Annotated in this window: 51 protein-coding genes, 1 tRNA gene and 1 riboswitch (2 of these 53 running past the window's edge); of the genes, 22 read left to right on the forward strand and 30 right to left on the reverse strand. The window is 60.6% G+C overall.

Annotated features, from left to right (window positions below):
- A protein-coding gene (locus IG629_RS08000; RefSeq protein WP_193171433.1) for a nucleoside hydrolase crosses the window boundary here: on the reverse strand, nt 1–875 show its 5' portion. The gene continues 37 nt to the left of window position 1, outside the view; 875 of the gene's 912 nt are visible here — the first part of the coding sequence; it begins with the start codon at nt 873–875; the stop codon falls past the left edge of the window.
- On the opposite strand from IG629_RS08000, the gene IG629_RS22595 reads away from it, so the two are divergent.
- From IG629_RS22595 to IG629_RS08015, 3 genes are all read left to right on the forward strand, one after another.
- Nucleotides 853–1200 (forward strand): DUF3126 family protein, encoded by a 348-nt coding sequence (locus IG629_RS22595; protein WP_226886537.1) that lies wholly within the window; start codon nt 853–855, stop codon nt 1198–1200. The two genes, IG629_RS08000 and IG629_RS22595, sit on opposite strands and share 23 nt — an antisense overlap.
- 87 nt (nt 1201–1287) lie before the next feature.
- A complete protein-coding gene (locus IG629_RS08010) occupies nt 1288–1479 on the forward strand; it encodes a hypothetical protein (RefSeq protein ID WP_028465618.1) in 192 nt (63 codons plus the stop codon).
- Nucleotides 1480–1592: 113 nt separating this feature from the next.
- Nucleotides 1593–2705: a serine hydrolase gene (locus IG629_RS08015; RefSeq protein WP_193171434.1), complete on the forward strand. Its 1113-nt coding sequence runs from the start codon at nt 1593–1595 to the stop codon at nt 2703–2705.
- A gap of 90 nt (nt 2706–2795) precedes the next feature.
- Here IG629_RS08015 and IG629_RS08020 read toward each other — a convergent pair whose 3' ends face one another.
- The 5 genes from IG629_RS08020 to IG629_RS08040 all read right to left on the reverse strand — a co-directional run bounded on the left by IG629_RS08020 (nt 2796) and on the right by IG629_RS08040 (nt 9210).
- Complete coding sequence (locus IG629_RS08020; RefSeq protein ID WP_193171435.1) at nt 2796–4937, reverse strand: TonB-dependent siderophore receptor; 2142 nt, start codon at nt 4935–4937, stop codon at nt 2796–2798.
- 62 nt (nt 4938–4999) lie between these two features.
- Entirely contained in the window at nt 5000–5884 is an 885-nt protein-coding gene (locus IG629_RS08025) for a helix-turn-helix domain-containing protein (protein ID WP_028465621.1), read from the reverse strand.
- 207 nt (nt 5885–6091) lie between these two features.
- Nucleotides 6092–7504 carry a glutamine synthetase family protein gene (locus IG629_RS08030; RefSeq protein WP_319025039.1) on the reverse strand — a complete coding sequence of 471 codons (1413 nt, stop codon included), beginning with the start codon at nt 7502–7504 and terminating at the stop codon, nt 6092–6094.
- The gene (locus IG629_RS08035; RefSeq protein ID WP_193171436.1) at nt 7501–8820 is read right to left on the reverse strand and encodes a Rieske 2Fe-2S domain-containing protein; all 1320 of its coding nucleotides are present in this window, start codon (nt 8818–8820) and stop codon (nt 7501–7503) included. The genes IG629_RS08030 and IG629_RS08035 overlap by 4 nt, the downstream gene beginning before the upstream one ends.
- A gap of 57 nt (nt 8821–8877) precedes the next feature.
- Nucleotides 8878–9210 (reverse strand): 2Fe-2S iron-sulfur cluster-binding protein, encoded by a 333-nt coding sequence (locus IG629_RS08040; protein WP_319025040.1) that lies wholly within the window; start codon nt 9208–9210, stop codon nt 8878–8880.
- Nucleotides 9211–9353: 143 nt separating this feature from the next.
- Here IG629_RS08040 and IG629_RS08045 point away from each other — a divergent pair, with 143 nt between their 5' ends.
- On the forward strand, nt 9354–10109 hold the full coding sequence (locus IG629_RS08045; protein ID WP_193171437.1) for an IclR family transcriptional regulator: 756 nt from the start codon (nt 9354–9356) through the stop codon (nt 10107–10109).
- A 681-nt stretch (nt 10110–10790) separates the two neighbouring features.
- Here IG629_RS08045 and IG629_RS08050 read toward each other — a convergent pair.
- The 7 genes from IG629_RS08050 to IG629_RS08080 all read right to left on the reverse strand — a co-directional run bounded on the left by IG629_RS08050 (nt 10791) and on the right by IG629_RS08080 (nt 17337).
- Nucleotides 10791–11564, reverse strand: a complete 774-nt coding sequence (locus IG629_RS08050) for an SDR family NAD(P)-dependent oxidoreductase (protein ID WP_193171438.1) — start codon at nt 11562–11564, stop codon at nt 10791–10793.
- A gap of 104 nt (nt 11565–11668) precedes the next feature.
- A complete protein-coding gene (locus IG629_RS08055) occupies nt 11669–12601 on the reverse strand; it encodes a homoserine O-succinyltransferase (RefSeq protein ID WP_193171439.1) in 933 nt (310 codons plus the stop codon).
- A 49-nt stretch (nt 12602–12650) separates the two neighbouring features.
- Nucleotides 12651–12757: riboswitch (SAM-I-IV-variant riboswitch) on the reverse strand.
- A 101-nt stretch (nt 12758–12858) separates the two neighbouring features.
- Nucleotides 12859–13773: a DMT family transporter gene (locus tag IG629_RS08060; RefSeq protein ID WP_193171440.1), complete on the reverse strand. Its 915-nt coding sequence runs from the start codon at nt 13771–13773 to the stop codon at nt 12859–12861.
- 101 nt (nt 13774–13874) lie between these two features.
- Nucleotides 13875–14846 carry a 1-phosphofructokinase family hexose kinase gene (locus IG629_RS08065; protein ID WP_319025041.1) on the reverse strand — a complete coding sequence of 324 codons (972 nt, stop codon included), beginning with the start codon at nt 14844–14846 and terminating at the stop codon, nt 13875–13877.
- 75 nt (nt 14847–14921) lie between these two features.
- On the reverse strand, nt 14922–15764 hold the full coding sequence (locus tag IG629_RS08070) for an intradiol ring-cleavage dioxygenase (RefSeq protein WP_193171441.1): 843 nt from the start codon (nt 15762–15764) through the stop codon (nt 14922–14924).
- Nucleotides 15761–16993, reverse strand: a complete 1233-nt coding sequence (locus tag IG629_RS08075; RefSeq protein WP_193171442.1) for a flavin-dependent oxidoreductase — start codon at nt 16991–16993, stop codon at nt 15761–15763. The genes IG629_RS08070 and IG629_RS08075 overlap by 4 nt, the downstream gene beginning before the upstream one ends.
- A 92-nt stretch (nt 16994–17085) precedes the next feature.
- Entirely contained in the window at nt 17086–17337 is a 252-nt protein-coding gene (locus IG629_RS08080; protein ID WP_193171443.1) for a hypothetical protein, read from the reverse strand.
- 186 nt (nt 17338–17523) lie between these two features.
- On the opposite strand from IG629_RS08080, the gene IG629_RS08085 reads away from it, so the two are divergent.
- The gene (locus tag IG629_RS08085; protein ID WP_193171444.1) at nt 17524–18030 is read left to right on the forward strand and encodes a helix-turn-helix domain-containing protein; all 507 of its coding nucleotides are present in this window, start codon (nt 17524–17526) and stop codon (nt 18028–18030) included.
- 27 nt (nt 18031–18057) lie between these two features.
- Here IG629_RS08085 and IG629_RS08090 read toward each other — a convergent pair whose 3' ends face one another.
- The 15 genes from IG629_RS08090 to IG629_RS08160 all read right to left on the reverse strand — a co-directional run bounded on the left by IG629_RS08090 (nt 18058) and on the right by IG629_RS08160 (nt 34346).
- Nucleotides 18058–19074: an acyltransferase family protein gene (locus tag IG629_RS08090; protein WP_319025045.1), complete on the reverse strand. Its 1017-nt coding sequence runs from the start codon at nt 19072–19074 to the stop codon at nt 18058–18060.
- Between the two features lie 187 nt (nt 19075–19261).
- Nucleotides 19262–20812, reverse strand: a complete 1551-nt coding sequence (guaA, locus tag IG629_RS08095; RefSeq protein ID WP_193171446.1) for a glutamine-hydrolyzing GMP synthase — start codon at nt 20810–20812, stop codon at nt 19262–19264.
- Between the two features lie 156 nt (nt 20813–20968).
- Nucleotides 20969–22351 (reverse strand): glucosamine inositolphosphorylceramide transferase family protein, encoded by a 1383-nt coding sequence (locus IG629_RS08100; RefSeq protein WP_193171447.1) that lies wholly within the window; start codon nt 22349–22351, stop codon nt 20969–20971.
- A gap of 346 nt (nt 22352–22697) precedes the next feature.
- Nucleotides 22698–23276 (reverse strand): GNAT family N-acetyltransferase, encoded by a 579-nt coding sequence (locus tag IG629_RS08105; RefSeq protein WP_193171448.1) that lies wholly within the window; start codon nt 23274–23276, stop codon nt 22698–22700.
- A 92-nt stretch (nt 23277–23368) separates the two neighbouring features.
- Nucleotides 23369–24718 carry an RsmB/NOP family class I SAM-dependent RNA methyltransferase gene (locus IG629_RS08110; protein ID WP_193171449.1) on the reverse strand — a complete coding sequence of 450 codons (1350 nt, stop codon included), beginning with the start codon at nt 24716–24718 and terminating at the stop codon, nt 23369–23371.
- A 54-nt stretch (nt 24719–24772) separates the two neighbouring features.
- On the reverse strand, nt 24773–26233 hold the full coding sequence (guaB, locus tag IG629_RS08115; RefSeq protein ID WP_193171450.1) for an IMP dehydrogenase: 1461 nt from the start codon (nt 26231–26233) through the stop codon (nt 24773–24775).
- Between the two features lie 122 nt (nt 26234–26355).
- On the reverse strand, nt 26356–26922 hold the full coding sequence (locus IG629_RS08120; RefSeq protein ID WP_193171451.1) for an NADPH-dependent FMN reductase: 567 nt from the start codon (nt 26920–26922) through the stop codon (nt 26356–26358).
- 75 nt (nt 26923–26997) lie between these two features.
- Nucleotides 26998–27429 carry a GNAT family N-acetyltransferase gene (locus IG629_RS08125; protein WP_193171452.1) on the reverse strand — a complete coding sequence of 144 codons (432 nt, stop codon included), beginning with the start codon at nt 27427–27429 and terminating at the stop codon, nt 26998–27000.
- Entirely contained in the window at nt 27392–28159 is a 768-nt protein-coding gene (locus IG629_RS08130) for an RlmE family RNA methyltransferase (protein WP_193171453.1), read from the reverse strand. The genes IG629_RS08125 and IG629_RS08130 overlap by 38 nt, the downstream gene beginning before the upstream one ends.
- A gap of 47 nt (nt 28160–28206) precedes the next feature.
- Nucleotides 28207–29163 (reverse strand): Ppx/GppA phosphatase family protein, encoded by a 957-nt coding sequence (locus tag IG629_RS08135; protein WP_319025042.1) that lies wholly within the window; start codon nt 29161–29163, stop codon nt 28207–28209.
- Between the two features lie 349 nt (nt 29164–29512).
- Nucleotides 29513–30271, reverse strand: coding sequence for an iron ABC transporter ATP-binding protein (locus tag IG629_RS08140; RefSeq protein WP_193171455.1), 759 nt, complete (start codon nt 30269–30271; stop codon nt 29513–29515).
- The gene (locus IG629_RS08145) at nt 30268–31239 is read right to left on the reverse strand and encodes an iron chelate uptake ABC transporter family permease subunit (RefSeq protein WP_193171456.1); all 972 of its coding nucleotides are present in this window, start codon (nt 31237–31239) and stop codon (nt 30268–30270) included. The genes IG629_RS08140 and IG629_RS08145 overlap by 4 nt, the downstream gene beginning before the upstream one ends.
- A complete protein-coding gene (locus tag IG629_RS08150) occupies nt 31229–32191 on the reverse strand; it encodes an ABC transporter permease (RefSeq protein WP_193171457.1) in 963 nt (320 codons plus the stop codon). Before IG629_RS08150 ends, IG629_RS08145 begins: the two co-directional genes overlap by 11 nt.
- 91 nt (nt 32192–32282) lie before the next feature.
- Nucleotides 32283–33206, reverse strand: a complete 924-nt coding sequence (locus IG629_RS08155; RefSeq protein ID WP_226886538.1) for a siderophore ABC transporter substrate-binding protein — start codon at nt 33204–33206, stop codon at nt 32283–32285.
- A gap of 162 nt (nt 33207–33368) precedes the next feature.
- Nucleotides 33369–34346, reverse strand: coding sequence for an NAD-dependent epimerase/dehydratase family protein (locus IG629_RS08160; RefSeq protein ID WP_193171458.1), 978 nt, complete (start codon nt 34344–34346; stop codon nt 33369–33371).
- Between the two features lie 255 nt (nt 34347–34601).
- On the opposite strand from IG629_RS08160, the gene IG629_RS08165 reads away from it, so the two are divergent.
- A tRNA-Gln gene (locus IG629_RS08165) sits at nt 34602–34675 on the forward strand.
- A 91-nt stretch (nt 34676–34766) separates the two neighbouring features.
- On the opposite strand, the gene IG629_RS08170 is transcribed toward IG629_RS08165, so the two are convergent.
- On the reverse strand, nt 34767–36071 hold the full coding sequence (locus tag IG629_RS08170) for an NtaA/DmoA family FMN-dependent monooxygenase (RefSeq protein WP_193171459.1): 1305 nt from the start codon (nt 36069–36071) through the stop codon (nt 34767–34769).
- 193 nt (nt 36072–36264) lie between these two features.
- On the opposite strand from IG629_RS08170, the gene IG629_RS08175 reads away from it, so the two are divergent.
- From IG629_RS08175 to IG629_RS08190, 4 genes are read left to right on the forward strand one after another with little or no spacing between them, the layout of a single operon-like run.
- Entirely contained in the window at nt 36265–37053 is a 789-nt protein-coding gene (locus IG629_RS08175) for an ABC transporter ATP-binding protein (RefSeq protein WP_193171460.1), read from the forward strand.
- Nucleotides 37050–38063: a FecCD family ABC transporter permease gene (locus tag IG629_RS08180; protein WP_193171461.1), complete on the forward strand. Its 1014-nt coding sequence runs from the start codon at nt 37050–37052 to the stop codon at nt 38061–38063. Before IG629_RS08175 ends, IG629_RS08180 begins: the two co-directional genes overlap by 4 nt.
- Entirely contained in the window at nt 38060–39124 is a 1065-nt protein-coding gene (locus tag IG629_RS08185) for a FecCD family ABC transporter permease (protein ID WP_193171462.1), read from the forward strand. The genes IG629_RS08180 and IG629_RS08185 overlap by 4 nt, the downstream gene beginning before the upstream one ends.
- A gap of 11 nt (nt 39125–39135) precedes the next feature.
- The gene (locus IG629_RS08190; RefSeq protein ID WP_193171463.1) at nt 39136–40095 is read left to right on the forward strand and encodes an ABC transporter substrate-binding protein; all 960 of its coding nucleotides are present in this window, start codon (nt 39136–39138) and stop codon (nt 40093–40095) included.
- 69 nt (nt 40096–40164) lie between these two features.
- Here IG629_RS08190 and IG629_RS08195 read toward each other — a convergent pair whose 3' ends face one another.
- Nucleotides 40165–42246 carry a TonB-dependent receptor gene (locus IG629_RS08195; protein ID WP_193171464.1) on the reverse strand — a complete coding sequence of 694 codons (2082 nt, stop codon included), beginning with the start codon at nt 42244–42246 and terminating at the stop codon, nt 40165–40167.
- Between the two features lie 312 nt (nt 42247–42558).
- Here IG629_RS08195 and IG629_RS08200 point away from each other — a divergent pair, with 312 nt between their 5' ends.
- The 12 genes from IG629_RS08200 to IG629_RS08255 all read left to right on the forward strand — a co-directional run.
- Complete coding sequence (locus tag IG629_RS08200; RefSeq protein WP_193171465.1) at nt 42559–43347, forward strand: IclR family transcriptional regulator; 789 nt, start codon at nt 42559–42561, stop codon at nt 43345–43347.
- Nucleotides 43348–43633: 286 nt separating this feature from the next.
- On the forward strand, nt 43634–44008 hold the full coding sequence (locus tag IG629_RS08205; RefSeq protein ID WP_193171466.1) for a hypothetical protein: 375 nt from the start codon (nt 43634–43636) through the stop codon (nt 44006–44008).
- Between the two features lie 78 nt (nt 44009–44086).
- Complete coding sequence (locus IG629_RS08210) at nt 44087–44425, forward strand: hypothetical protein (RefSeq protein WP_193171467.1); 339 nt, start codon at nt 44087–44089, stop codon at nt 44423–44425.
- Between the two features lie 353 nt (nt 44426–44778).
- The gene (locus IG629_RS08215) at nt 44779–45795 is read left to right on the forward strand and encodes an efflux RND transporter periplasmic adaptor subunit (protein WP_193171468.1); all 1017 of its coding nucleotides are present in this window, start codon (nt 44779–44781) and stop codon (nt 45793–45795) included.
- Between the two features lie 12 nt (nt 45796–45807).
- Entirely contained in the window at nt 45808–48903 is a 3096-nt protein-coding gene (locus IG629_RS08220; protein WP_193171469.1) for an efflux RND transporter permease subunit, read from the forward strand.
- 21 nt (nt 48904–48924) lie between these two features.
- Nucleotides 48925–49377 carry a potassium channel family protein gene (locus IG629_RS08225; RefSeq protein WP_193171470.1) on the forward strand — a complete coding sequence of 151 codons (453 nt, stop codon included), beginning with the start codon at nt 48925–48927 and terminating at the stop codon, nt 49375–49377.
- A gap of 242 nt (nt 49378–49619) precedes the next feature.
- Nucleotides 49620–51758: a multiheme c-type cytochrome gene (locus tag IG629_RS08230; RefSeq protein ID WP_193171471.1), complete on the forward strand. Its 2139-nt coding sequence runs from the start codon at nt 49620–49622 to the stop codon at nt 51756–51758.
- On the forward strand, nt 51755–53134 hold the full coding sequence (locus tag IG629_RS08235; protein ID WP_193171472.1) for a hypothetical protein: 1380 nt from the start codon (nt 51755–51757) through the stop codon (nt 53132–53134). Before IG629_RS08230 ends, IG629_RS08235 begins: the two co-directional genes overlap by 4 nt.
- A 4-nt stretch (nt 53135–53138) precedes the next feature.
- Nucleotides 53139–54401 (forward strand): 2Fe-2S iron-sulfur cluster-binding protein, encoded by a 1263-nt coding sequence (locus tag IG629_RS08240; protein ID WP_193171473.1) that lies wholly within the window; start codon nt 53139–53141, stop codon nt 54399–54401.
- A 41-nt stretch (nt 54402–54442) separates the two neighbouring features.
- Complete coding sequence (locus IG629_RS08245; protein ID WP_193171474.1) at nt 54443–55462, forward strand: cytochrome c family protein; 1020 nt, start codon at nt 54443–54445, stop codon at nt 55460–55462.
- An 11-nt stretch (nt 55463–55473) separates the two neighbouring features.
- Nucleotides 55474–57171, forward strand: a complete 1698-nt coding sequence (locus IG629_RS08250; RefSeq protein ID WP_193171475.1) for a cyclic nucleotide-binding domain-containing protein — start codon at nt 55474–55476, stop codon at nt 57169–57171.
- On the forward strand, nt 57156–57671 hold the 5' portion of the coding sequence (locus IG629_RS08255) for a hypothetical protein (protein WP_193171476.1). It continues 321 nt past the right edge of the window; 516 of the gene's 837 nt are visible here — the first part of the coding sequence; it begins with the start codon at nt 57156–57158; its stop codon lies beyond the right edge, outside the window. The genes IG629_RS08250 and IG629_RS08255 overlap by 16 nt, the downstream gene beginning before the upstream one ends.

Consider the following 57671-nt stretch of genomic DNA (forward strand, 5'->3'; position numbering starts at 1 on the left):
AGGAACTCATCCGCATCGACATCCAGCATCACGGTCGCGTTCGGCGTGCCGTCACCCGGATCGCGGACGATGCTGCGACCGGCCTCCACACCTTCGGTGACGATATCGACACGGCGTGCCTCGCCGGAGAACAGTTCCGGCCAGAGCATGTAGCCGACCGTCAACACGTCATGCAGGGCCGGGTCTTTGTCGGAACCGTAGAAGGTCAGCATTCCGGCAGTCGTATGGCCTACCCTCGTCTCCAGAGCCCGCAGCGCCTGGATCCAGTCCGGCTTGGCCCGCACCTGGTGAGTGATGTTCAACCCGTGCATGACGATCGGTGCCCCGCTCTCGAAAACGATATGGGCGGCGTGCGGATCGACATGGAAATTGAACTCGGCATGGGGCGTGACGTTACCGGGCCCGGTCGAGCCTCCCATGACCACGATATTGGATACTTCCCCGGCGAATTCCGGCCGCGCCGCCAGCGCATGCGCGACATTCGTCAGCGGCCCCACCGGCAGCAGCGTAACACCACCCGGCGCGGCGGAAATTTCGCGGCGCAGCACGTCAGCACCATGTCCCGGCGCCAGAGCGGAAATCGCATCGGGAAGGTCGCTGCCATCGAGCCCGGTCTTGCCATGAACCTCGTCCGCCGTCTTCAGAGCCTTGATCAGCGGACGTGGGCAACCGGCATGGATCGGCACCTCACCGCGCCCGGCAAGATCGCGGATACGCCGGGCATTCGCCTCCGTCCGGTGCAGCGGCACATTGCCCGCAACCGTGGTGACGGCCCTGATGTCGAGTTCCTCGGGACTGGCGAAGGCGAGCAGCAGGGCCACCGCGTCGTCAATTCCCGGATCACAGTCGATAATGATGGTTTCGCGCTGGGTCATGCATCGGAAGATAGGCAGCGACGGAAAACTGCGGCAAGCTGTTTTACCGGAACGCCTTGAACCATCGGCATGGTTCCGCTATTCCCGTCCGCTCAATCGAACAAGGGGAACACCCGTGCAAAAGAGCGAAATCGAAAAAGTTCAGCGCTACCTGCGCCAGACCTTCGGCAACCACGGCATCAGCATCGAAGGCCGTCCGAATAAAGACGATTCGGCCGAGGTCTCCCTGGATGGGGAATTCATCGGCGTCATCTTCAAGGATGATGAAGAAGGCGATGTTTCCTATGATTTCCATATGACTATCCTGGAAATGGACCTCAACTAAGAGGTCCATTCGCCTCGGCGGAAAACTCCACAAAACCGAAACACAGGATGTGTCATTCTGTTCCACACATGGAACGGAGGATGCCAAATGCGTCTGGATGACATTGTTTCGGTAACCTGCACCGATACGGACAAGACCGAGCAAGGCAAGGTGGTCCGTCTCGGACGCGACCGCGCCGACATCATGATCGGCCCGGCCGTTATCCAGTTCAGGATGACCAAGCCCGGTTTCTATATCGGCAACATGCACGGGCTCGAATTTACCATGAAAGCGGGATGATTCTTCGCTCAAGGATGTTCCGGCATGCCCGGCACCTCTCATCCGCGTCTGCACTGGCCGGATTTCTGCTGCTATTCTCCCCCTGCATCCCATCCGTCACCGGCGCGGAAAGCATGACACCAGACGCAACCCTGAGGGCGCTGTTCGAAGCTGAGAAGCTGGACGATGCACGCTTCTCACCAGCTTTTCTCGCTCAGGTCCCTGCCTCAAAAATCGCACAGATTCTTTCCCAGCTGCAGCAGAGCTACGGGGCACTCCAAGGGATCACGCCGGACGGCGACGGATACCGGCTGCGCTTCGAGGGTGCGGATATTCCCGCCCGTATCGCCCTCGATCAGGAAGGCTGCATTGCGGGCCTCTGGTTCGGCGCTCCGGTGCCGTCTGGATCGATCGAGGAGCATGCGGCAGCCATCACCGGCCTGCCGGGTGCGGTCTCCCTGCTTGTTCTCGAAGACGGGAGGCCGTTGATATCCCATAACGCGGATGCGGCTCTCGCAGTCGGGTCCGCGGCGAAACTCGCGATACTGAAAGCTCTGTCTCTCGCTGTCCGCAATGGCGAGAAGCAATGGTCCGACGTCGTGGAACTGCGGCCCGAATGGAAATCCCTGCCCAGCGGAACGCTACAGGACTGGCCGGACGGCACACCCCTCACGCTCGGGTCACTGGCGCATGTCATGATATCGATCAGTGACAACACCGCGACCGACGCGCTGATCCGTCTGGTCGGGCGGGAAGCGGTAGAGGCCGTCTCGCCCCGCAACAGCCCGTTCCTGACCACGCGGGAGCTGTTCACCCTGAAGACCAGAGAGCATGCCGCGCTACGCCTTGAATGGGCGGGTGCGGATGAGGCGGCACGCAGGCTTATTCTGGAGCGTATCGCGAATATGCCTCTGCCCTCTGCCCAGGCACTCGCGCCGGAGCCAACCTACAAGGCCGCAGAATGGTTCTTCTCCGCCCAAGAGCTTTGCACGCTATTGGAAGAGACCTCAGATCTGCCGAGCGGCAGTATCAATCCCGGCCCGGTCGATCCAGGTCAGTGGCAGCATTTTTCCTATAAGGGCGGCTCGGAGACCGGGGTGCTTAATCTGTCCAGCCGGGTTGTCGGGGCGGACGGGATCGCACGCTGTGTCGTTGCGACCTGGAACCATCCCTCGGCCCTCGACGAGAACAGCCTGTTGTTGCCCTACCGCGGCATTCTCACCGCGCTGGCCGGTCGCAGCCAGTAAGCCTTCTCCATAAAGAATAGGCCGGATCAGAAACTGACCCGGCCCATTCCTCAAAGATATTTCCAAGCCATCATGCTCGATCGCGGGAGATCACCAGTTCGCGGTCAGCGTCAGCTTGATCTCACGGCCGGAGCCGTAGGAGCAGACATATTCCGTCTGACAGCCCGTGACGTAGCGCTTGTCGGCGATGTTCGTCGCCGCAAGATTCAGAGCCAGGCCCTCGCGAATTTCATACCCGCCATAAAGATCGAAAATCGTCGAGGACTTCACTTTCAGGGTATTGGAGCTGTTCGCGTAGCTTTCGCCCCGGCGCCGGACCCCGGCACCAACGGTCAGGCCGTCGACCAGATCCTGGAACTCATATTCCGCCCGCAGCGCGACTTCGTTCTCCGGCACCAGTGTCGGAGTCTTGCCGATAAGCGAGGCATCCGCATCCTCTGTGACTTCAACGTCGAGCAGCGTTGCCGCACCGGCAACGGACAGACCGTTGCCAAAGCTATAGGCGCCTTCCAGCTCGAACCCGCGGGACCGTGCTTCGCCGAACTGGTCGAAGTTCGGGAACGCACCTGTCACGACATTTTCCTGGTCGATCTGGAACACGGCTGCGGTCACGTAGAAGTTGCCGCCATGCGGAGCCCATTTCAGGCCCAGCTCGACCTGCTCGCCGCTCTCCGGCTTCGTCACGCCGTTAGCAGGCGACGTGATCAGCGGGTTGAAGAAAGTCGAGTAGGTGACATAGGGCGTCACGCCATTGGAGAATTCATAGGCAACTGCGCCGCGATAGGATGTCTCGCTGTCATTGCGGGAGAAGCCGGCGGACCCGTCCTGCTCCGTATCGGCGAAATCATGACGCAGGTTGCCGGTAAGGATCCAGCCATCGCCAAAGCGGAGCTGGTCCTGGATATAGAGACCGAGCTGCGCCTGGGTGGTGGTGGAGTCCTGATATGGCGGGTTCAGCGTCGGCGTGCCCGGGTTGGACGGGTTCACCACCTGGTTCGAGCCATAGCCAACGGCCTGTGTCTCGTCGAGCCAATAATGCCGTGCATCGAGGCCAAACAGCAGGTCGTGGCTGACTTCGCCGGTCTCCACGATGCCGTAATAACGGATATCGGTCTGGGCAGTCCGGACCAGCGTGTCATGTTCGAACGCCAGCATGCTGAGCGTGCCATCTGAGTCGCTCGGTGTGGTCGCGTAACCGGCATATCCGAATGGGTACCAGTAGCGTTCCTCGACACTGGCGACACCGCCCCGGCCGATGCCGGTCAGGGTAAAGCCGTTGTCGAAGGTATGCTCGACGATACCGGAAGCCGAGAATTGCTCGCGGGAATACTTGTCCCAGTCGGAGTCGGAGAAGTTCGCATCAGGGTCGATATAGCCGAATTCCGCCGTCGGCTGGACCGTGCCGGCATAGGGCAGAAAGGTGCTGCCGTTATGCTGTTCCTCGGCGATATGCGCATTGGCCAGCAGCGTTACTTCGGTGCCGGAGGTGGTCCTGAACTTGTAGGACGGTGCCAGTGTGCCGCGCAGGCCGGAGTTGAAATCGTCATACATGTCACCGCCCTTGAAGCGGCCGACCACGCGATAAGCCTGCCCGTCGCCGAGCGGATCGCCATAATCGAATGCGACGGAGCCGGCGGGCGCGTCATCGATACCAAGGATCACCTCCCGGACCCGATCGCCCGGACGCTTCGAGACATAGTTCAGGATGCCGCCCGGATTGGAGCCGCCATAAAGCGCCGAGGACGGGCCACGCAGCACTTCGATACGCTCAAGAGCATACGGGTCCGTGTAGAAGGAGCCGAAGGCAAAGGCCAGGTTCTGTGCGTTATCGAGGAAGATACCGGTCTGGTCAGCCTGGAACCCGCGAACGCGCAGCCAGTCGTAATCATTATCGTCGCCGAACACGTCGCTGGTGACGCCGGCCGTATAGCGCAGCGTTTCGCTGACACGATCCGCGTTGAAGCGTTTCAGATCGTCCTCGCCCAGAATCGACAGCGATTGGGGAACCTCGGTCGCAAAAACGGGAACCTTGGAGCCGGTCACGGTCGGCGGGTTGTTCGTGTCCGCCGCGGAACCGGTCGTATCCTCTTGATTCTCAAGAACGACAATAGGTTTGAGGACCGTTGCGCTGGAGCTGTCCTGCGCAGCGGCAACGCCGCCAAGAGAAAGACTGAGAAGGGCCGGCAAAACAACGAGCCGATAAGAGCCCGTCGGTGAAAATATTCGGATCATGATCTGTCCTCGAACCTGACAAAACTACTGTATGGCGCGCAGCCAGTAGAAACTGATCCTTACTAGTTTTGCAGGGACAGGCTGTCTTGAACGATCGCTCTGCTTTTTGAAGAATTGTATCGCTTGCACCATTGCCCCGGCGGCAAGCCGGTTGAGCGCCGGAAACAACGGCTGAAATGGGCCTGATCGGCAAATCCGGTATCGTGCGCCACCTGGGAGAGATGAGCCCCGTCACTGAGCAGGCGCTGTGCATGCTGTATCCGGGTTTCCATCACCCACTGATGCGGCGGCTGCCCCGCCGTTTCCCTGAAACATTTCGAGAATTGAGAGCGCGACATGCCAGCCACCGCGGCAAGCTCCTCAATGCTCAGCCGTCGGTCGAGACTTTCCATCACATGGTCCAGGACATCGTCGAACCAGGCTGGCGCGGCGTCATGCCTACGACTTTGGGCATTGAGATGGAAAATCTCGTGGATCACGCCGGATGCCAGCGCCTCTCCATATCCGGCCGGCCGCCGGGATTTCCGGCATTCATCCGCCAGAAGTCCGGAGAGCTGCTGCAACTCGATGCTAGCAGAGAGGAAAGCCGCCGACTGCATATCCGCGGATTTTCCGACGATCCGGAAAAGCTGCTCTTGCTCGATATGGATATCGATATGTTCGAGGTAGCCTGCCGTAAGGATCTTGCTGCAAACGGGCAGCCCCGCCGGAATATAACAGGCGCCGCAGACAGTTCCTGATTCCGCACCGCCATGCTCAAGAGCCACAGTCGCGCCGTCAAAAAACACGACAAAGCGGGGGTCTGGGGAGATGTACTCTCCGGTTGCGCCAGACTTCGCCTCGACCTGCCAGTGATCGATGACCATGTGCTCGAACTGCAGGTAATTGACGTCATGGACCGGAACGATGCTCCTGACGGAGGATTTCATGCGCGGTCGATATGACATTTCACATCCTGCGGGTGAAAATAAGAATGATTCGCATTTATTAACTTGTGTGAAGATACTTATGACAGACCAACTGTCAATGAATCCGAGGGGGGCGCACTACAATAATATGCACAGCAAAACGGGTGCCCGAACGCGGGAGGGAATGGATCGAGCGCAATTACTTTCCGGCGCGGTCCAATCTTTCACTCGTGCCAACAATAAAAGCTAGAACAGGGAGAAATATTCCCGCTCTTCCCATTCGGAGACCGTCTGGGCGTAGCGATCCCACTCCGCCTGCTTTATGTGGCTGTAATAGTCCACATAGGCGTCGCCGAGCGTTTTCCGGAAGAAGCTGCTCTGCCGAAACAGGGCAATCGCATGCTCCAGGCTTGATGGCAGTTTGTCCGCATCGCTGTCATAAGGGCGCTCAACCGGCGCAGGTGCTGTGAGCCCACGCTCAATCCCGTCGAGGCCCGCAAGGAGCTGCGACGCCATATAGAGATAGGGGTTCGCCGTCGGCTCGCCTACCCGGTTCTCGATCCGGCTGGCCTTGTCCCCCGGCTTCGCAAGAGCGCGGATCATGGCGCCCTTGTTATCCCGGCCCCACTGCACCCGGTCAGGCGCCAGTGTGAAAGGACGATAGCGCTTGTAGCCGTTCACCGTCGGCGTCGACAACAGGCAGCTCTCGGCCGCGTGCTCCAGCAGACCCGCAACCCAGTTTCCGCAAAGTGTGGACAGCGCCTCACCTTCTTCCGGTACGAAGAGGTTCTCGGCACTCTTGAGATCTACCAAAGACTGGTGCAAGTGCCAGCCGCTGGCCATCGCATCCTTGAATTTTGGCCGGCACATGAAAGTCGCGTGCAGCCCGGCGCGGCGGCAGACCTGCTTCACCATGGAGCGGAACAGGATCATATTGTCCGCGTGCTCCATGGCGGGCGCCGGATGGAACGTTACCTCGCACTGGCTCGGCCCGAATTCCGCCTCGAAGGATCGCACGGGCAGACCGAGCGCCACCGCATTGCGCCGAACCAGATCGAACACCTCTTCCAGCCGATCGTAACGGTCCTCGGTCAGATACTGATAGCCATGGGAGAGCAACTCGGTCTCCGGCGCCGCTTCCGGCTGGCCGGTGTCACCGTGACCGAGCTTCGGGTCGGTTACTTTCAGAACATGGAACTCGACCTCAAGACCCGTGATCAGGTCGTAGCCCTGCGCGTTCAGCCGTTCGACCGCACTGCGTAGAATACCGCGTGAGCAGACTTCAAGCGGCGCACCGTCGGTATCCGTAAGATCCGCCTGCATCCAACCGGAATGTGGCGACCAGGGCAACACCTTGAAGGTCGCTGGGTCCGGCCGCATCAACACATCCGCAGCGCCAGTCAGCCGCCCGGCGCCAAACCCGGCATCCTCCTGCCAGACCGGAAACACGGTGCGGTGCGAGGTGTCTTTCAGCAGCAGGGTGGATGTCATGGCGACGCCAGACCGGAAGGCGCTCTCCAGGTCAGCCGCCATCGCGGTCTTGCCGCGCAAGATTCCATGCTGGTCGGCAAAGGAAATGCGGACGACCTCCAGCCCCTCTTCCGCTACCCGCGCCAGAACGGCGTCGATGGCAGCTTGATCTACATTCACGTCACTCACGAGAGAGCCGCGTCCCAGCTACAGGACGCACGCCGGCCGGCATCCCGGTCGGTCCAGACGGATTCCCATTCCTCGGTCGGCCCGATGGCATCAATGGAGATCGGCCCCTGGATGTCCTTCGCCGTGGCCTCGTCGATCACCAGCGGCAGCTCACCCTCACCCAGCTTCACGCTCTTGATCGCGGCGCGCAGCATCCGGCGGTAGCGGACGATGGCTGCGTCGGAAGAGGCCAGATGTTCCCGGGTCCGGTCCTGAACAGAGCCCATGGACTCCACCGCCCACTGGTCATGCACATTGATGTCCAGCCCCATGCCCGTATAGGTCAGGGTCTTCTGCTCTTCCGGGTCGTAGCCATACTCGTTCGACTTGTTGCGAAGCGGCGCATAGTCCGGCAGCCGGTGCTCTTTCAGGCGCTGCTCCCGCATCTTTTCCTTGTCGACCGGTGCGCCGAAGCTGGTGAACATCGAGTACCAGTAGCAATGGGTATCATCCACCGGCACATGCCACTGGGTGATGGTCATCTCGTTCGACATCGGAATGGTGATGGCGCAGGGGAAAACCTGATTGGTCACCCGGACATGGCGCTGACCGTTGCCGAGATCGCGCAGTGCGATGATCCGCAACCCGTAATCGGTCTCCTCGACCTTCAGCTCCGGATTGTCGAAATCCCGCAGCACCTTGGTCATCGGCATGTCGCTCTGGGCGGCCTTGTCACGGAACTGCTTGCCGTAGCCATCCGCCGGATCCTCGTCCTGCAGGAAACGATGCAGGAAGGACGCATGCGCCGGGTCGATACCGATCTCCAGCGCCTGCAGCCAGTTGCACTCCCAGAGGCCCTTGAAGGCGAAAACATGAGTGTCGGGCGCGCGGAAACAGTCGAGAGCCGGAAAGGCCGGCGGCTCGCCCGGCCCCATATAGGTCCAGATCACACCGTTCTTCTCGACCGCCGGATAGCTGGAAATCTTGATCCGCTCATGCATCCGCGAGCCGTCTGGCTCCGCCGGTTGCTCGGTGCATTGCCCGGTTTGGTCGAAATGCCAGCCATGGAAGGAGCAACGGATGCCGCCGCCCTCAAGCCGTCCGTAGCAGAGATCGACCCCGCGATGCGGGCAGAACCGGCTCATCAGGCCGAGCGTGTTGTCTTCCCGGCGGAACAGCACGAGATCCTCACCCATCAGCCGGACCGGGGCGACCGGGCGCGGGCCGTCAAGCTCGACCGCGAGTGCTGCCGGCATCCAGTAATGCCGCAGCAATTGTCCCGCCGGCTGATCGGCACCGACCAGCGTGATCTCGTCGTTCTTTTCCTGGCTCATCATGGCTGGGAACTCCTCCGCGTCTAAGCGCTTCGACCTGGTATTGCGATATTGATTTCCTCAGTACTGACGATCCGGGATCTGAACCTTGATCCCGTCCATTTCAGCCGTGAGTTTGACCTGACAGGAAAGGCGGCTGGTCGGGCGCACTTCGGCAGCCGCATCCTCCAGCATCACTGTCTCTTCCTCTTCGGCTTCGGGCAAAAGACTGGAGACCGCATCGTCGAAATAGACATGGCAGGTCGCGCACATGCAGCTTCCGCCGCACTCAGCCTCGATCCCCTCGACGTCATTAAAAACAGCAGCCTGCATGACGGACTCGCCCGTCTCCGCCTCAACCGTTTCGACAGACCCATCCGGCCGCACGAAATGAACGGTGATCTTGCTTCCCACTGCATGCCTCTCCTGCCAGTTCCCGCCCAGGATCGGTCGAGGCTGACATATAGATTTGACCGATTATCGAACATTCGGTCTATTATTGATCAAATTCAAAAATACACCGCAAACCGAGGATGCGGTCAAGACCCGGGAGCCCCATGATCGCCGACAAGGATATCTCGCTCACCTTCATGAAGGGCATGGAAGTGCTTGAAGCGTTCGAGCATGCCGCAACCCCTCTCACGATCCCCGAGCTCTCCCGCTCAACCGGCATCAATCGCTCCGTGACGCGACGACTGGTCCTGACACTGGTCCAGCTCGGCTACCTCCTGGAAACAAACCGTGCCTATACACCAAGCCCGCGCGTACTCCGGCTGGCCAACGGCTATTTAAAGGAGCGGCAATTCGGGCGCACCGTACAGCCGGTGATGGCCGCCTATTCAAAGCGCCTCGGCGATGCGATCTCGCTCGCAGTCAGGGACGGGGCGGACGCGATCTATGTTGCCTATTCACCCGGCGATCCGGCGCTGATCACCTCTGGCTTCAACATCGGCTCGAGACTCCCCCTGACCGCGACTGCGATTGGCCGCGTGCTGCTGGCGTTCAGCGACCCTGCCGAAGTTGAAGGTATCCTCGCAGAGCCGTCCGCCGCCTTCACGACAACAACCAAAACAGACCCGAACGATATTCGCACAGACCTTGCTGCGGTTCGCGCACGCGGGTTCGCCCATGTCACGGGGGAATATGAGCCCGGCGTCTCCTCCATCGCGGTCCCGGTCCTGGGGCCGGACACCATGGCAAAAGCCGCTCTCGGCATCGTTGGACCAGCTGCACGCTTCGAGAAGAAGGAGATTTGCGCTGGGAAAGCCGCACTGCTCTCGGAATGCGCGGAAACACTTGGAAGTTTCGTTTAAGGACACTTGCAAACAGCATGGGATGCCAATGCGTAGACACGGCGAGCCGGAGACGAATCTCCGGCCCGCCGCCCTGAGCCGATCCCAAACGGCCGCAGGAAAATAAATCAGACACCCCGACGAGCGCTGTTGCTGAAAAGGGCCCGTTCTATGTCGCAATTTTTAGATGTGTATTCCGAAACTGCTGCAAACCATACATCAGTACTCGGTCGCATCGCAAGGGTTTACAAAGAGATCGAGGCGACAGCCATTGACCAGCTTCGTCGGCATTCTTTTTTTTCGGCTGGAAACCTGATTTATGACAGAATTTTAGTGTGAATATTAAGACTTCAGGAAACACGTGAGGCGATTGAGCTTAAAAAACAACGCTCGAAAGAAACAGAAAAATTAAACCCTAGATTATTTTATAGTTAAAAAATCAAATCGCCACCGCTAGAACCCTGAAAGTCGATTGGAATGCAGCCTTAATGAGAAGCGGGGTAGCCGAGAAACGCGGCGCAGCTAAATACCCCACAACTCGATCCGGACAGGAACATCAGGAAACCAGCGTTCTACAAAGCGTCATGAATTGGCAGTGAATAAGACCAGTTTGCAGTCAGAATCTGTCACACCACAGCCAGCACGCAACGTCCAAGATGACGCACTTCCCAACGCCTTGGTAAAAGGCTCAATTCTGTAGCCTCAATAGTCTTCCCGCAGTGTCGAGAGCCCGATGCCAGTGGCTTCGAAGCCACCATCGACCGCAAGGTATTGACCGTTGATATAACTCGCCTTTTCGCTTGAGAGGAAAAAGATCGCTTCGGCCAATTCCGTCTCCAGGCCATAACGGTTCATCGGGATGTTGGCGTGATAATCCGCCCGAATTTCCGGTGTATGGACTTTCAGGGCCATCGCCGTGTCCACCGGGCCGGGGCAAACCGCATTGACCCGGATGCCTATATTGCCGAGCTCGGCCGCCTGCTGCTTCGTCAGATGCAATACCCCTGCTTTACTGGTGCCGTAGGCAACGCGGAGCGTGCTTGCCCGAAAACCGGAGATGGAAGCGATGTTCACCACCGCTCCGCCACCGGTTTTCAACATCACCGGCGCGACGGCGTTGGTGCAGAGGAACGGCCCGTTGAGGTTGGTCGCCATGATTTCGGACCATTCCTCGAAGCTGGTCTCCAGCACCGGCTTGAAATTCGCGATCCCGGCATTGTTGACCAGCGCATCGATGCGCCCGAATGCGGCCTCGGTCTCTTCGACCGCCCGACGCACCTGATCCGGATCGGAGACATCGGCAAAGATCGGCATCGCGCCGTTGCGCTGACCAAGATCCTCCATCGCCCGGGTCAGCGTCTCGCGGTCCCGGTCGAGCAGCGCCACGCGCCAGCCCTCATCCAGGAACTTGAGTGCCGCCGCCAGGCCGATACCGCGCGCGGCCCCCGTAATGATGGCAACCTTTGTATCAGTCATTTCCTACCCCGTTTTTGATACTGACGCCGCTTGCATGTGGCGTCTTCAGACTTGCTGGTGCCGGACGTTAGAATATTGCGACCCGGACACAAAGAGATGACTGATTACGCTTCTACTGATTCCGACCCGATCAAAGCCATATCGAATGGAGTTGTCTGGTAGATCTGGTTGATCCAGTTGGCGAACAGCAAATGCGCGTGGCTGCGCCAGTGGTTCTTTGGCGCACGCTCCGGATCGTTGTCCGGGAAATAATCATGGGGCATCGCCGTATCGAGGCCACGCTCACGGTCCCGGAAATACTCGTCGCTGAGCGAGTCTGAATCATACTCGATGTGATTGAACATAAAGAGCGTGTGCCGCGCCTTGTCCTCAAGCAGGCAGGGCCCCTTCTCCGCGGAGTCCATCAGGGTAGTGATACCTGAATCCACCGGAATATCGGCCGCCCGAATCTCGGTCCAGCGGGAAACCGGAATGGAAAAATCGTCGGAAAAACCGCGCAGATACGGCGAGGCCGGTGCCATGTTGCGGTGCCGATAAACACCGAAAGCTTTCTGCGAAAGCGCATGTTTCGGCACCCTGTGAAAATGATAGAGCGCAGCCTGCGCCGCCCAGCAGATCATGAAACTGGAATGCACATGGGTTCGTGTCCAGTCGAAGATCCGGCAGAGCTCGGGCCAATAGGACACGTCCTCATATTCCATCTTCTCGACCGGAGCCCCAGTGATCACAAGCCCGTCGAACTTCTCGTCCTGCACATCTTCCCACGGCTGATAGAAGGAGATCATATGCTCCGCAGACACGTTGCGGGGCACATGATCCGTCATCTTGATCAGGGACAACTCAACCTGCAGCGGTCCGGCGCCGAGCAAACGGGCAATCTGGGTCTCGGTCCGGATCTTGTCCGGCATCAGATTCAGCAAACCGATCTTGAGAGGCCGCACATCCTGACGGATGGCATCCGCCTCGCGCATGACCATGACGCCTTCGGCTTCAAGCGCAGCGAAGGCGGGAAGATCGTTCGGAATCTTGATCGGCATTTAAACGTCCTCTGCTGTTCAGGCGCATCGAGCAGAGCAGACGTTATGGCGAGACCCGATTAGTTGCCGGTTCGGCCACATCTTCCTTTAGAGGAGCGCCACCTTGCCCGGAGAGCAGGTTGGCGTTGAGCGTCGGCTCAACTCTTGATGCAGACTGATATTTAATCGAACCCGGAGCGTTTGGCAATTCCATCACCAAATGCCGGTCCCATGCGCGATGCGGGAAAGGTCCGGTGCCTTCAAGCCGCCCGAGAAATTTAAGCCGGACGGCGCAGGGCTATGACAAGGCCCAGCGTGGCAATTGCCAGGCCTGCCCATTGCAGGATGCTCGGAAATTCGCCAAGCACCGGTATGGCAATCAGGATTGCCATGGACGGCGCCATGGCCGGAAAGAAGGAGGCTCGGCCGGGGCCAAGATGATGAACGGCACGCGCGAAGGCAAAAAGGGCGACCACGGCAGATAGAATTCCCTGCACGACGACCTGTTCGACGATTGCCTCAAATGGCGTCGCCAGCAGACGCTCTGGCCCCCAAACCATGAGGTAGAGCGGCCCGAAGAGAAAACCGGACAGAACGGAGACAATGGCGGTCGAAGTCCAGGCACTGATCCGCCAGCGGCGTACCAGGATCGTAAACCCGGCGAACATCGTGCCTGCGGTCGCGAACAGGATATCGCCCTTCCACGCTTCTGACTGCCCCGAGAACAGATCTGGACCGGCAATCGTCGCCAGCCCGATGACAAGCAACGCGAGGCCTGCCAGCTTAGCCGGAGTCAATCGCTCGCCAAACAGGATCGCGGCGAAACAGACGCTGGTCAGCGTCATGCCGCCCGGCTGGATAACCGCCGCATGCGCCGCCGGCGCGAAATAAAACCCGCTGGCCCCGACGACCAGAAACAGCGGCCCCGCGAGCATGGCAAGCATCAACGGCTTGAACCAGCCGAGTTGCACCAGCTCCCCCCGCCCCGGCTGGCGCAGTAATATCGGCAGCATCACCAAAGCTGCCGAGACATAACGGAGAAACGCGATATCCACGGCTTCCAGGCCAAGCACGACACCGTGCCGGGACACCACGAGGAAGCCGCCCCAGATGACCGCCGCCATCAAGCCGAAAGCGACACCGATGCGAGGGAATTCCACGTCGACCGCAGATTTAACGATGGTCGTTGGCATGTTTTGTTCGGTCCCGGGGAAAAGCACCTCGTTCAGGGCACGGCGCGCAAGTCTTGTAGAGGTGAAACCACCCACCGACCAGCGCGGAAAGAGAAAGCCGGCTATCCTTCGCTGCTATCGGTCGATACCACACCAATCCGTTCCGTCCGGACCTGATCCAGCAGCCGTTCCACATCCTCCTTGTGGCAGAGATCGGTTCCGGGTGTCAGAAGCGCGGCCGAGCCGGCCGCGACGGCATATTTGAACGCCGCCTCGGGCACGTCGCCCAACGCCAGTCGCCAGACCATCGCGGCAAGGAAGCTGTCCCCCGCGCCCACGGCACTGACGGCTTTGACCGGCACCGCATCCGCGCGCACCCGAAGATCGCGGGTTACCAGGAACGCACCCTCCTCTCCGAGGGTCAGCAAGAGGATTTCCGCCCGGCCATCCCGGACCAGTCCGGTGGCAGCCTCTTCCCAGTCCGCGCGACACTCAAGCGGCGCACCGGTCAGATCGCGCAATTCCTGCAGGTTGGGCTTGGCCATATGAATGCCATGGCGTAGTGCGGCGCCCAGGGCTGGCCCCGAGCTGTCGACAACGAGCCGGACACCCCGGTCGGCAAGCTTTTCGGCGAGCCGTGCATAAAGATCGTCCGGCGCCCCCGGCGGCAGGCTGCCACTCGCAACGACATAGTGCTGCGACTTGGCGTGGGCGGCGACGGCGTTGATGCAGGCCTGCCAATCCTCCTGCACCAAGGCGTCGCCGGGGAGAACGAAGCGGTATTGCGCACCACTGCTCGCCTCCGTTACGGAAAAGCTCTCCCGCGTTTCGGCGGCAACGTCGATAGCCAAACTGTCGACACCCTGCACTTGCAGTATATCGCGGAGCTGCTGCCCGAGTGCGCCCCCTGCCGGATAGATCGCGCGGCAGGCAACGCCGAAACGCTCAATCACACGGGCGACATTGATGCCGCCGCCCCCGGAATCGCGGCTCGCATCCCGGCATCGGAGTTTATTGGTTGGGACCACATGGTCTGTCACAGCCGACACGTCGACTGCGGGATTCATGGTCAGAGTGAGTATACCGCCCGTCACGAAAATGCCCCCGGCCCGATCAAGTACGAACTTTACTGCGGCAGCATAGCGCGAGTTCCGGCATGGCGTTCGAATTCACTCGCCTGACGGGTTCAGTACGAAATCAAAGCGCGAGCGCCACGGGACTTCGTCAGCTGTCCGTTCAAATGATGCCAAAAGGCTCTGCTTCACACCGAAAACCGCATCGGACGACAGATACGGATCTCCCTCAACGAAAGTATGCGTCACCAGCTTCTGATAACCGGGCGCCGTCACCAGAAAATGCATATGCGCGGGCCGGTAGGGATGTCGCCCCAAAGCATCGAGCATTTTCCCGACGGGACCGTCATCCGGGATTGGATAGGAGACAGGCTTTATACCGACGAAGCTGTAGGCACCGTCCTCACCGGTAATGAAAACACCCCTGTTGTTCCATTTCGGTTGCTGGTCCGGCTGTTGCACATCGTAGAAGCCGTCCGCGTTGTCCGACCAGACATCGAGTTTCGCGCCTTCAACCGGCCGCCCCTCAAGATCAAGGACCCGCCCCTCGAACAGGCATTGCTCCCCTTTGCCGTCGAAACAGATGCTTTCCCCCATCTGCCGCTCCGGCGCACCATCCACATGGAACGGACCGAAGACCGTACTCTCCGTCGCCCCGGCCGGACGGCGGTTGTTGATCGCGTCGACCAGCATCGAGAAACCGAGTGTGTCGGACAGCAGGATGAACTCCTGCCGTTCTGCGGAACAGAGCTGCCCCGTCCGCGTCAGGAAGTCGACGCCGAACTCCCATTCTTCCTGCGTCAGATCCACTTCCTTTGCGAAAGCGTGCAGATGCTTCACCAGACAGCCCATGACCTCGGCGAGCCTGGGACTGATATCCTCCCCCATGCGGTCGTTCACCGCGTCGGCGGAGGCCTCTTCCGCAAAATATCGGGTCATTGTCCTTCCCTCCCGGATCCGGATGCCTTCTTGCGAAAGCCTGCAACCTCTCGGTAGCCCGCGGCAACTTCCTCAAGCTCTTCCGCCGAGATCAGATCCTCGATCCTGTCGTTGGGGCCGGTCACCCGTGCGGCGGCGATATCCAGCACCCTCTCCGGCCCCGAGCGGCGGTTGGTCAGAACCAGTTTCGAGGTTACAGGACAACGGAGTTCTTCATAGCCGAGCAGACCCTCCGGGCCCGGCTGCTGAACCAAAACATCCGAGAGAGTACGCGCGTCGATAATCGCCTGCGAGGCGCCGTTGGCGCCGATCGGGTACATCGGATGTGCAGCGTCACCCAGCAAGGTAACCCGCCCAGCAGTCCAGAAATCGACCGGATCGCGGTCGACCATCGGAAACTCGGTTACCTGCTCGGTTGCGTCCATGAGCGCCACGACATTCATGTCCTCCAGTGCAAACTCCCTGAACGCCTCGATGAATTCCCGTGTTCCCTGTCGCGTCCAGTCCGCATCCTGAACATGGCGGGGTTGATCGCGGCGCAGCTCTGCCACCCAATTGGTGAGGGCCTTACCCTGCCGCCGGGCCTGCTCGCTGATTGGGTAGGTGACGAACTTCACGTTATGATCTCCGGCGATCATCATGGTCCGGCCATCGCCGATCATGTCCGTGGCTACCGCCCCGCGCCACATCATCGTTCCCTCATAATGCAGCGGCCCTTCATCCGGATGTATCTGTGCCCGGATCGCCGAATGCAGACCATCGGTCCCGATCAGCAGGTCGCATTCGGCATTGTCACCATCAGCGAAATGCACGGTTACCCGTGACTCGTCCTGTGCAAACCGCGTCACCTTCTTTCCGGTAACCACAGCATTCTTGCCCAGACGCTCTTTCACCGCGTCCAGCAACAGGAACTGCAGCTCACCCCGATGGACAGAATATTGCGGCGCCTCGAAACCTGCCGCCATGTTGCGTGGATCGGACTGGATCAAATGGCCATATCTGGTTCGATATTCGATGCAGCGGGTTTGAATGGCGGTAGCGTCCAGCACATCCGCCAATCCCAACTCCCGCAGGATTGCCGAGGCGTGCGGCATGACATTGATACCGACACCCAAGGGGCTTATGTCGTCGACCGCCTCGTAGACCTGGACGGAAAAACCCCGCTCGTGCAAACAAAGCGCCGCTGTAAGACCGCCGATCCCGGCTCCAGCAATGGCAATGCGTGTCACATCATCCTCCCGCCACTTTTTTCATTATTCAATTTCGGCCAATCGGCCGCCGCAATAGAGAACCGCATGATTCGACGCCAACCCCGGTGCGATCAAGCCACTGTCGTGATAATAAATTTCACTATTTCAACATCGCGGGCTTCGCCATGACCGACGCGCGTCTCGACCGGCATCAATATGTTCTGGGTGCCCCGTCCGCCCATGTCGGCCTCCTCAATTGCGAGCGGATCGCCGAGCGCCGGCACATCCATAATTGGAAGGTCGCCCCGCACTATCACGACGGGTTGTCGCAGCTCTTTCTGTTCGGTCGCGGGAACATCACAGGTCAGATCGATGATCGTCACTATTCTTTCCAGAGCCCTGCGCTGGTGTGGGCGCCGGCCCTGTGCCGTCACGGCTTCGACTATGAACCGGAGATGCTTGGATGGGTGATTACAATTCCGAGTGCAGATGTCACACGGCTAACAGAGGGAAGAGCCTGGCTCCGGGACCGGATCCAGAAGCCGCAGGTGCTAGAGGGACCGGAACACGTGAAGCTCCTGACTGAAGTCCAGCTTCTGGTCCGCAGAATTGAAGAAGAGCATCGGCGCTACGGCCCGGACCGCAGCCTGGCCCTCGAAGCCCTGTTCCAGCTCCTTTTGCTCAGCGTCTACCGGGGTCTTTCCGACGAACCTGAGGCTGTCCCGGCCAGAACCGACCGGCGACAGATTCTGGTCCAACGATTTCAGGAACTGCTGGACCAGCACATACAAGCCGTCAGGTCGGTCGCAACATTCGCCGCCATGATGGCCGTCACTCCGACCCATCTTTCCCGCACCGTGAAGGCCGTGACCGGATGCACCGCGGGCGGAATCATTCAGGACAGGATGCTGCTGGAAGCCAAGCGCCAGCTGGTCTTCAGCGATCACCAGATCGCCGAAATTGCCTATGCACTGGACTTCTCTTCACCGTCCTACTTTTCCCGCTTCTTCACGGCACGGACCGGCGAGACGCCGGCACGCTTCCGCCGTCGTGCGCGCCATGCGCCCGGCGGATAACAAAACCGCATAATCCGGCGCGGATCCTCATGTCCGAGAATGGCTTTCATGCACATAGTGTGAGGAGCGCTTCAGGAATCTTCTCTCGACGAAGACCCAGGACATATATGCCAGACCAAGCGTAATGAAAGCGGCTGCGATCAGGGAGCCGTACGGATACAGCTCAAACAGTCCGAAATACTTCAGAAGCTGCAATGTCGGAAAATGGAACAGGTACACCCCGTAGGATAAATCCCCGATCCTGCCGACCCCGACACTCAGCCAGCCGATTTGCGACAGGCCTATGACGAACAGTGGATACATAACCATGTTCGCATAATCGGAAATCCCCGGCGGTACATCGAGCAACAGATAAACCGCGCTCACCAGAAACAGCGCATACCGAATCCCGGGCCGGGACTCCTTCGCGGCAAGAAAACTCCCCAACACGAAGTACGGAAGCTGCCCGGGAAATTGCCGGGCCAGAACCACCCCCATCGGATGATCAAAGCCATAAGTGAAATAGGTAAACCACAACACCCCGCCTGCGAACATCAGGCAGAACCCCGCGAATATTCCGATCTTTCGATAGAGAAAGACGATCAGGGGAATCAGCAGGTAGAGCATGATCTCTATCTTGATCGTCCAGAGAGCCCCATTGACCGCACTTGTAGTCCAGCCCTCGAAAACCCCAGGAATGGTTGGCTGCAAAAAATTCAGGAAGATCAAATTGAAAAACAGGTACTTGTATGTAGGCGATAACGTAAAAAACTCCCCAAAACTCAGGGACGTAATGGCAAGACCGATCAGGAATCCATATCCAATCACAGCACTATATGCCGGATAAATTCGCCTTACTCTTTTTTCAAAAAAGTCATAAACGGACACGCTGGAGAAATAGCTTTTCGTGACCAGATACCCGCTTATTGCGAAGAATCCTTTTATTGCAAAATTAGAATCGAAAATATCAGGCCACATAAACGCGCCGGATATTTCCTGCGCGTGACTGAAAAAAACGATAATGGCTAAGGTAAGTCTGATTTCGTCGAAGCAATTCTTCTTCACTGACAAAATCTGCCTCACGCCTTAAGCGACATACAAATAATAAGGAAACTGCGCGGCGATCACAGAGGCAAGCTATTTGGGTAGCCTGCTCATGGAGCCCGGTGAAGCCTCATTCAGTTATTGGAACTCCAGTCAGGCGCAGCCACGCCTGACAAATACCAATATAATCAAGCCGTTAGCTGGAATATCACTCCCACTCAATCGTCCCTGGAGGCTTCGAGGTGATGTCGTAGGTCACCCGGTTGATGCCCTTGCACTCGTTGATGATGCGGGTGGAGACCCGGCTGAGGAAGTCGTGGTCGAAATGGTAATAGTCCGCCGTCATGCCGTCGGTCGAGGTGACGGCGCGCAGGGCGCAGGCGAAGTCGTAGGTCCGGCCGTCGCCCATGACGCCAACGGTGCGGACCGGGAGCAGCACGGCAAAAGCCTGCCAGATGGCATCGTAGAGACCGGCATTGCGGATCTCTTCCAGATAGACCGCATCGGCCTTGCGCAGGATATCGAGCTTCTCGCGGGTGATGTCACTGCCTGGAATGCGGATGGCGAGGCCCGGGCCGGGGAACGGGTGGCGGCCGACCAGGCTGTCCGGCAAGCCCAGTTCGCGGCCGAGATCGCGGACCTCGTCCTTGAACAGCTCGCGCAGCGGCTCGACCAGCTTCAGGTTCATCCGCTCCGGCAGACCGCCGACATTGTGATGGCTCTTGATGGTAACGCTCGGGCCGCCGATGAAAGAGACGCTCTCGATCACGTCCGGATAAAGCGTGCCCTGGGCCAGGAACGCGGCGCCCTCGATCTTGTTCGCCTCTTCCTGGAACACATCGATGAAAAGCGAGCCGATGGTTTTGCGCTTCTTCTCGGGGTCGGTTTCGCCTTCCAGCGCGCCGAGGAACAGATCGCTCGCATCCTTGTGGATCAGCGGGATGTTGTAATTGTCGCCGAACAGCCGCACGACCTCTTCCGCCTCGCCCTGGCGCAGCATGCCGTGATCGACGAAGACGCAAGTCAGCTGGTCACCGATCGCTTCATGGATCAGCACGGCGGCGACGGAGCTGTCGACCCCGCCGGACAGACCGCAGATGACCTTGCCGTCGCCGACCTGATCGCGGATCTGCTGGATCGCCTGATCCTTGAAAGAGGCCATGGTCCAGTCGCCGGCGCAGCCCGCGACCTTATGCACGAAATTGGAGAGCAGCGCGGCGCCGTGCGGCGTATGCACCACTTCCGGATGGAACATGGTGGCGTAATAGCGGCGCTCGTCATCGGCAACGACGGCAAACGGTGCGCCCTCGCTGGAAGCGACGACCCGGAAGCCTTCCGGAAGCTCGATCACCCGATCGCCATGGCTCATCCAGACCTGCTCGCTGGCGCCGATCTCCCACACCCCGTCAAACAGGATGCAATTGTCCTTCACGTCAACGAAAGCACGCCCGAACTCACGATGGTCCGAAGTCTCGACCCGTCCGCCGAGCTGGTGGCACATGGTCTGCTGACCGTAGCAGATGCCCAGAACCGGGAGGCCGGAGTCGAAAACGAGCTGCGGTGCTCTTGGCGTTTCCTCGGCGACCACGGAGGCTGGTCCGCCCGAGAGAATGTAGGCCTTGGCCCCGAACGCCTCGATCTTCTCGACCGGTGTGTTAAAGGGCATGATTTCGCAATAGACACCAGCTTCGCGGACACGGCGCGCGATCAGCTGTGTGACCTGACTGCCGAAATCGAGAATGAGGATACGATCGGTCATCGGGCACCATTTGGCTGGGCGGGAATGAAGCGCAGGAAACTACCCGAACTGCTGCATTGCGGCAAGGCCGCTTGGCGCAATGCCGGTTTGCCTTAAGAGACGCTGCCTCAGGCTCGTAAACTGAACCCGGACATCGAAAGCGGCTGAGTCGAGTCCTTACCGGCCCGTCTTCTCAAAGCGCGCAAAGTCAAACGCGATCAGCTTGCCTGCAACGGAGAAAGAGTGGGCTCCTGTCGCTCCGTCGAAAAAGCGAGGCGGGATGGTGCAGATCTCGCTCTCACTGAAGGTCTGCTCATCCAGCTCGTCGATCCGGGCAATCCCCATGGCAGCGCCGTAGCTGTCGAATCCCTGCACCTGAAAAACCCTGAAAATATCTCCGTCCTCGATAAACAAACCGCCGTTCCGAGCCTTGCGGCTGTCGAAGATCACCGGGTTTCGGGGATGCGGCGTCCAGCTCTCGGAATCGAATGTATCGGCATGGAAAAGATGCAGTTCGGAATCGTGATCCCCGATCCCTGCGCTATCGATATTCGTCAGCATCCACCATTTGCCGTCATGGCTGAAAATACTGGTATCGGCCGCGTTCACATCCCGCATGATCACTTTGTGAAGCTGCCAGCTATTGGGAAAACCCACACATTTATAGAGCCGTATATCTCCGGCCTCGTGTGTTTCCGGGCACATGTAAAGCTCGCCATCTGCCTCGAACAGATAGGGGTATGACAGGTGGAAGCCTTCCTCCAGCGCCGAGCCCAGATCGTCATACCCGTCATCGCGGAGACGCAGCACCGAGATCTTCCCTCTCCCGTGCGCGTAATCGTAATCCTCGACGAAGCAATAATGAGCACCGTCCCGGAAAATCACGAAAGGATCTGCCAGAAACCGGCCCGGAGGATTTTTGATCACGGCTGCTCGCCGAAGGACCGCCTCTCTCCAGTTCCCGGCGAACTGATAGGCGATACTCCATCGTAGAGACCGCCGCCTTATCCTGCGGAGGATTTTGCCGGACAGATGAAAGGCTGTTCTCGCCAGATACGCCACTTGTTGGACGATCGAGGGGGTGCCGTAGAGCGGGTAGGCATAAGGCACTTTCGGATAGGCTTTCGGCAAGCACCCCGACCGGCCAATTTCTTCCAGCAGCCGGTGCAGGAAGATGTTGGCTTTCCTGTAGAGCTTTGCCTGATTGAAGGCATAGAACGGCGCGGTCCCGATATGCCCTTTAAAGAGGACATCTCCACCGTCGAGCTCGGCGGAGAGTTTCTGGATAACAAATCCAGTGGATGGCGCTCGGTGAAACACCTCCCAGAACCCGGCCGGGCTGCCCCGGTACTCATCGTTATCCCCATGGTGAAACGAGAGAATGCCGAAGGGACAGACGGTGAGGATATCCCCCCTCAATATGCCGCTCCCGCCCCGGATCAGAACATCGATATTGCGTGTCCGTATCGCCGCAACGTCACTCTCCGGATAGCGATAAACCAGCCCGTTGCCTGAAACCTCCGGCGTGACGTAAAGCCTCTCCAGACCGATTTCACCCAAGGATTTTCGGTTGAAAAATCCGGATAAAATCGACGAAACGCGCGTGTTGCCGAGCACAGTCGAGGCAAGGCTCGCGAGCCACCATTCAGCTCGTTGGAGCAAAGCAGCCGAAGCTTTTTCGGCAAGGCTTTTTACGCCTCTTCTTTTGATGAAGTTCAATATTTTCCGGGCTTTAGAGACCTCATCCGTCCGAAACGTTCTTTGAACGATCAGCAGACCGATCTCATAGTCATCCGACTGTCGGCTCTTCTCAATGAGATCGCTGACAAGCCATTCCTGCTCACAATCATCGACAATGTAAGCGGCCTTCAACTTTCCCATGGGGAGCCCCAACGCACGGGTGCCACTAACCTTCAGCGCTCGCAAGACGTTCCTGAAGGGCACGGATATCAGGCCAGCGATAGACCGTCTCTTCCGTCTTCGCACCCATCACGCTGCACTCGACAGGAAGATCGGCAACGCCACCAAGCTGTTCATAAAACGCGATCCCGCCGCGATTTTCGCTCAGTACAGTCAAGACAAGAGCGCCAAAGCTGGCATTGGACAATCCATGCACAACACGCCCCATCAATGCCGTTCCGACACCGAGTCCCTGAAAGCTTGGGTCCACATAGAGGACGTAGATTTCGGCAATCTCGCCCGCTTCGCTACCGGTCGCGGCGATATCCTGCCGGCGCACGCCGCCCTGGCAAAAGCCCACCACCGTGCCGTTCCAGTCGGCCACCTGGAACAGATCGGCATTCCGGTTCTTGGCGATCGCGTTTGACCATTGGCCCGCCGACCGTACCGCGCGCAATTCCAGCAAAACACGGTCGGGGAGAATGCCGACATAGGCATCCTGCCAGGTATCGACCTGCACTCTTGCTACCGCGTTCGCGTCCCCGGGTTGCGCAGGACGTATCTTGATATCTCTCGGATCGGGCATTGCTTTCCTCTCATCGGAACGCATCCTGACCATGATAGTGGAGAGACAGCGCCGTTTAAACGCCGAAACGGCGCGACAAACGTGCCCAGACCTTATTCGGCCACCTCTTCTGCCGCACGACGCTCCAGGATCTGCACAAAGAAACCGTCCGTTCCGTGCTTGTGCGGATAGAGCCTGAGCGCTTCTCCTTGCTCCGGACACTCCCCGCCACCAAGCGGAACAATCGTCTCGGCCCAGACCGTTGCAACATCCAGTGCCTGGAATTCGCCTTCCCGGGCTTCAAGGAAAGCACCGACAATGGCTTCGTTCTCTTCAGGCAGCAGCGAGCAGGTCACATAGGCAAGCCGCCCGCCGGGCTTCACCAGCCGGGCCGCACGTTGCAGGATCACGGCCTGCAGATCATTCAACTCGGCCAGATCCGTCTCGTTATAGCGCCAGCGGGCATCCGGGTTCCGGCGCCAGGTGCCGGTTCCGGAACAGGGAGCATCCACCATGACCCGGTCGAACTTACCAGCGAGCCGCTTCACCCTGCGGTCGCTGCCTTCGGCCAGTACGTGCCTTTCGATATTGTGCAGTCCCGCACGTCGGGTACGGACGCCACAGCGCTCCAGCCGTCCCTCCGACGTATCGAGTGCCAGTACGCGGCCCTTGTTCTCCATCAGACCGCCGATCACGAGACTCTTGCCGCCAGCACCGGCACAGTAATCCGCAACCTGCATGCCCGGCTTGGCGCCAAGCAGCAAAGCGGCGATCTGTGCCCCCTCGTCCTGGACTTCAATAAGGCCGTCCTTGAACAGCTTCAGCCCGTCAATCGGTTTGCGGTCAGCGGACCGGAGACCGAAAGGCGAGAACGGCGTCGGCGTGCACTCGATATCCTGTCTGTACAGGGCCTCACGCACGGATTCCCGATCTGCCTTGTGCAGCGGATTGATCCGGAGATCGAATGGCGCCTCGGTGCCCATGGCGGCAAGCGCGGCTTCCCGCTCGTCACCCAGCACCGGCTCAAGCCTCTTGTAGACCCAGTCTGGCGTCTCCAGACGCACGGCTGCCGGCATGTCAGGGGCACTGTTGAGGATCTGCCCCTTCAGCTTGGACAGCAGCCGCAGCTCCAGCTCGTCCATGACATAGGGCGCATGGTTCTCACCGGAAAAGAGTTCCGTGATCGCCGTTTTCGTCAACTCGTCGACAAGAACCAGATCCGCAAGAACCCGCATGCGCGCTGTCGGGTGTTCGGAAACTCCGGTCCGGCCAAGGTGCCAGTCGACCCGCGACCGGCGCCGGAGCAATCCATACACCCGGTTGCGGACCGCATGCCGGTCCTTCGACCCCGCATAACGCCGTTGCCGGAAATAGCCTTCAAGAACACGATCGACCGGACGCGGATCGGCGTCGGCTTCTTCCATGATCTCGATTGCGGCAAGGAGACGGGCCGCTGGGGTCATCTAAGTTGCTTTCGTTATGCCGGGTATTGCCCCGGACGTTATACCGGACCTGCTTTACATGCTCGGACGGTAATTGGGGGCCTCGCGGGTAATGGTCACGTCATGGACGTGGCTTTCCCGAAGGCCGGCGGAGCTGATTTTCAGGAACTTGCAGTTCCTCTGCATTTCGGCCAGCGTCGCATTGCCAGTATAGCCCATTGCGGCCCGCAACCCACCGATAAGCTGATGCACGACAGCGGAGACCGGTCCCTTGTAAGGCACCTGACCCTCGATCCCTTCCGGAACCAGTTTCAGATTGTCCGATACTTCTTGCTGGAAATAACGATCGGCGGAACCGCGTGCCATGGCACCGAGCGAGCCCATGCCGCGATAGGACTTATAGGACCGGCCCTGGTAAAGGAAGACTTCTCCCGGGCTTTCGTCGGTCCCGGCGAAGAGTGAGCCGATCATGGCGCAGTCGGCGCCGGCCGCAATGGCTTTCGCGAGATCGCCGGAATATTTGATTCCACCGTCGGAAATCACCGGCACTCCGGCCTTGCGGCAGGCTTCAAGCGCCCCGGTAATGGCGGTGAGCTGCGGCACACCGACACCGGCAACCATGCGCGTGGTGCAGATCGAACCCGGACCGATACCGACCTTGACCGCATCGGCGCCCGCATCGATCAGTGCCTGAGCACCGTCCCGCGTGGCGACGTTGCCGGCAATGATCTGGACCTTGTTGCTGAGATTGCGGATCTCTTCGACAGAACCGAGCACACCCTGGGAATGACCGTGCGCGGTATCGACCACAACTATGTCAACCTCCGCATCGATCAGTTCTTCGGCGCGGGCGATGCCGTCCTTGCCCGTTCCCGTCGCGGCAGCAACCCGGAGACGTCCCTGCTCGTCCTTGCAGGCATTCGGGTGGGTGAGCGCCTTGTCCATGTCCTTGACGGTGATCAGGCCGATACATTTGTGATCGCCGTCGACCACCAGCAGCTTTTCGATCCGGTGCTTGTGCAGCAGCGTCCGCGCCTCTTCCGGCGTGACATCCTCTCGCACCGTGATGACCCGCTTGGTCATCAGGTCCTTCACCGGGTGGCTCATGTCGGTCGCGAAGCGCACGTCACGGTGGGTGAGGATGCCGACCAGCTTCCCGGTCTTCGCCTTCACGACCGGAATGCCGCTGATCTTGTAGCGCACCATCAGGTCCATGGCGTCGGCAAGGCTCTGCTCCGGCGCAATGGTCACCGGGTTCACCACCATGCCGGCTTCGAATTTCTTCACCATCCGCACTTCGCCGGCCTGGGCTGTCGCATCCATGTTTTTGTGGATGACGCCGAGGCCTCCGAGCTGTGCCATGCCAATCGCGAGACCGCTTTCGGTCACCGTATCCATGGCTGCGGAGATAACCGGAATCCCGAGTCTGATCGACCGGGTCAGTTGTGTGGACGTATCGACTTGTGTCGGGAGAACCGTCGAAAGAGCCGGTTCAAGAAGGACGTCGTCGAAGGTCAGAGCTTCGCGAATATCCATGGTGCCTCCGTTTGCTGCGGTGGCACGGCGCTATAACACCAGCCCTGCCACCTGCCAAGCACGAAGTGCCTGCGCTCCCGTTACGTTTTAGCAAAGCAGCCATGCGAGACGTTGAACGGAGACTAGCTTGTGGCCGTGATCAGACGTGCCGCAAGTGCATCCAGGCCTTTCTGACCGGCCTCGTTCGCGAGACTACCGTCATCCGCAAAAGCACTCCCGGCGGACGGCACCGTAACGAAGCCCTGCACCGGGATACAGCCGAGTTCACACAGGCAATCCCGCAACCTCGGGATAACGCGCACGCCACCGAGTCGGCCCGGAGAGGCGGCCATCAGGGCGACATGCTTCGACTTCAGCACATCTTCCGGCCCGCCGTCTTTTGACGGCCGGGATACCCAGCTGAAGGTGTTGACCAGAAGAGGCGGCACGAAACCGTTATATTCCGGTGTCGCGATCATCAGCCCGTCATGCCCGGCGATCAGCTTCTTCAGGGCGAGGATATTTTCTGGCACGCCATGCGCGTCTTCGTCGTCACCATGATAGATCGGCGCCGGATAATCGTTGAGGTCGATCAGTGTCGCCTCGCCGCCAGCCTCGCGAACGGCAGCAGCGCCAGCCGCCGCCAGTTTCTTGTTCAAAGACTCCGCGCGCGCACTGCCCGCGAAAACAAGGATCTTCGGATTGCTCATGGGATGATTTCCGTAAAGGAGACGTCTGTCGGATTTTTAAAGTGGGGCTGCTGGAGTGCCAGGCAAGGTTCAGCCCTAGAGGTCGAGGCTGAGATAATAGCGGCTGTTGCCCGTCGGATAGTCCAAAACCCCGAAAACACGAAAGCCCAGCGACTCATAGAAAGGTCGGGCCTGAAAATCATAGGTATCGAGCAGAATCTTGGAGGCCCCGAGTTTGCGTCCTTCCTCGGCAACGGCATCGATGATGCTCCGGCCCCAACCCGTGCCGCGCAAATCCTCATCGAGCCATAGAACGGAGACTTCAATAACGCCGAGATTATTGCGCGCGCCAGCACCGCCCTTGATCGCCCCGGCCGCATCTCGAAGCTCCACCGTAAAATACCGGCTGCTCCAGTCGGACCGTTCCCGGTTAAAGGCAACCAGTCGCTGGTCGATCTCCTCAAGGCCGTCGGTCAGGCCTTCCTCAAGACTAAGCTTCAGGTCCATCTTCATCACGTTCATCTGCATCGGCACCGTCCGCTCTTTCCTCGGCGATGCCCCTGAAGCCTGTGCAAACCACATAAGCTTCCGGTGACTCCGGCCGGCTGGCCGCCGGCTTTGCATGCCTGACGACCCGGAAGGCAAGCTTCATCCGCCGCAGCATCTCTTGCTCACTGCCGCCTTTGAAGACTTTCGCGACGAAACTGCCACCTTCGGCAAGCACCTCAAGCGCGAATTCGAAGGCCGCCTCGCAGAGTGCAGCGGTCCGCAAATGGTCCGTCGGCGCATGGCCGGTGGTAGCGGCGGCCATGTCGCTCAGCACGACATCGACCTGCTCGGGCATCCGTTCCCGCAGGGCCGCAAGCCCCTCATCGGTCATGAAGTCGCCCTGAAACAGGTCAGCGCCCGGCACTGGCTCCATTTCCAGCAGATCAATGCCGATTACGGTGCCTTTGCCCTTGCCGGCCCCGACGATATCCACCGCGATCTGGGTCCAGCCACCCGGCGCCGCGCCAAGATCGACGATCTTCTGGCCGGATTTCAGGAAGTGAAACTTCTCATCGAGCTGTTGCAGCTTGAAAGCCGCTCGGGAGCGATAGCCGAGCTTCTGCGCCTCGACCACATAAGGGTCGTTAAGCTGCCGGCGTAGCCAGCGTTGCGATGAAGGTTTATGCCGGCGCGCATTCTTGAGCTCGACGCTGGTCATCCGGGACCCAGAGCCTCGCCCGCCGCGCCGTCCGCCGCGATTGGTTGTCATGGCCGCTTTAGTGCGCCGGAAGCGGCTGTCCCGTCAACCCATCGTGCCTATTCCGCAGGCAAAACACGCTGCAAAAGATCAACGAGAATGCCTTCGCGCAGTCCCCTGTCCGCGACCCGGAGCCGACCCACGGGCCAACGTTCGCAAATCCCCTGCAGAATGGCGCACCCGGCCACGACAAGATCTGCCCGGTCCGAGCCGATACACGGCATTGCCGCCCGCTCCGTGTACCCGACTGATGCCAGGTGTTCTGCAATCTCCTCCATTTCGGAGAAATCCAGATAGGTACCGTCCACCCGATTCCGCTCATAACGACGGAGATTCATATGCAGACCGGCAAGCGTCGTCACCGTCCCCGAGGTTCCAACCATTTGCACCTGACCGTCGCGGATCGCGGCACCAATGCCGAAGCGGGATTCGAATTCGTCAAGCGCCGTGCGGGATTCCTCGACCATCTTGCGATAGGTGGCCCGGTCAAACCGATCCCCGCCATAACGCTCCGACAGGGTTACCACGCCGAACGGCAGGGAAATCGCGTCGAGCGCGTCGCATCCATTGCCCCTCGTTTCGTTATTTGGCGCCCGGTGCCAGACCAATTCGGTGCTGCCGCCACCGATATCGAAGACCAGCGCGTTCGGGATCTCCGGGTTGAGCAAAGGCAGGCAGCCGGCCAGCGCCAGCGAGGCCTCCTCGTCCGTCGAGATGATCTCGATCTCCAGATCCGTCTCGGAAGCAACCCGTTCCAGAAAGAGGTCGCAATTGCGGGCTTTGCGACAGGCTTCCGTCGCCACGATGCGGGAAAGCGTGACATTCCTCTTGGCCATCTTCCGGGCACAGATTTTCAGTGCCTGAAGCGTCCTGTCCATGGCGTCGGCAGACAGCTCCTGTCGGCTCTGGAGCCCCTGCCCCAGCCGGACGATACGGGAAAAAGCATCAATAACGCGAAAACCTGATCCGTGCGGGACGGCGATCAGCAGCCGGCAATTGTTCGTACCCAAATCCACAGCAGCCAGAACCGGCGGTTGGCCTGGTTTTTTGGTTGCGTGGACGGCAGCGTTCGACGATTTCGGAACATCGCGCCTTACAGGCGGTCGTGACCGCCCAAGGCGCCCTTTTTCCCGATCACCCTCCGTCGAACGTCCTCCCCGCCGCGTCGAAAGCGAACGGCCGGCGGACATGCATCACTCATTTCAAATGGTGCGCCTCCGGCGACCGGAGGCTGTTTCAACGGATAGTGTAATAGGATTATCTAAAATTTCATACAGTACGCGGAACTGAACGCCCGAATTTGTGGGCGATTGATCAAACGCCATTAACTTTATCTGTAATTAGACCGCCTTACGGGATCAGCTCTCAAAGGTAAAAGTGAACGATGGAGCGCCCATCGACTGTCTCGACACGCGCTTCAAGATCGAAAATCTCGTGGATATTGGCCCCGGTCACAATCTCGGCGGGTGTGCCCTGCCGGATCAGCTGACCGTCCCGCATGGCAATGATGAGATCGGAATAACAGGACGCGAAATTGATGTCATGCAGCACCAGCACGACGCTCTTGGAAAGCTCATCAGCGGCCCGGCGGAAAAGCTGCATCATCGCGACGGCATGCTTCATGTCGAGATTGTTGAGGGGCTCGTCAAGCAACACATATTTGGTGTCCTGACACAGTACCATGGCGATGAAGGCCCGCTGACGCTGCCCGCCGGAGAGTTCATCGAGAAACCGGTGCGTGAGGTCAGCCAGACCGAGATAGGAAATCGACCGCTCGACATGCGCGAGATCATCGGAGGTCGGACGCCCCTTCGAATGGGGATAACGCCCGAAAGCAACGAGATCGCGCACGGTCAGCCGGGCTGTGAGGTGATTGTCCTGGCGCAGGATGGAGAGCTTTTTCGCCATCGCATCGCCATCCGCCGTCAGGATATCCATGCCATCGACCGTGACCTGACCGGAGGACATCGGCAGCAGGCGGCTGATCATGGACAGGAAGGTCGACTTTCCGGCGCCGTTCGGCCCGATAATCGAGGTCACCCCGCTGGCCGGAAGACTGGACGTCACGCCGCGAACAACGTCCGAGCCGCCGTAGGATTTCGTGACGTTGCTGACTTCGATCATCGTGCCCCCCGCATTACGATCATCATGATGAACACGATCCCGCCGGCAAATTCGATCACGATCGACAGGGCGCTGTCATAGGCAAGGACGCGCTCCAGAAACAACTGCCCGCCGACAAGGCAGGTAATCGCCAGGAACGCCGCTCCCGGCAGGATCAGGATATGACGGTGACTCGGAACCAGCATGTAGGCGAGGTTCGCGACGAGCAACCCGAAGAAGGTCACCGGACCGACAAGCGCGGTCGAGACCGAAACCAGAATGGTGACCATGGCGAGCGTCAGCGTCACCATGCGCCGATGGTTCACACCGAGATTGATCGCCGTCTCGCGCCCGAGCGCCATGACATCGAAAACATTCCGCATCCGCCAGGCAGCCAGAGAAACCAGCAGCACCAGGGTTGCGGCAACCGACAAAAGCTCGGGATTCGCCCGGTTGAAACTCGCAAACAGGGTGTCCTGCAGGATGAGAAACTCGTCCGGATCGATAACCCGGCGCAGGAAGGATGACAGGCTCCTGAACAGGAGGCCGAAGATGATCCCGCTCAGCAGCATCAGGTGCAGCTCGCGCACCCCGCCCCGGAACAACCAACTGAACAGAAGTCCGGCAAAGACCGTCATCGCGGCGGTCTGAACCAGGAACAGGCCGCTCGGCGGCAACCCCGTCAGGAACGTCGCCCCGAAGAAGAAGGCGATGCTCGTCTGAATCAGGATGAAAAGCGCATCGAAACCCATGATCGACGGCGTCAGGATGCGGTTTCCGGTGATCGTGTGGAACAGCACGGTGGAGACCGCGATGGCGTAGCCGACCAATGCCATGGTCGCGATTTTCAAACCGCGGAACGGCAGGATAAAGCCCCAGTTGCCTTTCACGCCGACCGTCATGAAAAGCGCTACAGACAGGCACGCAAGCCCTGCCAGAAGCGTCAGCGCGAGCGCCGGAGTCCATATCCGCTTGGTGTCATTCCCCATATCCGCGCCTCCGCAGCAGGAAGTAGAGGAAGAGGCCGCTGCCGATCACACCCATAATCGTGCCGATCGGAATTTCGTACGGCGCGATGACGAGCCGGGCGAGGATATCGCAGGAAATAACGAGCGCGGCTCCAAGGAGGGCGACCCAGGGCAGCGTGCGTCGCAGATTGTCACCAATGACAAGCCGGATGATGTTCGGCACGACGAGACCGAGAAACGGAATGACCCCGCAAGTCACCACGACCGTTGCCGTCACCAGGGACACGATCACCATCCCGAAAGCCATGACCTTGCGGTAATCGAGGCCCAGATTGGTTGTGAAATCCTGTCCGAGACCGGCGACGGTAAATCTGTCCGCCGCGACATAGGCAACGCATGTCAGGCCGAACGAGATCCAGAGCAACTCGTACCGCCCCCGCAAAATCGCCGAAAAATCGCCGATCATGTAGGCGTTGAGCGACTGAAGCAGATCGTGGCGGAAGGCAACGAAGTTCGTTCCGGCCTCGATGACGCCGCCCAGCATGAGCCCGATCAGCGGTACGATGAACTCGCTTCTCAGCGGCACCCGCCGAAGGATGCCGAGGAAGACCGCCGTGCCAGCCAGAGCAAAGGCAGCAGCCACCAGCATCTTCAGGATCACCGGCAATCCGGGCGCCAGCAGCATCACCACGAGAAGACCGAGGCTTGCAGATTCAACGGTGCCCGCTGTCGACGGCTCGACAAAGCGGTTGCGCACCAGCATCTGCATGATCAACCCGGCAACGGCGAGGGCAGCACCGGCAAGAACCAGTGCCAGGGTTCGTGGCACCCGGCTGACCATCAGCATCTCGAAGGCATGCGCAGATGTCGCGGGGTCCAGAAGCGTCATCGGCGTCACATCGCTGACACCGACGAAAAGACTGAGGACACCCAGGGCAACCACGCAGAGGCAGGCTAAAACAAAATACTTCAAGGCACTCTTCGGTCAGACAGAGGGGCCATGGACGCAGATAGGCCGTCCTAGGACGGCCTATGTACCCGATTTAACCAATTTCTCGGAGAGACTATTTGGCTTTCAAGGCGCCTGCAATCTCATCGACATTCATCTGAAGGGCCTGAAGACCAGTGCCGGCAAGATACCAGTTCCCCGCGTTCACATAGACAATGTGTCCCGCCTTCCAGGCCTTCGTCTTGTGGATGATCTCGTTATCCAGCATCGCCGCTGCGGACTGCGCCTCACGGCCAATAGCCGCGTCCCGGTCCACGACGAACAGCCAGTCGGGATCTGTTTCCAGAAGGAATTCGAACGAAATCGGCTGACCATGCAGTCCCGTTCCCAGATCCTCAACTGCCGGCTTGAAGCCATAGACATCGTACAGAACCGAAAAGCGCGAGCCCGGTCCGTGCGCGCTCATCTTGCCCCCGGTCGTGATCATCGCAAGCGCGGTTCCCGCCTTGCCGGCAAGCGCCTGCAATTCAGCCGTGGAGCTTTCAAGTTTGTCCACCAGCGCCCGCACCTCAGCTTCCTTGCCGAAAACCTTCCCAAGCGTCAGGGCGTTCCGCTTGGCATCCTCGATATGATTATCCCAACCGGCGGAGAGATCGATCGTCGGCGCGATCTTCGACAGATCGTCATAATTCCTTGAAGAACGCCCGCCGACGATGACGAGGTCGGGCTCCGCGGCAACAACGGCTTCGTAATCCGGCTCAAACAGAGAGCCTACATTCAGATAGCTACCGGACGCGTATTTAGCCAGATGCTCCGGCTTGGGCCCGCCGGGAACGCCCGTCACCTCGACACCGATCGCGTCCAGCACATCCAATGCGCTCAGATTAAAGACCAGGACCTTTTCCGGGATCGCCGGAAGAGTTGTCGTGCCCTTTGCATGCTCGACGACCACCTCTTGGGCAAACGCGGTGGAAACCCCGATTGTCACCGCCAGGATGGTTGCGCAGGCGAGAGCACTGCGGCGCATAGTTGAGAACAAGGGATATCTCCTTTGTCGCGGGTCAACAAAGAGGACGGGAACTGACACGCCCGCCCCTATAATTGGAAACTGGAATATTCTTGCCGTGACCAACCAAGCACGGCGTTCATATTCGGTATACCCACATTTATCAAAGGATGTACGCTTTTCGCCGGCCCCTTCTCAGAGCGGGTCGACCTCCTGTCGCGCCACTTTATCCGCCACCCATTCGTAGGTTTTTTCCAGTCCCTCGCGCAGCGCCGCACTCGGCGCCCAGCCCAACTCGGCCCGGATTAGATTATTGTCGGAATTCCGGCCACGCACACCGAGTGGCCCCGGCACATGGCGCTTCGTAAGTGACTTTCCGGCAATTTCGCAGACCATGTCGACCAGCCGGTTGATGCTGACCATCTCGTCGGAGCCGATATTCACGGGGCCGGCGAATTCGGACCGGGTGAGCCGCAGCACGCCTTCCAGGCATTCGTCGATATAGAGGAAGGAGCGGGTCTGCTCTCCATCGCCCCAGATTTCGATCTCACCGCCATCCGGCGCCTCAGCAACCTTCCGGCAAATCGCCGCCGGGGCCTTTTCCCGGCCGTCGTTCCAGGACCCTTCCGGGCCGAAGATGTTGTGGAACCGGGCGATGCGGCATTCGAGGCCATGATTGCGCTGATAGGAGAGGTAAAGCCGCTCGCTGAAAAGCTTCTCCCAGCCATATTCGCTATCCGGATTGGCCGGATAGGCGCTGTCCTCGCGGCAGTTCGGATTGTCCGGATCCTGCTGGTTCTCCTGCGGATAGATGCAGGCCGAGGAGGAATAGAACACGCGCTTGATGCCATGCCGGTTGCAGATATCGGCGACATTCAGGTTGATCGCCGCGGAATTGTGCATGACGTCGGCATCATGATCGCCGGTGAAGATGTATCCGGCACCGCCCATATCCGCCGCGAGCTGGTAAACTTCGTCAAACTTACGGTCGATCGCCGCCCGGACATTGCCGGGCTCGCGCAGATCCGCGACGACGAAATCGTCGGCCTCGGTCCTGGCATAGCGCGGATGCTTCAGGTCGACACCCCGCACCCAGCATCCCTCGGCCTTGAGTCGGCGCACCAGATGGCTGCCTATAAAGCCGCCCGCCCCGAGCACGAGAACCTGTTTCATACGGAGATTGCCTCTCTCACCAGACTGAATTGCGCGTTAACCAGCCGCTCCGGAAAACCATTCAAGGCGCGGATATTATGACCGGAAAGTGTAGAAAGTATGACTGCCGATGCAAAGCGCCGGTGCTGCCTTAACGCCGCATTTCGGGAGCTTGAAGGACAGATCGCATAATGGCCGATTTTGGCCTTGCCATCCGCAATCAAGCTCGCTAATTTCCGCCCCCTGCCGCGAACGCACTCGATGCGACGGTCCCGTTGGGGGATAGTTTAACGGTAGAACTGCGGACTCTGACTCCGTCAGTCCTGGTTCGAATCCAGGTCCCCCAGCCAACTCCCTGAAAACGAGCGATAAGCGACGGGTCGGCAAAGATCCCGTTCCGCTCGTCAGCCTGACACCCTCTCTAGTGCGTCGATTCCACCGTCACTCTTCCAGATGATCCAGGAAGGTCTTTCCGGAATAGTCGCTGCGGAACAGTCTCATCTCGGCCAGGCGTGGGACGAGTTCATCCAGCACCAGGTGCATGGATGAAACGGATCCGCCCGGAACCGCGATGAAACCGTCGATCGCACCCGCGCTCTGCCACTTCACAATCTCCGCGACGGCATCGTCGACGGTGCCGATGATCTGCCAGTGCGCCGAGCCGATCACTTCCGGTCGGGTCAGCAAGTCGGCCACGGTCGGCTCCTCACGCAGAATGAGACGGCGCAGCAGTTCCGCATGGGTCCGGCTGCGCAGTTTTTCCGGTAGCGGCGGCAGATCCGCGGCGGTGACCCGCTGCTGCTGTGGCCAGTCACGCAGGTCGAGCCCGGTCATTGCCAGAATCGAGTCGAGTTTGCGCGCGCTGTCCATCCGGTTGTGGGTTTCCTTGAATAGCGCGGCCGCCTCTTTCCGGCTTTGCGCCAAATAGAGGCTGAGACCGGGCATGAGCCGGATATCGCTCGCCTTGCGCCCATGTTCTTCAGCGCGCCGGCGAAGATCCTGGCGCAGTTCGGTTGCCGCCTCGATGTCCGGCGTCGAGGCGAAGATCGCGTCGGCCACAGAGGAGGCGAAGTTTCGCCCGTCCGGCGAGGCGCCGGCCTGGACAAGCGGGATCCGCGTATTCCCAAATGCGGGCAGGTTCAGCGGTCCCTTGACCCGCAGATGCGTACCGTCGTGATCTATTGGCCTGACCTGCGTGGAGTCGGCATAGCGGCCGCTGGAGCGGTCCGTAAGGAGCGCGTCCGCGGGATAGCTTTCCCAAAGCCGTCGCACAATTTCGGCGAACTCGGCCGCCCGCTCATACCGTTCCTGCGCGGACGGCATTTCGGACAAACCGAAATTCTCGTTTCCGTCCAGCGCGGTGACGATGTTCCAGCCCACCCGCCCCCCACTGATCCAGTTGAGCGACTGCAACTGCCGCGCCACCACATAGGGCGGAACGAAGGTCGTGGAGATGGTCGTCAGCAGACCGATGCGGGAGGTTTCACGGGCGATCGAGGCAAGCTGGATCGTCGGGTCGAGACTACCGAAACCGGGGCCGCTCTCCAGTGCCTCCACATTCAGGAAAAGAGAGTCGGGCCGGAAGACGAAATCGAGCTTTGCCGCCTCCGATCTTTTGGCGATATCCAAAGCGTAATCACTGGAATAAACTTGCTCTATCTCGCTATCCGAACGTCGCCAGGCATCGCCGCTGAGCCAGGTCGGAGCGAGGGACATCCCGATACGGAGCTTCTCTCGGACACTCATGGTGGTGAACCTTTCAGACGATCTGTCTATGGCACGATTGGCGTTCCAGAATGCGGAATGGATAACGCATTGCTGACGGTATTACACTTCTTTATGACTTCTCTCCAAGTCCTTCACAGGTGCAAATCCGGAGCAGCAATTGACGGTCGGAACAGCGCGCCCAATCGGCGCGGTAGCATGACGGAGCGGTGCTTTGCTTGAGGCAACGGATGTAACGGCTTCCTATGGGGACGCGCCGATTCTGCACGGTCTCACGACCGGTTTCGCGGCGGGACGGCTGACCGCCCTGATCGGACCGAACGGCTGCGGCAAATCCACCTTCCTGAAGACCGTCATGGGCTTCATGCCGCAATCGACCGGCTCGATCACCCTCGACGGCATACCAATCGAAACGATGGGGCGGCGCTCCCTTGCCCGCCGCGTCGCCTATCTGCCGCAGGAGAGCTACTGCCCGGATTATCTGGCGCTCGGAGAGCTGATCGAGCTTGCCGGCTATGCCCGCTATTCGTTGCTCGGTGGCCCCTCTGCACGCGACAGGCAATTGTTCCACGACGCGCTCGACATTGTCGGGCTTGCCGATCTGGTCCACCGGCCTGTCAGCGAACTTTCCGGCGGGCAGCGTCAGCGCGCCTGGATCGCCATGGTGCTGGCGCAGGACGCCGAGCTCATCCTGATGGACGAGCCGGTGAACCATCTCGACATGAAGTATCAGTATGCCGTGCTGGAACTGATCCGGGACCTCACGGTCCGGCACGGCAAGACCATTGTCGCCGTGCTGCACGACCTGAACCTGACAGCCGCTTTCGCCGACGACGTGGTGATGCTGCGCGACGGCCGGGTCGAGGCGGCCGGACCGGTCAGGGACACCGTCACCCGGGCCAATGTCGAGCGGGTCTTCGACTTCCAGGCCGATATCTTCTCCCACCAGGGCCGGCTGGTATGCCTCCCCTTCGGCTCCAGCCCCGCCCCGGCCGCAGAATGAGCCGGCGGCAACTCTTCTGGGCGGGCGCTTTCGGCAGTCTCCTGCTGAGCCTCTTGCTTAATCTTTCCGTCGGTGCCGGGGCGATCGGCCCGGGCACGGTTTTCGATGCGATCTTTCGCTTCGATCCGGAGACCTACGAGCATTTCGTCGTGCTTTACCAGAGGGTGCCGCGCGCCCTCATCGCGCTGCAGGTCGGCGCGACCATGGCCTGCGCCGGTGCAGTCCTGCAGGGGCTGACGCGCAACCCGCTGGCTGCACCGGCAACGCTCGGTATCAGTGCCGGGGCGACCGTCGCCGTGCTGATCGGCGTCTATCTGTTCGATCTGGGTATGCAGGCCCAGGGCCTCTCCGCTCTTGCAGGAGGTTTGCTTGGCTTCCTCTGCTGCCTCGCAGTCGCGCGTCTGGTCGCGCGCTCACGGGATCCGCGGGGCCTGACGCTGATCCTCTCCGGCGCGCTCGTCTCGATGCTGCTATTCGGGATCGCCAACGCCCTGCTCCTGTCCGACCCGTCACGGCGCACCGACTTCCTTGCCTGGGTTACCGGCAACATCAATCATTTCTACGCTGATCGCCTTGCCATGTTCTGGTGGATCGGGGCGCTGGCACTGCTTCTCCTCCTGATCCTGGCGCGCCCGCTGACCCTGATCACCATCGGAGCGGAAAAAGCCGCAGCGGCGGGGGTCAACGTTCCCGTCGTCACCGGAGCGGCGTTGATCGCTGTTGCCTTCGCGGCCTCCTCTTCCGTTGCGATCTGCGGGCCCGTCGCCTTCATCGGGCTGGTCGTGCCGCACATTGTCCGCCCCTTCGTCGGCGGCGCCTTCGGTCTGATCCTGCCCGCCGCGGCCGTGACGGGAGCCGTTGTCTGCCTGCTCGCGGATCTCTTTGCCCGGACGGCCTTTGCCCCCTACCTGCTACATACGGGACTGGTGATGGATCTGCTCGGCGGCGCGGTCTTCATCCTGATCGTCAAGCGCCGCTACCTGACCGCCAGAACCCGGAGGCCGGCATGAAACGGGCGCTCTCAAGTGGCGGCAGAAAGGTGCTGCGCTGGAACTCCGGGCTTGAGATCCGACTCGATACGCTCTGGGCCGCCCTGCTTCTGGTCGCGGCAGGGCTGGGTTTTTCCGGCCTCGCAATAAATGTCGGCGCAACGCGGACCGGCATCTCGGATTTCATCGGCCTGCTCTCCGGCGCCACGCTGAACGAAAACCAGCTTTTCGCGCTGCTTGACGTCCGGCTGCCGCGGCTGGTTCTCGGCTTCATGGCTGGATGGTGCGTCGCCATCACCGGCGCGATGCTGCAATCCCTATCGCAAAACCCGCTCGCCGATCCGGGTCTGCTCGGCCTCAGCCAGGGCGCCATGGTAACGATCCTGCTGCTGCTGGTGTTCGCTCCGGCGGCACCGATCGGCCTTGTCCCGGTCGTCGCAATCCTCGGCGGGCTCGGGGTGGCTGTCCTGCTGATCTGGCTCACCGGCGGCGGGCATTCCGACGGCCTGGCAATCCTGCTGATGGGCATCGCGGTCGAAACGGTACTGTCCTCCATCACCTCGATCATGATCCTCTACCTGCCGCCGGAGACCTCCTTTGCAGTATCGGACTGGCTGGCCGGATCGCTGTTTCAGGCGAGCTGGGGCAACATTGCAGCGCTCGCTCCCTGGGTCGCCCTCAGCCTGCCCGCGATAATCCTGCTGGGGCGGGTGCTCTCCTGCTACGATCTCGGCGAGGAAACGGCGATGTCGCTCGGCGAGCCGGTACCGCGTTCGAAACCGGTAATCCTCTTCACCTCCGTGCTCCTGACATCCGCCGCCGTGACCGCAGTCGGGCCTCTGGCCTTTCTCGGTGTGATGGCGCCGCATCTGGCAAATGCCCTGGCCCCGGCCACCGGACGGGCACGGCTGGTCCTTTCCGGTCTGACAGGCGGTGTTCTGGTCGTCGGCGCCGATGCCCTGACACGCGGCTTCGCCGGAGATATTGCCATTCCGATCGGCCTCGCCCTGACCCTGCTCGGCGTTCCGCTCTTTGTCATTTCCATGCGGCTGAGAGCCGTCCTCACCCTGCAGCGCAATTGAGAGAAGACACCATGAAGCGAATGCTCCTCCTGCTTACGGCACTGCTTGCAAGCCACGCGGCGGTTGCCGCCGATCGCAGCGTCACGGACGATGCGGGACGCACCGTCGAGATCCCCGCCGCACCGGAGCGCATCGTCGTGCTCCACGAACCGCTGCTCGGCGTCCCGATCGCCGATCTGGGCCTCGCCCCGGTCGGGAGTTACGGCCGCTCCGACGATGGCGGAACCCAGATGTCGGCAGATTTCTACCAGCTGGTGCTCAGAGACAGGGCCCCGGATCCTATGCCAAGAGGGATCGGTGCGCTCGGCAATATGGATCTGGAGAAGCTGCGGACGCTCGAGCCGGATTTGATCGTCGGCACCGAGCACGACCTCGAGAAAGCCGAACAGCTCTCATCGATCGCACCGGTCTACCTGCAGAACAGCAGCACCGGACGGGTCCGGGGTTTCAACGCCGAAGAGGCCCTCGCCAAGTTGCTCGGCCGCGAGACGGCTTTCGCCGAACGCAAGACGGGATATCTCGCTCGGGTCGATGAGGTCCGCGCCACGCTGCCCGGAGATCCGCGCCAGCAGAGCTATCTGGTGATCTTCCTTTCGGACCAGATCAACGCCGTGGGCGAAATGGCCGGTATGGTCCAAGCGCTAGAGGATCTCGGCTATGACCGCCTTTCCCTTGAACGCGACAATACAGTCGCCGGGTTCGGCGCGACCCTGTTGGTCCCGCTCAGCGCCGAGACCTTCGGTCGGCTCGACCCCGATCTTCTGGTGGTGATGAACACCTTCGGCAAGCAGGCGCGGGACGAAGCCGCGATCCGCCAGTCCCTCGACCGGATCGTACCGGGCTGGCAGCACTTCCTGAAGCCGGCCCGCGAGGGCCGCATCCTGTTCGTCGACTCGGCGACTGTCACCACGCCGACAGTCGCGAGCGCCCTGCATATGCTCGATGCAATCGAAGCCTGGGCGAAGCAATAACCGCCGGCTGAATAGAAAAAGGCTGCGTGCTTTCGGCACGCAGCCTTTATTCCGTGACAGGTATTGGGGTCAGAAAGTGCCTTTGAGGCCGATACCGAAGACCCGCGGCTCGATCATGTTGGCAACGACGCCGCCGACCGAGCGGTCGTCATAGAGGTAGGTCTCTGCCCTCTCGTCAAAGACGTTGCTGGCGAAAGCGTAAAGCTGGAGATACTCCCGTGGCGCGTAGGACAGTTTCACGTCAGCGACGGTGTAATTGTCGACCTCGTAGGCTGGGTCGTTCTCGTCCGTCGAGTAATAACCGTCCGTATGCCGTACATCGCCGGTCAGACGGATTTCCGGAGTGATGTCCCAGTCGGCACCGAAATTGAACATGTAGGCCGGTGCCCGTCCAAACTCGTTGCTCGTATAGTTGGTGCCCTCGATGCTGGAGAAAGAACCGATCTCCGATTTCAGCAGGCCGAGCCCTCCCCGCAAGCGCACATCGTCACGCACGAGATAATCCATTGCCAGTTCGAGGCCGTAGGATTCCGTGCTCTCCGCGTTGACGACAACACTGCCGTACTGAAGACCGTTGAGGTAATCCGGCAGCAGTCGCTGCGAATCCTCATAGTCGCTGTAGAAGAGGTTTGCGGACAGGCCCAGGCGATCGTCCAGAAGTCGGGTCCGGCCGAACAGCTCGTAGTTCCAGACTGTCTCTTCCTTGAAGCTGATATATTCTCTGGTTGCGAAGCTGAGATTGACGCCACCCGGATTGTATCCCCGGCTGACCATGGCACCGACCGTGCTCGTCGGTGTCAGATCATAGGCGAGCGAGGCACGCGGCAATATGGCATCGAACGTTTCGTCATAATCCAGCGCGTTGGAGGCAAAACTCGACGTGCCGGTTCGCTCGATGGAATCGCGCTGGTAACGCAGCCCACCGGTCAGGGTCCAGCGATCCGTCAGGCGATAGGTCATCTCGGAATAGAGGCCAAGATGGTTCTTCTCGTCGTCGAATTCCGACGTGCCGCGGATGAACAGGATATCTTCAGAGTTCGTGCGGGCAAGATAGAGACCCGCGACTCCGCTGAATGTGGCGTCGGCATCACCCCAGGTCAGCCGCGTCTCGTTCGACATGTTCTGCTGATCCACCTCAGCCGTACCGTTGGTCACCGGATAGGTTACGCGATCGACATGCATGTCCGAATATTGCGACTGGTTGTAGATCTTGAAGCCGTTCTCGAAGTCATAATCGATATCAAGAATGCCTGAATCCGTTTCCTGCTCCCAGCTCGGCATCGAGGCCGTTGCGTTATCGAGGTCTTCATAGGGAGTGCTGGCTGTCTCGTAGGTCGGTCGATTGTTATAGATCCGCGCATAGGTGACCTTCGCGGACAGGCCCGCGACATCCTCCGGAACCAGCAGCACCTTGCCCCGAAGGTTGAAGGACTCGAGATCCTGGTCGGTATTGCCCTTGGCGAAATTCGGATTGGTGTAGTCGACGAAGGTATCTCGCCCGAAATAATCGACAGCGAGACGTGCGGCGAGCTGGTCTTCCACAAGCGGGCCCGACACGGCCACTGACGCGCGTTTGCGGTTGTAGCTTCCATATTCCGCCTGATACGCGCCTTCGGGCACGAAGGTCGGGTCCTTGGTATTCACGATAATCGCGCCGGCGATTGCGTTCGCGCCCTGCGACGTCGTCTGCGGACCGCGGAAAACCTCGATGGATTCCGTGTCCCAGATCGACGTGGCGCCGAAGACCGATTCGTAATAATTCAGGTAATGGCCGTCGAGATTGATCGTTGCGCGGGGGATCGTGCCGCCGAAGAACGCCGTCGAGCCGAAGTTTGGTCCCTGGGTATCCTGGCCGCGGATGACCGGCGCGCCGACCGTATCGGTATAGATGAGGTTCGGCACCCCCTTGAGCACATCCGACACTGTCGCAGCAGCGTTCTTGCCGGCCAAATCCTCTTCCGAAAAGACCACAACCGAGCTCGCGGTGTCTTCGAGGCTCCGCTCGACATTCTCGCCGGTCACCACAATCGACGGCAGCGTGACTGCTTGCTCCGGCTTGTCGGAAACCTCTTGCGCGCCGGCCGGCAAGGCACACACAAAGGGTACAAGACTAAGGCTGCCGTACAGCCACTTCAGCGAACGCGTTTTCATTTCCCCATCGCCCCACGATAATGATATTCATTCTCATATTGCATACCGCAATTCAGAATGCATCACATATTTTGGAATAAGATTTGTTCGACGCCGAGCCGTATCATTTTCGCAACGAGAACGCGCCGGACCGTATCCGGAATGGGCTGGAACTTGATTGCAGAACTTCCATTGACTAGGTTTGACGGCCTGATGTGCCGGCGCGAATGGAGGCACATTTGAAATCGGGAACGATGGTGGCGGCAAGGTCGCGCGCACGCTCGATCCTTTTCGCTTTTCTCATTCCCGGGAGACGGGTGTCTTCACCCTGCCATGCCTCAGACGTCCGAAAGCAGCGAGTCATCATCCGACGGAAAAAGACCGGGAACCATCCAGTCCGTTTCCATCGCCGCCCGTTTCCTGAGAGCGTTGGCCAATGCCGAAGAGCCGCTTGCGCTGGCAGAACTTGCCCGCCGCACGAATGCCGGCCGCTCCACGGCGCACCGCTATTTGCAGAGCCTGGTGAAGGAAGGGCTGGCCACGCAGGATCCGGCGAGCGGATTCTATGATCTGGGCCCGACTGCACTCAGTGTGGGGATTGCCGCCCTGAAACGCACGGACGCGGTGGAAATCGCAGCCCGGCACATGAAGGATCTGGCCGGCCGGGTCGCAGCCGGCGCTGGCGTCGCCATCTGGACCGAGCGCGGGCCGACACTGGTGCGCTGGTATCGCAGCGCTTATTTCTCGATCAGCTCCGTCGGCCTCGGCGACATTCTGCCGGTCGACAATTCCGCCTGCGGCCATGTGTTCCAAGCCTTTCTGCCGGCCAGCCGGATCGAGGTGGCGAGACGTATGCAGCCCCGCGCCTTTCGCGGCAAACCGCCGTCGGAAGAGACACTGGACAGGATCCGCTCGACATTCCGGTCCGAATTCACCAGCCATCTCCTGCCCGAAATCACCGGCCAGGCGGTCCCGGTCTTCGATGCGCAGCAGGAGATCGCCTGCGCGATGACGACGGTCACAAACCTGGGGCAGATCAGCAATCCCAAGGATGCGGAAGCCCTCTTCGAGACCGCCAGAGAGGTGGCTAGAGAGACCGGTGGACTTGCGCTACTCGATTAGGTCAATCTGCGACCTTCCCTACCAAAGCGGCCCACGAGGCCGGACGATCCGCATGCCAAGCAGTGCAAGCATTGAGCGTGCCGATCCGAGCTGACACGTCCTGGCGGGGAACATGAAAAGACTGGTCTCGCCAGCTATGGGAGACGGCGTATCGGGCTCCCCCTGCCAATCGTTCATCGAGTTCGGACCGCCGATCTTGTGGGCCGATTGCGGTTGCGAACAAACATGGATAATGCGACTTTAAAAGCAGGTTCGAATTGCCAGACATTCAGGAGGAATCCGGCCCATGGTCGCTACCCGAATCATCGCTCTCGTCGTGCTTCTTGCCGGCGTATCAGCTGCCCTGCCCGCTGCAGCACAGGCATTGTTCGGTGGCCGGAATATGGCGGGTGAATTCCTGACGAACGAGGATATCCAGATCCGGAACAAAGTCGGTGTCGAGCTTTTGAAATCGGGCAAGGAAGGCGACGCTGTGGAATGGTCGAACCCGCAGACCAAGAGCTACGGAACGATCACGCTACGCGATGCGTTTGAATACAACGGCATGAAATGCCGCCGGGTCGAGTTGGAAAATACGCCCAAAGGGCTGACCAGTCACACAGTCTGGTACAAGCATGGGGTTTGTGCAGTGCCGGGAGAGGGCTGGAAGTACCTGTACTGACGGCCTCTCGCAATTGTGGTGCAGTCCGCAATGCACTTTCGGTTATGATTTGAACCAGTCATTAGTTCGGAGGCTGAAATGGCTTTCTGGTCGCGTTTAAGTCTTTCCCGAATCGTATTCATTGCTGCCATCGTCTCGGCTGCAACCCTTGGAAGCAATACGCTCCAGGCCCGGCAAGGTGACGAGGCGCGGGAGCTTGTTGAAACGATCATCGACGATCTCGGTGTTGACCGGGCCCGTATCCGGTCCGTTGACGTGATTGCCGATCACCAGGGCGGGCGATCACCGGCGTCGAGTTACTCCGGCTGGATCTCGTTCAAGGATTGCAAAGGCAACCTGGTAATCGTCATGGGCCGGACGTTAGCTGTCCAAAGCATTTACACGACAGGCAATTGCAAGGTAGCCGGCGTAGATTGACGGCTGGCAAAGCCGTGGCTGCGCCCCTTCCATCGGCACAGCGATCTAGAATCGATGTCGAGACCTGGGAATAGAAGCAGAACTATTCTTGCGGCATTGCGCATCTCAATAGCACATTGATTTCACCTGATATCCACCATGAACGCCTTGCTCCGAGCAGCGATTTCAGCAACCATCCCTAAGGGGATCGGCGAAGGACATTGCAGAGTGGAAACTCGAACGCACTGACCTGTGCGTAGGGGATTTCCAGTTACAGCGGAGATCCAGAAATGCGTCGGTGTCGATCCTTCTGTCTATTGGGCGTGTTGGCCGGCCTCCTCCTTGTTGCGGGATGCGAGGAACAGGCAACTCCAGTGGCGGAGACCGTGCGGCCCGTCCGCGCAATGAAGGTCAGCGACGTAGAGGCCATTGCCCGGCGCAGTTTTCCCGGAAAAGCAAAAGCGTCAAAGGAAACCGATCTGGCTTTCAAGGTCGCCGGCCCGCTGGTGGAGTTTGATCTCGAAATCGGCCAGGAGGTGGAGAAGGACCAGATCCTGGGCCGGATCGATCCGGCGACCTATGCAACTGAGGTACAGTCCGCCACGGCAAATCTCGAGCGGGCGCAGGCGCGCTATGAGGATGCCGAGTTGGAATACAAACGCCAGAGCACGCTCTTTGAGCGCGGGCATGTCGCCAAGGCAAAACTGGACAGCGTCATCGCCAGTATGAAAAGCCTTCAGGCTGACGTGGCCGCAGCCGAAGCCGCACTCCGCCGGTCCGAGCTGGATCTAGATTACACCTATCTCCGTGCCCCCTTCAGCGGGGTTATCGTCAAGACGCACATGGAGAATTTCGAGAATGTGCGGGCCTCCCAGCCGGCCGTTCGCCTGCTCGATTCCGCAATGATCGAGTTCGTCATCGATATTCCCGAGACGCTCATTTCGCTGGTCCCCCGGGTCGAGAGCGCGATCGTCGTCTTCGACGCCTTCCCGGAGCACAAGATCGTCGCTGAGATCAGGGAAATAGGCACTGAAGCCTCGGAGACGACGCGGACCTACCCGGTCACTCTCTCGATGGCACAGCCGGAGGGAATCCGGATCCTGCCCGGGATGGCCGGCACCGCGACCGGGAAGGTCGACGGCATCCGTCCCGCCGCCTCACCGGTCCAGGTCCCGATCTCCGCGACCTTCACCGCCGGAGAGGACCCGCAGACGATGGTCTGGGTCATCGACGAGTCCGCGATGACCGTTACGAAGAGGCCCGTCGTGACCGGAGCGCTAACAGATACCGGGATCCAGATCGTTGAGGGCCTCGCCGCCGGCGAATGGATCGCGACGGCCGGCGTGCATTATCTGCGCGACGGCCAAAAGGTCAGCATTCTCAACCAGTAACGGAGCGGAACGTTGAATCTTGCAGCCATCGCCATCGAGAAAAAGACGGTCACCTATTTCGCTGCTTTCCTGCTGCTGGTCGGCGGGATCTCCAGCTTCTTCAACCTAGGTCAACTCGAGGATCCGGATTTCACCATCAAGACGGCCGTGGTGGCGACGACCTATCCCGGCGCGAGCCCGGAAGAGGTCGAGCTTGAAGTCACGGACCGTCTGGAACTGGCGATCCAGGAACTGAAGCAGATCGATTATGTGAAATCCTTCTCGCGCGCCGGTTATTCGCAGATCTGGGTCAATATCAAACCAAGCTTCTCCTCCGGGGAAATGCCGCAAATCTGGGACGAACTCCGTCGCAAGGTCGGCGATACCGCACAGCAACTCCCTCCGGGCGCCGGTACACCCCAGGTAATTGACGATTTCGGAGATGTCTACGGATTGTTGATGGCGGTGACAGGAGACGGCTTCAGTCACGCCGAAGTCAGCGAGTATGTCGATCACATCAAGAAGGAGCTCAGTCTAGTCGAGGGTGTCGCCCGGATCGACCTCTGGGGCGTGCAGGACCGGGTCGTCTATCTCGACGTCCGGGAGTCGCAGCTCTCGGAACTGGGACTCAGTGACAGCAGTATCGTCCAGACCCTGAACGAGCAGAACATCGTGGTCGATGCCGGCGCGCTCGAGTTGCAGAACCGCCGTCTGCGGGTCGCCCCCAGCGGGTCGTTTGCAACACCGGAAGATATCGGCAATGTCGCAATCCGGCCCTCGACGACCGACCTGCTGCGCGCCGCGACCGGAGGCACCGCGATATCTCCGACGGAGATTGTCCGGATCGGCGATATCGGGACGATCCGGGAAGGCTATATCGATCCGCCGCGGCAACTGATGCGATTCAACGGCATCCCGGCAATCGGCATCGCGATCGCCAACCAGCCGGGAACCAACGTCGTCACCATGGGAGAGCGGGTCGATGCCCGCCTCGCGGAGCTGGTCGCGCAGCTTCCCATCGGGATCGAATTGCAGCGGGTGCACTGGCAGTCGGACGTCATCGACGAGGCGGTGTCCGGATTCTTCGTCAGCCTGGCACAAGCCGTCGCCATTGTGCTGGTCGTGCTGACCCTTGCCATGGGCTGGCGGATGGGCGCCATCATCGGCACCGCGCTGATCATGACCATCCTCGCCACGCTGATCTTCATGAATCTGTTCGGGATCGATCTGCAGCGCATGTCCCTTGGAGCCCTGGTGATCGCGCTCGGCATGATGGTCGACAATGCCATCGTCGTCGCGGACGGCATGGCGGTGCGACTGCAGAAGGGCATGCCGCGCAAACAGGCCGCGATCGAGGCCGCCAACCAGCCCGCATGGCCGCTGCTCGGCGCGACCATCGTCGCCGTGCTGGCGTTCTTCCCGATCGCCGCATCGGACGAGAATGCCGGTGAGTACTGTGCCAGCCTGTTCTCCGTGGTCGGGATCTCCCTGATGGCGAGCTGGCTGATCTCTGTCACCGTGACGCCACTGCAATGCATAGACATGCTTCCCGCGCCCAAAGGCGATGGCTCCACCGATCCGTTCGACAGCCGGTTCTACCGCCTGTTCCGGACCTTCCTGGCACGCTCCATCCGACTGCGCTGGCTGACCCTCGGCGGAATGGCCGCGCTGTTGGTGCTATCGGTCCTCAGCTTCGGAAATGTCAGCAAGCTGTTCTTCCCTGACTCCGCCATGACCAAATTGATGGTCGATTACTGGGCCCCGGAGGGAACCCGCATTCAGGATGTTGCCCTGGACCTTGAGCGGATAGAGGAGAAACTGGCAACGGACGACCGGATCGAGGCCGTGACGACCTTTGCCGGCAGCGGGCCGCCGCGCTTCTATCTTCCGGTCGAACCCGAAGCGCTCTCCTCCTCATATGGGCAATTGATCGTCAATGTGCGTGACGCCAAGGAGATCAATGCGATCATCGGCGACCTGACCCCGTGGTTCGCGGAACAGTTCCCGGATGCGCTGGTGCCGATGCGCAAGTTCGGGGTCGGTCCGGGCACCACCTGGAAGTTCGACGTCCGTTTCAGCGGGCCAGCGGAGGCCGATCCGGCCATCTTGCGCAGCCTCGCCGACGAAGGCCTCCGGATCCTCGCCGCCTCCCCGTTGGCTGGCGAGATGCAGACCAATTGGCGCCAGAGGGTCCAGACGGTCGTCCCACGCTACGCCCAGGTCCGCGCGGGCTGGTCCGGTATCTCCCGCGAGGACATCGCCGACGCTACGAAGCTCGCCTTCGACGGACGTACGATCGGGCTCTATCGCGAACAGGACGAGCTCGTTCCGATCATCATGCGCAAGGTCGAGGCGGAACGGCAGAATGTCGGCGGGCTTGAGGTCCTCCCCATACGGTCCCCCTCCACCACCCGGTCAGTGCCGCTGGCGCAAGTGACGGACGGTATCGCCACGGAATGGGAAGACCCTGTTATCTGGCGCCGCGACAGGAAGCGGACCATCAAGGTGCAGTCCAACCCGGTGGCAGGCGTCACCTTGCCGACCTTGCGGGCGGCCGTAGTGGAAGCGTTCGACAAGATCGAGCTGCCGCCCGGCTACAGCATGGAATGGGGTGGCGAGTACGAGAGTTCCCGCGATTCCCAAGCCTCATTGCTGCCCGGTGTGGTTCCGGCGGTCGCGGCGATCCTTTTTATTATCGTCGCTCTGTTCAACGCCTTCCGGCCACCGTTGATCATTCTCGCGACAATCCCCTTTGTCATGATCGGTATCACCGCCGGATTGCTTGGCACCGGCACGCCCTTCGGCTTTGTCGCGCTGCTCGGCGCCATGAGCCTCGCCGGCATGATGATCAAGAACGCGATCGTTCTGCTTGACGAGATCAATCTGAATCTCTCCGGCGGCATGTCGCAATATGATGCTGTCCTGGGCGCCGGCGTCTCGCGGCTGCGGCCGGTGGTCCTGGCGGCGGCGACCACGGTTCTCGGGGTCGTGCCGCTGCTGCAGGACGTGTTCTGGGTGGGCATGTCAGTCACGATAATGGCCGGCCTGACATTCGGCACCTTCCTGACCATGGTGCTGGTCCCCGTCCTCTATGCGATCTTCTACCGGGTCCGGCAACCCGCCACCTGATGCTTCGTTGCGGGAGGACCGATGCTCTTTCTTGAACTGGCAGTCGCCACCGCAGCGGTCGCCGTTGCCATCCTTGTGCAACTTGCGGCCACGCTCGTCCTCGCTTACCGGGTACGACAGGTTCTTCCTGTCTGGACAAAACACCATCCGGCGCCGAAAGTTCTCGCACGCGTCGCCCTCACAGCTTTTGCATTATTGTTCCTCGGCCACATTGTGCAGATTTGGCTATGGGCCGGACTCTATATCGTTTTGGGCGAATTTACCGACCTTGAGACGGCGCTCTATTTCTCAACGGTCACTATTTCCACGCTCGGGTATGGCGACATCGTCCTGTCGCAGGACTGGCGCCTGCTCGGTGCGATCGAGGCGGCCAGCGGCATCCTGCTGTTCGGATGGACCACAGCGATGCTCGTCGCGGTTCTCATGCGGGCCTGGCAGGATGCGCAAAGCACTGCCCCCTCATCGAAAACCTGAGACTGGCTGCGGGACTCGGATAACCAAACCCCGCAGACCACAAGGCTACAGCAACCCAAGATTAAATTTTTAACCCGCCACGACTACCAGGATTGAACCATTTAAGTACCTTTTCAGCGCCACCCGATGCTCATTAACTCTCTTTGCCGACGCAAGGAGGGGCGTTTGACCGATCGCAGGATCACGGATATAGAGACGGTCAACTCGTCATAAAAAGTCGAGAGCGTGACCGGAGAGTGTCTATGATCAGGAACGGCATAAAGCGCGATCTGATCGCGGCCATCGCCGCTGTTCCGATAGCGGTATGTCTAACCGCCGGACTGGCCCGATCGGAGACCACGGTCAGTCCAGCCTCGCTTCAGCAGATAGAAGAACACCTCGCCGCCGCAGACGATCTGCTGCTTCAGCCGACCTCAAGCGAACAGTCGACATCCGCACAATCCGACGATCTGCTGCTTCAGCCAACCTCAAGCGGCCAGTCGGCAACCTCGCAATCCGACGACCTGCTACTTCAGCCAACCTCAAGTGGCCAATCGACGACATCGCAATCCGACGATCTGCTGCTTCAACCAACCTCACAATCAGGTGACCTGCTGCTTCAACCAGCACAGGACGGTGCCGCTCCATCTGTAGCGCCTGCTATTGGCGCTCCTGCCCCGACGGATGAACCGGAGGATACCACCGGGACCACACCGGCGGCAGCTGCCGAGCATGAGAAACTGTTCGCCGAGAACCGCTTCCCCGCGGCCACGACCTGCGCCACCTGCCATCCCAAGCAGTATGGGGAATGGTCGGCGTCACAGCATGCCTACGCCCAGCTGAGCCCGGTGTTCCTGACCATGCAGGCGGCGATCAACAACAAGACCAGCGGCACCAACGGCGACTTCTGCATACGCTGTCATACGCCGGTCGGCATGAACCTGGAAGAATCGGTCTACGTCTCCAACTTCGAGCGGCATCCGACATCGCGCGAAGGCGTGACATGCATCGCCTGCCATCGGGTCAACCGCAATTACGGCAAGATCAGCGGCCGCCTGGCCATCGTTGAGGGTGACCTGTTCGAGCCGGTCTTCGGCCCCAAGGGCGACGATGAATTGAAACGGGTCCTCGATCAGCCGGAGACCTACCGCGTGACGACCGACCGCGACGCGCCAGGCCGGGCCATTCACACCGAGGTCGAGCGGTTCTTTCCGTTGGTGACCTCCGGTTTTTGCGCCACCTGCCACGACGTAACCCTGGTGAACGGCTTCCGGCTGGAAGAAGCCTTTGCCGAATACCATCAGTCGCCAGCGTCCCAGGCCGGTGTGAGCTGCCAGGACTGCCATATGGGTAAGGAGCAGGGCGCGGTCTCCGGTTACGAAGAAGGACCGGCGGCAATTGTCGGCGGCGTGCCGACGCAGCCCCGCAAACTAGCCAGTCATTTCTTTGCCGGTCCCGACCACTCTATCCTCCACCCAGGCCTGTTCCCGATGAATGTTAAGGCGCAAAGCTTCAAGACCATGCGGGAATGGATGGCGTTTGACGACGCTGCCGGTTGGGGCACAGACGCATTCGAGGACGCGGCACCGCGCGACCACCCCTTCCCCGAGGCCTGGCGCTCGATCGACGACCGCTACGACGCACGGAAGATCGTCCAGGAACAGAAACAGCGGCTGGAGAAAGCGGACGAACGGCGCCTCGAAGTCTTGCGTAACGGCCTTGCACTCGATGAGATCCAGATCCAGTCCGCCGAGCCCGGCGCGCTCTCCTTCTCGGTGGCGGTCCGTAACATCACCAACGGTCATTCGGTGCCGACCGGCTTCGACGCCGAGCGCCTGATGTTTCTGGAGGTCACGGTCACCAACAGCGACGGGGCCGTGATCTATCGCTCGGGCGATCGCGACCCCAACGGCGACCTGCGCGACAGTCACTCAGCCTATGTCCATGCAGGCGAACTGCCGCTCGATGAAGACCTGCTTAATCTTCAGTCCAAGTTCCTGGTCCGCCTGCTGCGCGGCGGTGAGCGGGAACAGGTATTGCCGATCAACACCTCACAGGGCGTGCTGCCCTTCGTCCGCCCCGAGGCATTGCCGACAACGATCTACGGCCGCCCCCGGAATACCCGAAAGCACAAGCAGACCATCGATCCGCTGGGCACCCGGACTGCCAACTACACGATACCGGCTGACGCTCTGACTGGATCGGGGCCCTATGGGATCTCCGTGCGCCTGCAGGCGCAGATGGTGCCGGTAAACCTGATCCTTGCGATCCAGGATATCGGCTTCGATTACGGCATGAGCCCGCGTCAGGTGGCCGATGCGGTGGTCGACGGGACGCTGACAATCGCCGAGCGGCAGGCGACCGTGACCCTCGAAGCCACGAAACAGGCGGCCTCCCAATGAGCCGGACACGTTCCTGGAGCCGGTTTTTGCCGGTGGCGGCCATGCTGTTTGTCGCGTCCGCCGCATCCGCAGAGGTAAAGACGCTCTCCGAAGAGCCAATCCCCTACAAGGGGAACGCCCTGCCAGAACGCACGAAGCCCCTGCTGGAGATCGGCCCCGCCCTGCTCGGCACCGGCCCGCTGGATCCCGGCTTCGAGCTGCCTACGGGCGCCGTGTGGCAACCCGCCCTCTGGGTCTTCGGCCAATACCGCACCGGCGTCGACATCTACAAGAACGGCAATGCGCCGGAAGTTCAGGAATGGGCAAACCGGCTCGACCTGTTCGCCAACCTGCGGCTCAGCGGCACCGAGCGGGTTCTGTTCGGACTGTCGCCGTTACGCGACGAAGGCAAGTTCACCGGCTATCATCGGCGCCCCGAATCCAGTGAAGGGTTCGACAGCAATTTCAGCGGCGAGATCACCGCTCTCTTCTTCGAGGGCGAAATCGGGGAGATTTTCCCCGACGCGGACACGTTCGATGCGGGAGGCCTCGATCTCGGTTTCACAATCGGCCGCCAGCAGCTTCTCTTTCAGGAAGGGTTGCTGATCAACGATACGGTCGACGCCGTCGCCCTCACCCGCGACACCATCACCATCCGCGACCATTCGGTCGACACCCGCCTCACCGGCTTGTTCGGCTGGGGCCATATCGACAGAGACGACAACGAGCGGGACCATGACGCGCGACTTTTCGGCCTGTTCTCCGAGACCGATTTCGACACCTCCACGGTCGCTCTGGATGCGATCTGGGTGACCGGCGGCGAAAACGACAATGTCGAAACCGACGGGCTGTTTCTCGGCGCCGGAACCACACAGCGGATCGGCAAGGTGAATACCGCCTTCCGCGTCGCCCAGTCCGTCGCCCTCGACGAGACTTCCGCGGCGGTGGACACAGGTACCCTGTTCCTGGCTGAGCTGTCCGGCGACCCGATGGGCAATGACGACGTCCTCTACGTCAATGCCGCCTGGGCCGTGGATCGTTTCACCTCCGCGGCGCGCGATCCGATCGCCGGAGGTCCGCTCGGCCCGGTCGGCATCCTGTTCGCCTCCCCCGGCCTGGGTGACTACGGGACAGCGCTGAGCAACCGGGCAGAGAATGTCGTCGCAGCCGCGACCGGATATCAGATGTTCTTCAATCAGGAACGCACACAGGTCGTCGCCGAGATCGGCACCCGCCTTGCGACCGATGCGGATCAGAACGACGCGGTGGCCGTCGGACTGCGTTTCCAGCAGGCACTCGGCGCGCGTGTCGCCCTGCAACTCGACGGCTTCGTGTCGCGTCAGGAGAACCAGGACACCGGATATGGCGCACGCTCCGAACTTCTGGTGAGGTTCTGAGCCGATGGCCGGGGTGATCGAGACAATCGGGTATGTCATCGTTGCCGGCACCGCCGCGGAGATGGCACTCAGCCTTTTCGGCACCTGGCGGCGCGGATATCTGGAACGCCGCAGCTTCGCAGCGGAGGCGAGCTTGTTTGAACGCCGGGTCGCGCTGTCACTGAGCCGGGCCGAGGCTGAGCGGGATCTGACGGTTAACTCCTGGAGCGGCTTCCGCAAGTTCAAGGTGGCGCGCAAGATCCGTGAGGCCGACAACATCCATTCCTTCGAGCTGGTCGCCCATAATGGCCGGCCCCTGCCGCAGTATCTTCCGGGCCAGTACCTGACCTTTCAGGTGCGCATCCCCGGCCAGACCAAGCCGCTGGTGCGGTGCTATTCCCTGTCCGATGCCCCCGGCAATGACGGGCGTTACCGGATCAGCGTCAAGAAGGTTCAGCCACCGCCCGGCACGGAACACGCTTCCGGAGCAGTGTCGACCTATCTGAACGATGTCGTGCGCGAAGGCGATATTCTGGACGTACGCGCGCCCGCCGGGACTTTCCACTGCGACCCGGCTTCAGACCAGCAGATCGTGCTGATCGCCGGAGGTGTCGGCATCACTCCCCTGCTGAGCATGCTGAATAGTGTGTGCAGCACTCCGACAGAGCGAGAGATCTGGCTGTTCTACGGCGTGCGTAACCGCCCGCAGCATGCATTTGCCGAACATATCGCAGGCCTGCGGCACCTGTATCCAAACCTGCATGTCGTGACCTGCTACAGCGATCCGACCGAGGCCTGCGTCCCAGGCCAGGATTACGACCACGCGGGCCGGATCAGCCTTGAAATTCTCAAGGCCAATCTGCCATCGACCAACTACGCCTTCTACCTGTGCGGACCGGCACCGATGATGGAGGTTGTCTCTGGCGAGCTGCGCGACTGGGGTGTACTGGCGGACGACATCCGGATCGAGGCATTCGGGGCTGCCACAGTGCAGCGCCAGCCGAGCGAGCGACCCGCAACAGCCTCCGAACCCGGTATCGAGATCCGGTTCGACCGCTCCGACAAGGTTCTGGCCTGGGACGAAACCGCGGGCTCGATTCTTGCACTCGCCGAGAATAACGGTGTGGTGCTGGAAAGCGGCTGCAGGGCCGGACATTGCGGCACCTGCGTGGTCGCCATCAAGGCGGGAGAGGTCGATTACGTTGCCGAGCCGGCCGTGACGCCGGAACCGGGCACCTGCCTCGCCTGTATGGCGGTGCCGCGCGGCAGGGTGACACTCGACGCATGATTAAAATGGAACAAGACGGATACACAAGCATGGACAACATTATGAGCACGTGGGCTTCACGCTACCTTGCTGCGGCGGCGTCGTTGCTCGTTATTCTAGCGGGCCTTTCCGTCACTTCCGTATCCGCGCAAACGAGTGATGAGCATTTCAAGATGATCGGGCCCGCCAAGTGCGCCGAGTGCCACAAGACCGAGACCGAAATCTGGAAGGGGACGCATCACTTTTCCACCTTCACTGAATTGACCCGCAGGAAAGAAGCCAGCGACATCGCCGAGCGCATGGGCATGCGCCGCATCAAGTCGGAGAGCCTTTGCCTGAACTGCCATTTCTCGACTGTGGAGACCGCCAGCGGCGATCTTGAGCCAGTAGCCGGTATTTCCTGCGAAAGCTGCCATGGGGCCGCCAGCGCGTGGCAGCCGATACATAGCGGCTTCAGCGGCAAGAAGGAGGGTCAGGAGAGCCCGGAGGAGATCGCCCTGCGCTGGGAGAAGTCCGAGGCCGCCGGCATGATCCGTCCGAAGGACATGTACCGCTGGGCCAAGAACTGTTTCTCCTGCCATGTGGTGCCGGAAGAAAAGCTGGTGAATGTGGGCGGCCACAAGGCCGGCAGCCCGTTCGAGCTGGTCGCCTGGTCCCAGGGCGAGGTGCGCCATAACACCTGGCACAACAAGGGAGCCAGCAATGCGGCTGCGTCCTTGAACGACAAACGCCTGATGTTCGTCGTTGGCCGTGCGGTCGAGCTGGAAACGGCGCTGCGGGCCGTCGGCAAGGCGACACAGAAGGCCAACTACGCGGTGTCCATGGCCAAGCGCGCTCAGGCCGCCCGCCAGGCAATCGCCGCACTCGAGGGTTTCCTGAAGATCGCGGAGCTGACCGAAATGGGGACGGTGGCGAACAGTGCCGGCCTCAAGCTCAACAACGACGCGGCCCTTTCGGCCGTGGCGGACAAGGTCGGTGCCCTCACCCGGGAAATCGCCGGCAAGTATGACGGCAGCAGCTTCGGTGCAATCGACAAGTATCTGCCGCAGGAATCCGCCTACAAGGGAGTTCCGGCCCGCTGAGGGCCGCATTGATGTCCGCCCAGACAACAGCGATCAGCCGTCCTCGGCGCTGGGATAATCCGTTCGACCCCGAACTGTCGACGGTGGATGTCGAGCGGATATTGACGGCACCGGTGTTCCGCGACCTCGATCCGGACCGGTTTCCGCCGGGCCAGTCGCTGCCGGATATCGTCCGCAACGACGCCCGCATAAACCGCTATCAGCGCGGCGACATCGTTGTGCTCGAAGGCGATTACGGTAATTCGGTTTTCGTCATCCTGTCCGGCGCGGTGAACGTGCTCTACGGCTATCTGCCCGAAGTCGGGCGGCCACCGCCCCGCGCGCGCCGTCCGTTCTGGAACGCGCTTGCCCAACTCTGGCGCAATTCGCGTGAAAGCGAGACACGGACCCTGTCACCATCTGCCCGCGCGCTCCATATGCGCGCCGACCGGGGACGCGCCTATCTGCCCGATATCGAGCGGGTCATCGCGGAGCATTCTGTCACCCTGCTCGAACATGGCGACATGTTCGGGGAAATCTCCGCCTTGTCGCGCTCACCGCGCACGGCAACGGTGGTCGCCGATACGGACTGCGAGCTGGTTGAGCTGCGCTGGCAAGGCTTGCGCGATCTGCGCGCCCGCGATCCGGACCTGCGCGAGAGGGTCGACCACCTGCACCGCACCCGCAGCCTGCTCGCCCATCTGTCGGAAAGCCCCCTGTTTGCCCATCTAGACGAAGCGACCATCGCCCTCGTCGCCCAGGAAATCCGTTTCGAGAACCATGGCACACAGGAGCTGTTTCCCACAGGCGAGCTGCCGGCCGAGAGCGACGGATCCCTGGCGGGAGAACCGCTGATCGCGGAAGAAGGCAGCCTTACTGACGATCTGATCATGATCCGCGCCGGCTTCGCCAGGGTGACCGAGCATCTCGATCACGGCGACCGGACGGTCGGGTATCTGAAGAACAATGACGTGTTCGGCCTGGAGGAACTGGTCAGGCAATGGCGCGGCAACGGCTCGGTCCCCTTGCGTAATAGCCTGAGGGCGATCGGCTACCTGGACATTCTCCGCGTCCCCGCATTGGTGATGGAGCGCTACGTCCTGCCGACCATGCCTGAGCACCTGCTGCCGCCGGCCACGGATGCGGACATGCGCGCGACACCGGTCTGGAAGCGCGATGACAGTGCAACCGGGATAGAGCAGCCGCTGGTCGACTTCCTGATCGACGAGCGGATTATCAACGGCACCCAGTCCATGGTGATCGATCTGGACCGCTGCACCGGCTGCGACGATTGTGTAAAGGCCTGCGCCGCAACCCATGACGGCAACCCGCGCTTCGTACGCCAAGGCCCGTCCCACGACGATGTCATGATCGCCAATGCTTGCATGCACTGCGTCGATGCGGTTTGCCTGATCGGCTGTCCGACCGGCGCGATCCATCGGGACCTGTCCTCCGGCGATGTGCATATCAACGACGATACCTGCATCGGCTGCGGAACCTGTTCGCGGAGCTGCCCGTACGGCAACATCGTCATGGTCGAGATCGCCGACAAAGCGGGTACCGTCATAACCGATCGCGAGACCGGAGCGGCAATCCGCCGGGCGACCAAGTGCGACCTCTGTGCCGGGCAGCTCGGCGGCCCTGCCTGCCAGCGCGCCTGCCCGAACGACGCACTGGCGCGCCTCGACATGAGTAACCCGGGAGAGTTGGTCGCATGGCTGCGTCGCTGACCCGTTTCACCCGACGCCGGGCGCGCAACACGGCCTTCGTCGTCGGCGCCACCTTGCTCCTCGTCGCCATTACCCATCTGGCCGAGGCAACCCTGCACGACATACGGTTCGTCACCGGCTGGACCCTGTTCGGGCTGATCGTGGGGCTGGCACTGTTCGACCTGCGCCGCCGGATTGCCGTCCTTCCGCTTGGCAGCGCGTCGGACTGGGAGCAGGTGCATATCTACGGCGGCTGGTTTGCGGTTGTGGTGTTCCTGACCCACACCGGCGCCGGTCTACCGGACGGCCCACTTGAGATCGCGCTCTGGATTCCGTTCGTCGCCGTCACGATCAGCGGAACGGTGGGCATCTGGCTGAGCAGGGTTCTGCCGAAGCGCATGCGCGATCATGGTGCGCGTGAGCTCTACGACCGTATTGCCACCCGGCGCGCGGAAATCGCCGCCGAGGCGCAGGCTCTGGCCATATCCTCAGCCCGCGACACCGGGTCGGTCACCATCGCC

Source organism: Nisaea nitritireducens (genome assembly GCF_014904795.1).
Taxonomy (GTDB): domain Bacteria; phylum Pseudomonadota; class Alphaproteobacteria; order Thalassobaculales; family Thalassobaculaceae; genus Nisaea; species Nisaea nitritireducens.

Bases quoted from the DNA above. Each gene is read 5' to 3' on its own strand.
- IG629_RS08060 (WP_193171440.1), bottom strand. From the start codon at position 13,773: ATGCCAACGACCATCGTTAAATCTGCGGTCGACGTGGAATTCCCTCGC.
- IG629_RS08200 (WP_193171465.1), top strand. From the start codon at position 42,559: ATGCCTCAGACGTCCGAAAGCAGCGAGTCATCATCCGACGGAAAAAGA.
- IG629_RS08225 (WP_193171470.1), top strand. From the start codon at position 48,925: ATGCTCTTTCTTGAACTGGCAGTCGCCACCGCAGCGGTCGCCGTTGCC.
- IG629_RS08045 (WP_193171437.1), top strand. From the start codon at position 9,354: ATGATCGCCGACAAGGATATCTCGCTCACCTTCATGAAGGGCATGGAA.
- IG629_RS22595 (WP_226886537.1), top strand. From the start codon at position 853: ATGATGGTTTCGCGCTGGGTCATGCATCGGAAGATAGGCAGCGACGGA.
- IG629_RS08050 (WP_193171438.1), bottom strand. From the start codon at position 11,564: ATGACTGATACAAAGGTTGCCATCATTACGGGGGCCGCGCGCGGTATC.
- IG629_RS08210 (WP_193171467.1), top strand. From the start codon at position 44,087: ATGGCTTTCTGGTCGCGTTTAAGTCTTTCCCGAATCGTATTCATTGCT.
- IG629_RS08245 (WP_193171474.1), top strand. From the start codon at position 54,443: ATGAGCACGTGGGCTTCACGCTACCTTGCTGCGGCGGCGTCGTTGCTC.
- IG629_RS08240 (WP_193171473.1), top strand. From the start codon at position 53,139: ATGGCCGGGGTGATCGAGACAATCGGGTATGTCATCGTTGCCGGCACC.
- IG629_RS08230 (WP_193171471.1), top strand. From the start codon at position 49,620: ATGATCAGGAACGGCATAAAGCGCGATCTGATCGCGGCCATCGCCGCT.
- IG629_RS08055 (WP_193171439.1), bottom strand. From the start codon at position 12,601: ATGCCGATCAAGATTCCGAACGATCTTCCCGCCTTCGCTGCGCTTGAA.
- guaA (WP_193171446.1), bottom strand. From the start codon at position 20,812: ATGACCGATCGTATCCTCATTCTCGATTTCGGCAGTCAGGTCACACAG.
- IG629_RS08195 (WP_193171464.1), bottom strand. From the start codon at position 42,246: ATGAAAACGCGTTCGCTGAAGTGGCTGTACGGCAGCCTTAGTCTTGTA.
- IG629_RS08250 (WP_193171475.1), top strand. From the start codon at position 55,474: ATGTCCGCCCAGACAACAGCGATCAGCCGTCCTCGGCGCTGGGATAAT.
- IG629_RS08145 (WP_193171456.1), bottom strand. From the start codon at position 31,239: ATGGGGAATGACACCAAGCGGATATGGACTCCGGCGCTCGCGCTGACG.
- IG629_RS08110 (WP_193171449.1), bottom strand. From the start codon at position 24,718: ATGACCCCAGCGGCCCGTCTCCTTGCCGCAATCGAGATCATGGAAGAA.
- IG629_RS08025 (WP_028465621.1), bottom strand. From the start codon at position 5,884: ATGTCATATCGACCGCGCATGAAATCCTCCGTCAGGAGCATCGTTCCG.
- guaB (WP_193171450.1), bottom strand. From the start codon at position 26,233: ATGGATATTCGCGAAGCTCTGACCTTCGACGACGTCCTTCTTGAACCG.
- IG629_RS08035 (WP_193171436.1), bottom strand. From the start codon at position 8,820: ATGATGAGCCAGGAAAAGAACGACGAGATCACGCTGGTCGGTGCCGAT.
- IG629_RS08160 (WP_193171458.1), bottom strand. From the start codon at position 34,346: ATGAAACAGGTTCTCGTGCTCGGGGCGGGCGGCTTTATAGGCAGCCAT.
- IG629_RS08140 (WP_193171455.1), bottom strand. From the start codon at position 30,271: ATGATCGAAGTCAGCAACGTCACGAAATCCTACGGCGGCTCGGACGTT.
- IG629_RS08190 (WP_193171463.1), top strand. From the start codon at position 39,136: ATGAAGCGAATGCTCCTCCTGCTTACGGCACTGCTTGCAAGCCACGCG.
- IG629_RS08125 (WP_193171452.1), bottom strand. From the start codon at position 27,429: ATGCAGATGAACGTGATGAAGATGGACCTGAAGCTTAGTCTTGAGGAA.
- IG629_RS08180 (WP_193171461.1), top strand. From the start codon at position 37,050: ATGAGCCGGCGGCAACTCTTCTGGGCGGGCGCTTTCGGCAGTCTCCTG.
- IG629_RS08020 (WP_193171435.1), bottom strand. From the start codon at position 4,937: ATGATCCGAATATTTTCACCGACGGGCTCTTATCGGCTCGTTGTTTTG.
- IG629_RS08205 (WP_193171466.1), top strand. From the start codon at position 43,634: ATGGTCGCTACCCGAATCATCGCTCTCGTCGTGCTTCTTGCCGGCGTA.
- IG629_RS08235 (WP_193171472.1), top strand. From the start codon at position 51,755: ATGAGCCGGACACGTTCCTGGAGCCGGTTTTTGCCGGTGGCGGCCATG.
- IG629_RS08105 (WP_193171448.1), bottom strand. From the start codon at position 23,276: ATGCCCGATCCGAGAGATATCAAGATACGTCCTGCGCAACCCGGGGAC.
- IG629_RS08010 (WP_028465618.1), top strand. From the start codon at position 1,288: ATGCGTCTGGATGACATTGTTTCGGTAACCTGCACCGATACGGACAAG.
- IG629_RS08120 (WP_193171451.1), bottom strand. From the start codon at position 26,922: ATGAGCAATCCGAAGATCCTTGTTTTCGCGGGCAGTGCGCGCGCGGAG.
- IG629_RS08130 (WP_193171453.1), bottom strand. From the start codon at position 28,159: ATGACAACCAATCGCGGCGGACGGCGCGGCGGGCGAGGCTCTGGGTCC.
- IG629_RS08170 (WP_193171459.1), bottom strand. From the start codon at position 36,071: ATGAGTGTCCGAGAGAAGCTCCGTATCGGGATGTCCCTCGCTCCGACC.
- IG629_RS08185 (WP_193171462.1), top strand. From the start codon at position 38,060: ATGAAACGGGCGCTCTCAAGTGGCGGCAGAAAGGTGCTGCGCTGGAAC.
- IG629_RS08015 (WP_193171434.1), top strand. From the start codon at position 1,593: ATGACACCAGACGCAACCCTGAGGGCGCTGTTCGAAGCTGAGAAGCTG.
- IG629_RS08070 (WP_193171441.1), bottom strand. From the start codon at position 15,764: ATGACCCGATATTTTGCGGAAGAGGCCTCCGCCGACGCGGTGAACGAC.